This window comes from Glycomyces sp. YM15, from assembly GCF_016918015.1.
In the GTDB taxonomy this organism is placed as follows: Bacteria; Actinomycetota; Actinomycetes; order Mycobacteriales; family Micromonosporaceae; genus Glycomyces.
The window spans coordinates 57,672-114,542 of sequence record NZ_JAERMK010000001.1 but is presented as its reverse complement, the minus strand read 5'-3'; the positions used below and the strand labels follow the sequence as shown (position 1 = coordinate 114,542).

50 protein-coding genes, 1 tRNA gene and 1 riboswitch (1 of these 52 cut by a window edge) are annotated in these 56,871 nt (G+C 70.6%); of the genes, 28 read left to right on the top strand and 23 right to left on the bottom strand.

All coding sequences use genetic code 11. The features are described from left to right. The 6 genes from gltB to JHY01_RS00485 form a co-directional block, all read left to right on the top strand. Positions 1-436, top strand: the 3' portion of a protein-coding gene (gene gltB, locus JHY01_RS00510; RefSeq protein ID WP_205323636.1) for a glutamate synthase large subunit. The gene continues 4,076 nt to the left of window position 1, outside the view; only the last 436 of its 4,512 coding nucleotides appear in the window; the start codon falls outside the window, past its left edge; the stop codon is at positions 434-436. Continuing rightward, positions 429-1,898: a glutamate synthase subunit beta gene (locus JHY01_RS00505; RefSeq protein WP_205323635.1), complete on the top strand. Its 1,470-nt coding sequence runs from the start codon at positions 429-431 to the stop codon at positions 1,896-1,898. The genes gltB and JHY01_RS00505 overlap by 8 nt, the downstream gene beginning before the upstream one ends. Before the next feature lie 146 nt (positions 1,899-2,044). Continuing rightward, positions 2,045-3,454, top strand: a complete 1,410-nt coding sequence (pyk, locus tag JHY01_RS00500; RefSeq protein ID WP_205323634.1) for a pyruvate kinase — start codon at positions 2,045-2,047, stop codon at positions 3,452-3,454. A 30-nt stretch (positions 3,455-3,484) separates the two neighbouring features. Next, positions 3,485-4,366 carry an acyl-CoA thioesterase II gene (locus JHY01_RS00495; protein ID WP_307814098.1) on the top strand — a complete coding sequence of 294 codons (882 nt, stop codon included), beginning with the start codon at positions 3,485-3,487 and terminating at the stop codon, positions 4,364-4,366. Between the two features lie 268 nt (positions 4,367-4,634). Then, entirely contained in the window at positions 4,635-6,866 is a 2,232-nt protein-coding gene (locus JHY01_RS00490) for an acyltransferase family protein (RefSeq protein WP_205323632.1), read from the top strand. Between the two features lie 96 nt (positions 6,867-6,962). Then, positions 6,963-8,141 (top strand): sulfotransferase, encoded by a 1,179-nt coding sequence (locus JHY01_RS00485; RefSeq protein ID WP_205323631.1) that lies wholly within the window; start codon positions 6,963-6,965, stop codon positions 8,139-8,141. 49 nt (positions 8,142-8,190) lie between these two features. Here JHY01_RS00485 and JHY01_RS27155 read toward each other — a convergent pair whose 3' ends face one another. Next, a complete protein-coding gene (locus tag JHY01_RS27155) occupies positions 8,191-8,721 on the bottom strand; it encodes a GNAT family N-acetyltransferase (RefSeq protein WP_205323630.1) in 531 nt (176 codons plus the stop codon). A gap of 82 nt (positions 8,722-8,803) precedes the next feature. Here JHY01_RS27155 and JHY01_RS27550 point away from each other — a divergent pair, with 82 nt between their 5' ends. Together JHY01_RS27550 and JHY01_RS00470 are read left to right on the top strand one after the other, a co-directional pair. Continuing rightward, complete coding sequence (locus tag JHY01_RS27550; protein ID WP_205323629.1) at positions 8,804-10,441, top strand: family 43 glycosylhydrolase; 1,638 nt, start codon at positions 8,804-8,806, stop codon at positions 10,439-10,441. Between the two features lie 74 nt (positions 10,442-10,515). After that, the gene (locus JHY01_RS00470; protein WP_205323628.1) at positions 10,516-10,743 is read left to right on the top strand and encodes a CsbD family protein; all 228 of its coding nucleotides are present in this window, start codon (positions 10,516-10,518) and stop codon (positions 10,741-10,743) included. Positions 10,744-10,816: 73 nt separating this feature from the next. Here JHY01_RS00470 and JHY01_RS00465 read toward each other — a convergent pair whose 3' ends face one another. From JHY01_RS00465 to JHY01_RS00455, 3 genes are all read right to left on the bottom strand, one after another. Continuing rightward, entirely contained in the window at positions 10,817-11,881 is a 1,065-nt protein-coding gene (locus JHY01_RS00465; protein ID WP_307814094.1) for a LacI family DNA-binding transcriptional regulator, read from the bottom strand. Positions 11,882-11,981: 100 nt separating this feature from the next. Beyond that, a complete protein-coding gene (locus tag JHY01_RS00460) occupies positions 11,982-14,894 on the bottom strand; it encodes a glycoside hydrolase family 2 TIM barrel-domain containing protein (RefSeq protein WP_205323626.1) in 2,913 nt (970 codons plus the stop codon). A 385-nt stretch (positions 14,895-15,279) separates the two neighbouring features. Further along, complete coding sequence (locus tag JHY01_RS00455; protein WP_205323625.1) at positions 15,280-15,954, bottom strand: hypothetical protein; 675 nt, start codon at positions 15,952-15,954, stop codon at positions 15,280-15,282. 204 nt (positions 15,955-16,158) lie between these two features. Between JHY01_RS00455 and JHY01_RS00450 the strand changes: the two genes are divergently transcribed. From JHY01_RS00450 to JHY01_RS00435, 4 genes are all read left to right on the top strand, one after another. After that, a complete protein-coding gene (locus tag JHY01_RS00450) occupies positions 16,159-17,100 on the top strand; it encodes a DMT family transporter (protein ID WP_205323624.1) in 942 nt (313 codons plus the stop codon). A 49-nt stretch (positions 17,101-17,149) separates the two neighbouring features. After that, positions 17,150-17,410, top strand: coding sequence for a hypothetical protein (locus tag JHY01_RS00445; RefSeq protein WP_205323623.1), 261 nt, complete (start codon positions 17,150-17,152; stop codon positions 17,408-17,410). 412 nt (positions 17,411-17,822) lie between these two features. Further along, positions 17,823-18,614 carry an SGNH/GDSL hydrolase family protein gene (locus JHY01_RS00440; RefSeq protein ID WP_205323622.1) on the top strand — a complete coding sequence of 264 codons (792 nt, stop codon included), beginning with the start codon at positions 17,823-17,825 and terminating at the stop codon, positions 18,612-18,614. 186 nt (positions 18,615-18,800) lie between these two features. After that, positions 18,801-19,583: an SGNH/GDSL hydrolase family protein gene (locus tag JHY01_RS00435; RefSeq protein WP_205323621.1), complete on the top strand. Its 783-nt coding sequence runs from the start codon at positions 18,801-18,803 to the stop codon at positions 19,581-19,583. Between the two features lie 143 nt (positions 19,584-19,726). On the opposite strand, the gene JHY01_RS00430 is transcribed toward JHY01_RS00435, so the two are convergent. After that, complete coding sequence (locus JHY01_RS00430) at positions 19,727-21,850, bottom strand: RecQ family ATP-dependent DNA helicase (protein ID WP_205323620.1); 2,124 nt, start codon at positions 21,848-21,850, stop codon at positions 19,727-19,729. Between the two features lie 56 nt (positions 21,851-21,906). On the opposite strand from JHY01_RS00430, the gene JHY01_RS00425 reads away from it, so the two are divergent. After that, a complete protein-coding gene (locus tag JHY01_RS00425) occupies positions 21,907-22,500 on the top strand; it encodes a DUF1349 domain-containing protein (RefSeq protein WP_205323619.1) in 594 nt (197 codons plus the stop codon). Positions 22,501-22,652: 152 nt separating this feature from the next. Here JHY01_RS00425 and JHY01_RS00420 read toward each other — a convergent pair whose 3' ends face one another. Beyond that, a complete protein-coding gene (locus JHY01_RS00420; RefSeq protein WP_205323618.1) occupies positions 22,653-23,030 on the bottom strand; it encodes an MGMT family protein in 378 nt (125 codons plus the stop codon). A 120-nt stretch (positions 23,031-23,150) separates the two neighbouring features. Beyond that, positions 23,151-23,253, top strand: a riboswitch (TPP riboswitch). A 35-nt stretch (positions 23,254-23,288) separates the two neighbouring features. On the opposite strand from JHY01_RS00420, the gene JHY01_RS00415 reads away from it, so the two are divergent. Genes JHY01_RS00415 through JHY01_RS00405 form a run of 3 tightly spaced genes read left to right on the top strand, consistent with a single transcriptional unit; the run spans position 23,289 to position 26,135 of the window. Then, complete coding sequence (locus JHY01_RS00415) at positions 23,289-23,891, top strand: ECF transporter S component (protein WP_205323617.1); 603 nt, start codon at positions 23,289-23,291, stop codon at positions 23,889-23,891. A gap of 7 nt (positions 23,892-23,898) precedes the next feature. Continuing rightward, on the top strand, positions 23,899-25,338 hold the full coding sequence (locus JHY01_RS00410) for an ABC transporter ATP-binding protein (protein ID WP_205323616.1): 1,440 nt from the start codon (positions 23,899-23,901) through the stop codon (positions 25,336-25,338). Next, positions 25,335-26,135 (top strand): energy-coupling factor transporter transmembrane protein EcfT, encoded by an 801-nt coding sequence (locus JHY01_RS00405; RefSeq protein ID WP_205323615.1) that lies wholly within the window; start codon positions 25,335-25,337, stop codon positions 26,133-26,135. Before JHY01_RS00410 ends, JHY01_RS00405 begins: the two co-directional genes overlap by 4 nt. A 79-nt stretch (positions 26,136-26,214) precedes the next feature. Here JHY01_RS00405 and JHY01_RS00400 read toward each other — a convergent pair whose 3' ends face one another. From JHY01_RS00400 to JHY01_RS00390, 3 genes are all read right to left on the bottom strand, one after another. Then, positions 26,215-26,835 (bottom strand): MBL fold metallo-hydrolase, encoded by a 621-nt coding sequence (locus tag JHY01_RS00400; protein ID WP_205323614.1) that lies wholly within the window; start codon positions 26,833-26,835, stop codon positions 26,215-26,217. Positions 26,836-27,090: 255 nt separating this feature from the next. Beyond that, positions 27,091-28,914, bottom strand: a complete 1,824-nt coding sequence (locus tag JHY01_RS00395; RefSeq protein WP_240192245.1) for an ABC transporter ATP-binding protein — start codon at positions 28,912-28,914, stop codon at positions 27,091-27,093. Positions 28,915-28,916: 2 nt separating this feature from the next. Continuing rightward, positions 28,917-30,716, bottom strand: coding sequence for an ABC transporter ATP-binding protein (locus JHY01_RS00390; RefSeq protein WP_205323613.1), 1,800 nt, complete (start codon positions 30,714-30,716; stop codon positions 28,917-28,919). A gap of 78 nt (positions 30,717-30,794) precedes the next feature. On the opposite strand from JHY01_RS00390, the gene JHY01_RS00385 reads away from it, so the two are divergent. Continuing rightward, a complete protein-coding gene (locus JHY01_RS00385; protein ID WP_205323612.1) occupies positions 30,795-31,592 on the top strand; it encodes a TetR/AcrR family transcriptional regulator in 798 nt (265 codons plus the stop codon). Between the two features lie 58 nt (positions 31,593-31,650). Then, positions 31,651-32,271, top strand: a complete 621-nt coding sequence (locus JHY01_RS00380) for a VOC family protein (protein WP_205323611.1) — start codon at positions 31,651-31,653, stop codon at positions 32,269-32,271. 80 nt (positions 32,272-32,351) lie between these two features. On the opposite strand, the gene JHY01_RS26200 is transcribed toward JHY01_RS00380, so the two are convergent. The 3 genes from JHY01_RS26200 to JHY01_RS00365 form a co-directional block, all read right to left on the bottom strand. Beyond that, positions 32,352-33,302: an intradiol ring-cleavage dioxygenase gene (locus JHY01_RS26200; RefSeq protein ID WP_205323610.1), complete on the bottom strand. Its 951-nt coding sequence runs from the start codon at positions 33,300-33,302 to the stop codon at positions 32,352-32,354. 106 nt (positions 33,303-33,408) lie between these two features. After that, positions 33,409-34,239 (bottom strand): bifunctional 2-polyprenyl-6-hydroxyphenol methylase/3-demethylubiquinol 3-O-methyltransferase UbiG, encoded by an 831-nt coding sequence (locus JHY01_RS00370; protein ID WP_205323609.1) that lies wholly within the window; start codon positions 34,237-34,239, stop codon positions 33,409-33,411. Between the two features lie 45 nt (positions 34,240-34,284). After that, positions 34,285-34,938, bottom strand: a complete 654-nt coding sequence (locus JHY01_RS00365; protein ID WP_205323608.1) for a GNAT family N-acetyltransferase — start codon at positions 34,936-34,938, stop codon at positions 34,285-34,287. A gap of 143 nt (positions 34,939-35,081) precedes the next feature. Between JHY01_RS00365 and JHY01_RS00360 the strand changes: the two genes are divergently transcribed. Continuing rightward, complete coding sequence (locus JHY01_RS00360) at positions 35,082-35,642, top strand: DNA-3-methyladenine glycosylase I (protein WP_205323607.1); 561 nt, start codon at positions 35,082-35,084, stop codon at positions 35,640-35,642. A 144-nt stretch (positions 35,643-35,786) separates the two neighbouring features. On the opposite strand, the gene JHY01_RS00355 is transcribed toward JHY01_RS00360, so the two are convergent. Then, positions 35,787-36,815, bottom strand: a complete 1,029-nt coding sequence (locus JHY01_RS00355) for a LacI family DNA-binding transcriptional regulator (protein ID WP_205323606.1) — start codon at positions 36,813-36,815, stop codon at positions 35,787-35,789. 837 nt (positions 36,816-37,652) lie between these two features. Here JHY01_RS00355 and JHY01_RS00350 point away from each other — a divergent pair. Further along, complete coding sequence (locus JHY01_RS00350) at positions 37,653-38,441, top strand: inositol monophosphatase family protein (RefSeq protein WP_205323605.1); 789 nt, start codon at positions 37,653-37,655, stop codon at positions 38,439-38,441. Positions 38,442-38,536: 95 nt separating this feature from the next. Here JHY01_RS00350 and JHY01_RS00345 read toward each other — a convergent pair whose 3' ends face one another. Then, entirely contained in the window at positions 38,537-38,926 is a 390-nt protein-coding gene (locus tag JHY01_RS00345; RefSeq protein WP_205323604.1) for a helix-turn-helix domain-containing protein, read from the bottom strand. A gap of 223 nt (positions 38,927-39,149) precedes the next feature. Here JHY01_RS00345 and JHY01_RS00340 point away from each other — a divergent pair, with 223 nt between their 5' ends. Next, the gene (locus JHY01_RS00340) at positions 39,150-40,604 is read left to right on the top strand and encodes an MFS transporter (protein WP_205323603.1); all 1,455 of its coding nucleotides are present in this window, start codon (positions 39,150-39,152) and stop codon (positions 40,602-40,604) included. Positions 40,605-40,903: 299 nt separating this feature from the next. Here JHY01_RS00340 and JHY01_RS00335 read toward each other — a convergent pair whose 3' ends face one another. The 5 genes from JHY01_RS00335 to JHY01_RS00315 form a co-directional block, all read right to left on the bottom strand. Next, entirely contained in the window at positions 40,904-42,913 is a 2,010-nt protein-coding gene (locus JHY01_RS00335; RefSeq protein WP_205323602.1) for an HNH endonuclease signature motif containing protein, read from the bottom strand. Positions 42,914-43,220: 307 nt separating this feature from the next. Then, positions 43,221-43,763 carry an RNA 2'-phosphotransferase gene (locus tag JHY01_RS00330; protein ID WP_205323601.1) on the bottom strand — a complete coding sequence of 181 codons (543 nt, stop codon included), beginning with the start codon at positions 43,761-43,763 and terminating at the stop codon, positions 43,221-43,223. A 48-nt stretch (positions 43,764-43,811) separates the two neighbouring features. Next, positions 43,812-44,192, bottom strand: a complete 381-nt coding sequence (locus JHY01_RS00325; RefSeq protein ID WP_205323600.1) for a DUF1304 domain-containing protein — start codon at positions 44,190-44,192, stop codon at positions 43,812-43,814. 57 nt (positions 44,193-44,249) lie between these two features. Further along, positions 44,250-44,642: a hypothetical protein gene (locus JHY01_RS00320; RefSeq protein ID WP_205323599.1), complete on the bottom strand. Its 393-nt coding sequence runs from the start codon at positions 44,640-44,642 to the stop codon at positions 44,250-44,252. Continuing rightward, a complete protein-coding gene (locus JHY01_RS00315) occupies positions 44,588-45,226 on the bottom strand; it encodes a hypothetical protein (RefSeq protein ID WP_205323598.1) in 639 nt (212 codons plus the stop codon). The genes JHY01_RS00320 and JHY01_RS00315 overlap by 55 nt, the downstream gene beginning before the upstream one ends. A 223-nt stretch (positions 45,227-45,449) precedes the next feature. On the opposite strand from JHY01_RS00315, the gene JHY01_RS00310 reads away from it, so the two are divergent. Together JHY01_RS00310 and JHY01_RS00305 are read left to right on the top strand one after the other, a co-directional pair. Then, positions 45,450-46,076, top strand: a complete 627-nt coding sequence (locus JHY01_RS00310; RefSeq protein WP_205323597.1) for a TetR/AcrR family transcriptional regulator — start codon at positions 45,450-45,452, stop codon at positions 46,074-46,076. Between the two features lie 28 nt (positions 46,077-46,104). After that, positions 46,105-48,522 carry an MMPL family transporter gene (locus JHY01_RS00305; RefSeq protein ID WP_205323596.1) on the top strand — a complete coding sequence of 806 codons (2,418 nt, stop codon included), beginning with the start codon at positions 46,105-46,107 and terminating at the stop codon, positions 48,520-48,522. Here JHY01_RS00305 and JHY01_RS00300 read toward each other — a convergent pair. Further along, positions 48,519-49,289: an S-methyl-5'-thioadenosine phosphorylase gene (locus tag JHY01_RS00300; protein WP_205323595.1), complete on the bottom strand. Its 771-nt coding sequence runs from the start codon at positions 49,287-49,289 to the stop codon at positions 48,519-48,521. The two genes, JHY01_RS00305 and JHY01_RS00300, sit on opposite strands and share 4 nt — an antisense overlap. Further along, complete coding sequence (locus tag JHY01_RS26195; RefSeq protein ID WP_240192211.1) at positions 49,286-50,578, bottom strand: DUF2064 domain-containing protein; 1,293 nt, start codon at positions 50,576-50,578, stop codon at positions 49,286-49,288. The genes JHY01_RS00300 and JHY01_RS26195 overlap by 4 nt, the downstream gene beginning before the upstream one ends. Before the next feature lie 112 nt (positions 50,579-50,690). On the opposite strand from JHY01_RS26195, the gene JHY01_RS00285 reads away from it, so the two are divergent. From JHY01_RS00285 to JHY01_RS00270, 4 genes are read left to right on the top strand one after another with little or no spacing between them, the layout of a single operon-like run. Further along, a complete protein-coding gene (locus JHY01_RS00285) occupies positions 50,691-51,380 on the top strand; it encodes a response regulator transcription factor (RefSeq protein WP_205323594.1) in 690 nt (229 codons plus the stop codon). Then, complete coding sequence (locus tag JHY01_RS00280) at positions 51,380-52,603, top strand: sensor histidine kinase KdpD (protein ID WP_205323593.1); 1,224 nt, start codon at positions 51,380-51,382, stop codon at positions 52,601-52,603. The genes JHY01_RS00285 and JHY01_RS00280 overlap by 1 nt, the downstream gene beginning before the upstream one ends. After that, positions 52,600-53,886, top strand: a complete 1,287-nt coding sequence (locus tag JHY01_RS00275) for a hypothetical protein (RefSeq protein WP_205323592.1) — start codon at positions 52,600-52,602, stop codon at positions 53,884-53,886. Before JHY01_RS00280 ends, JHY01_RS00275 begins: the two co-directional genes overlap by 4 nt. A 19-nt stretch (positions 53,887-53,905) precedes the next feature. Then, on the top strand, positions 53,906-54,937 hold the full coding sequence (locus JHY01_RS00270) for an NAD-dependent epimerase/dehydratase family protein (RefSeq protein ID WP_205323591.1): 1,032 nt from the start codon (positions 53,906-53,908) through the stop codon (positions 54,935-54,937). A gap of 55 nt (positions 54,938-54,992) precedes the next feature. On the opposite strand, the gene JHY01_RS00265 is transcribed toward JHY01_RS00270, so the two are convergent. Further along, the gene (locus JHY01_RS00265; RefSeq protein WP_205323590.1) at positions 54,993-55,484 is read right to left on the bottom strand and encodes a hypothetical protein; all 492 of its coding nucleotides are present in this window, start codon (positions 55,482-55,484) and stop codon (positions 54,993-54,995) included. Positions 55,485-55,931: 447 nt separating this feature from the next. Between JHY01_RS00265 and JHY01_RS00260 the strand changes: the two genes are divergently transcribed. Beyond that, positions 55,932-56,249 (top strand): IPT/TIG domain-containing protein, encoded by a 318-nt coding sequence (locus JHY01_RS00260; protein WP_205323589.1) that lies wholly within the window; start codon positions 55,932-55,934, stop codon positions 56,247-56,249. A gap of 317 nt (positions 56,250-56,566) precedes the next feature. On the opposite strand, the gene JHY01_RS00255 is transcribed toward JHY01_RS00260, so the two are convergent. Then, positions 56,567-56,640, bottom strand: a tRNA-Leu gene (locus JHY01_RS00255). Positions 56,641-56,871: the final 231 nt, after the last annotated feature.

Genomic DNA, 56,871 nt, shown 5'->3' with positions numbered 1-56,871 from the left:
GGTCGGCGAGCGCTTCGCCGTCCGCAACTCCGGCGCGGTCGCCGTCGTCGAAGGCGTGGGCGACCACGGCTGCGAGTACATGACCGGCGGCACCGTCGTCGTCCTCGGCTCGACCGGACGCAACTTCGCCGCGGGCATGTCCGGCGGCGTCGCCTACGTGTGGCGCCTCGACGAGTCCCGCACCAACACCGCGCTGGCGGACCTGGACCCGCTGTCGGCCTCCGACATCGACCTGGTCCACTCGCTGCTGCTGCGCCACGGCCGGGCCACCGGCTCGGCGGTCGCGGCCGACCTGCTGGCCGAGTGGCCGCGGGCCGCGAGCGGCTTCACGAAGGTCATCCCCCGCGAGTACAAGGCCGTCCTCGCCCGTCAAGCCATTGACACGATCACGACCCGCACGCTCGTCCTGACCGAGAAGGAGGCCGCCAATGCCTGATCCGAGCGGATTCCTCGAGCACGGCCGCGCGGTGCCGAAGAAGCGCCCCGTGCCGGTGCGCATCCTCGACAACCGCGAGGTCTACACCCGCACCTCCAAGGACCTCGTCACGGCGCAGGCCTCGCGCTGCATGGACTGCGGTATCCCGTTCTGCCACAACGGCTGCCCGCTGGGGAACCGGATTCCCGAGTGGAACGACCTGGCCCGCACGGGCCGGTGGGGCGCGGCGATCGAGCAGCTGCACGCGACGAACAACTTCCCGGAGTTCACCGGGCGGCTCTGCCCGGCCCCGTGCGAGGCGGCGTGCGTGCTGGGCATCGGGGACGACCCGGTGACCATCAAGAACATCGAGGTCGAGATCATCGACCGCGCGTTCGACGACGCGAACGTCCGGCCGCAGCCGGCCGAGCACTCCAGCGGCAAGTCCGTCGCGGTGGTCGGCTCGGGCCCGGCGGGCCTGGCGGCGGCCCAGCAGCTGGCCCGCGCGGGCCACGCGGTCACGGTCTACGAGCGCGACGACGCCCCCGGCGGCCTGCTGCGCTACGGCATCCCGGACTTCAAGCTGGAGAAGCACCAGATCGACCGGCGCATCGAGCAGATGGAAGCGGAGGGCGTCGAATTCGCCTGCGACACCAATGTGGGCGTCGACATCACCGCTGCCGACCTGCGCGAACGCCATGACGCGGTGATCCTGGCCGTGGGCGCGCTCGAAGGGCGCGAGACGGAGCAGCCGGGCCGCGAGCTCGCGGGCATCCACCAGGCGATGGAGCACCTCGTGGGCGCCAACCAGGTGGTCGCGGGCAAGGCCCCGTTCGCGCCGATCGACGCCAAGGGCAAGCACGTCGTCATCATCGGCGGCGGCGACACCGGCGCGGACTGCCTGGGCGTGGCCCACCGGCAGGGCGCGGCCTCGGTGCGCCAGCTCGACCTGTACCCGACGCCGCCGGAGACGCGCGACGCGGGCAAGGACCCGTGGCCGACCTGGCCGGTCATCGTGCGCAACTACCCGGCGCACGAGGAGGGCGGGGAGCGCAACTACGCGTCCGCGGCCGCCGAGTTCATCGGCGACGAGCACGGGCACGTGCGCCAGATGCGCTTCAGCGAGGTCCGGGTCGACAAGTCCCAGGGCCGCCGCGACATCATCCCGGTCGAGGGCACCGAACAGATCGTCCCGGCGGACCTCGTCCTGCTGGCGATCGGCTTCGCGGGCACCGAGGACCAGCCGCTGCTGCGGCAGTTCGGGATCGAGCGCTCCCGGCGCAACGTGATCGACTGCGGCGAGGACTGGCAGACGGACGCGCCCGGCGTGTTCGTCGCGGGCGACGCCCATCGCGGCGCCTCGCTCATCGTGTGGGCGATCGCCGAGGGCCGCGCCGCGGCCGCCGCGGCGCATCGTTTCCTCGGGGGCCAGACGGCGCTTCCGGCGCCGGTCGAATCGAACGCACAGGCGCTCATCGCGTAAGTGCAATAGGCGGAATTGAGCGCAGTGAATATCCACTAGCGCTCAATTCCGCCTACGTTTGTTTTGCATTCCCGCAGCGGTGAATTCCACCTCTCAACTGCGGAGACCCTGCGAGTGCGAGTAGGCGTCCGATATAAGCTCGCAGGGTGACTCGTAGAGCAAAAATCGTCTGCACCATCGGGCCTGCCACGGCCACGCCCGAGCGTATGGCCGGGCTGATCGACGCCGGCATGAACGTCGCCCGCATGAACTTCTCCCATGGCGCCCAGGCCGACCACGAGGCCGTCTATCAGATGGTCCGCGAGGCCGCCGACGCCGCCGGGAAGCCCGTAGCCATCCTGGCCGACATGCAGGGCCCCAAGATCCGCCTGGGCACCTTCGTCAACGGCACCGAGCAGTGGGACGCGGGCGACCGCATCAAGATCACCTCGGACGACATCGACGGCACCCACGACCGCGTGTCCTGCACCTACAAGAAGCTGCCGGCCGAGGTCTCCAAGGGCGACCGCCTCCTGGTGGACGACGGCAAGCTGGCCCTCGAGGTGCTCAGCGCCGACGACACCGACGTCGAGTGTCTCGTGGTCGAGGGCGGCCCGGTCTCGAACAACAAGGGCCTGTCGCTGCCGAACGTGAACATCTCCGTGCCGGCGCTGTCCGAGAAGGACATCTCCGACATGAAGTTCGCGCTGAACCTCGGCGTGGACCTCATCGCGATGTCGTTCGTGCGCACCCCCGATGACGTCCGCTTGGGCCACAAGGTGATGGACGAGGTCGGCGTGCGCCGCCCGATCATCGCGAAGGTCGAGAAGCCCGAGGCCGTCGCGCGCCTCGAGGAGATCGTCCTGGCCTTCGACGGCGTCATGGTCGCCCGCGGCGACCTGGGCGTCGAAATGCCCCTCGACGAGGTCCCGATCGTGCAGAAGGAGATCGTGAACCTCTGCCGCGAGAACGCGAAGCCCGTGATCGTCGCGACCCAGATGCTCGACTCGATGATCGAGAACGCCCGGCCCACCCGCGCCGAGGTCTCCGACGTCGCCAACGCCGTCCTGGACGGCACCGACGCCGTGATGCTCTCCGGTGAGACCTCGGTCGGCAAGTACCCGATCGGGACCGTGCGCACCATGGCCAAGATCGTGGAGACCACCGAGAACGGCCCGATCCCGCTGCGCGAACTGCTGCACGACCCGAAGACGAAGTCGGGCGCGGTGACCCACGCGGCCGCCGACATCGCCGACGCGATCGGTGCGAAGGCCCTCGTCGCGTTCACCCAGACCGGTGACACCGTGAAGCGCCTCGCCCGCCTCAAGCCGGACCGCCCGATCTACGGGCTCACCCCGATCGAGAGCGTCCGCAACCAGATGGCGCTGTCCTGGGGCACCGACTCCTACCTGGTCGAGCACGTGGACCACACCGACGCGATGTTCAAGCTGGTCGACAAGACCATGCAGGAGCACCACCTCGCGGAGCCGGGCGACCTCGTCGTCATCGTGGCCGGCACGCCGGCCGGGACCCCCGGCTCGACGAACACCGTCCGGGTCCACCAGATCGGCTCCTGACCGTTGCACAGCTCAGGGCGTGAAGTCCTCGTGGGCCAGGACGCCGTGGACTCGCTCCTCGGCGTCCTCGACCTGGAGGAGATCGACAAGGGCCTGTTCCGGGGTCCGCGGGCCGAGGTGGGCCTCCAGCGGGTCTTCGGCGGCCAGGTGGCCGGCCAGGCACTGGTCGCCGCCGGGCGCACCGTCCCTGGCGACCGGCGGGTGCACTCGCTGCACGGCTACTTCGTGCGCCCCGGCGACTCGACGAAGCCGATCGTCTACCAGGTCGAGCACATCCGCGACGGCCGCTCCTTCTCCGTGCGCCGTACGGTGGCGTTGCAGAACGGGCAGACGATCTTCTTCATGTCCGCCTCGTTCCACACCGGCGAGCGCGGCCTGGAGCACTCGGACCCGGCCCCGAACGGGCTGGCCCGACCCGAGGAGATCCCGCCACTGAGCGAGCAGCTCAAGGCCCACCCGGACCGGCTCGGCATCTGGTCGCGGGTACCGCGTCCGATCGACGTGCGCTATGCCGGGGGCGGCTCGGGCTTCTCGGCCTCGGGCGAGCGCCCGGCGCAGGAGCACCAGCGGGTGTGGATGAAGGCCGACGGCAGACTGCCCGACGACCCGCTCATCCACGTGTGCGTGCTCACGTACGCCTCCGATCTGACGCTGCTCGACTCGGTGCTGTCCCGCCACGGCGAGGTCTGGGGCCCCGGCGGCTACCTCGGGACGAGCCTCGACCACGCTCTGTGGTTCCACCGGCCGTTCCGTTTCGACGACTGGATCCTCTACGACTCGATGTCGCCGACCGCGGCCGACGGCCGCGGGCTGGCCCAGGGCCGGTTCTTCGACGCGGACGGGGTGCACCTCGCCTCGGCCACCCAGGAGGGCCTGCTCCGACGGACCCCCGAGCCCCCGGGCGTTCCCTAGGGCCTGTCCCAGGCGTACACCGAAACAGACGAGAACCCACGGCGAGGGCACCCCCGAACATCGGGGCGCCCTCGCCGCTCCGCGTGGCGTATCCACCCCGATACGCTGCGGCTGAGGGGTACATCACCGTTTTCGAGTGGGTGGATCCCAATCGGCGGTCAGTGTTAAGGTCGGCAATCGTCCCCGGCAAGACCCCGACCCCCAGTCAGCCCAGCCCTGCCCGGCTGGGAGTCCGATGCCCGGTGAACCGTTCGGAGACCGATCACTCATGCGTCTGACCAACGCAACAGAACCGGCGAAGACGTCCGCGGACGCCGCCGCCCGCATAGCAGAGCGGGATCCCGAGACCGTCCAGATCCAGCGGATCGGCCGGCGGGACCAGGAGAACCAGAACCCGACCAGTGCGCGCCCCAGCCACTGGCGGCCCGACATCGAAGGCCTCAGGGCCCTGGCCGTGGGCGTCGTCATCGCCGCCCACATCGGCTTCCCTTACATGGGCGGAGGATTCGTCGGCGTCGACGTCTTCTTCGTCATCTCAGGCTTTCTCATCACCTCGCTGCTCCTGCGCGAGATCGACACCACGGGAAGCGTGTCCATCGCCGGGTTCTACGCCCGCCGTGCCGTGCGGCTCCTTCCGGCCGCCGCCACGGTCCTGCTCGCGACGCTCGTCGCCTCCTGGATCTGGCTGCCCCGCACCCGCCTCGGCGAGATCTCGGCCGACGCGGCCACCGCCGCGCTCAACGTCATCAACATCCGCCTGGCGCTCGAGGGCACCGACTACCTCAACGCCACGGTCGATCCCTCACCGCTGCAGCACTTCTGGTCGCTCGCAGTCGAGGAGCAGTTCTACATCGTCTGGCCGCTCGTCCTGTTGGCCATCGCATTCCTCGGCGCCAAGCTCGGCAAGCCGGGCAAGTTCACCGCCGCCCGCCACCGCCACAGGGGACCGGGCCGCACCGCGGCCATCACGGCCTTCCTCGTCATCGCCGCCGGCGTCTCGTTCTGGATGAGCGCCAACTGGACTCAAAGCGACCCGACCTGGTCCTACTTCGGCATCCACACGCGCGCATGGGAACTCGCCGTCGGGGCGCTCATCGCCGTTGCCGCGGGAGGCATCCGCGCGCTCGCTCCCAAATGGGCCGCCGCGCTCGCCTCCTGGGCCGGGCTCGCGCTCATCACCGCCTCCGTGTTCGTTCTCGACGAGCGCACCGTCTTCCCCGGCATCGCAGCGCTCCTGCCCGTCGTCGGCACCGCGCTCGTCATCGCCGCCGGATGCGCGCCGCACCGCTTCGGCGCGACCATGCTCCTGGGCATCGGGCCCGCCCAGTTCATCGGCAAGATCTCGTACGGCCTCTACCTCTGGCACTGGCCGCTCATCATGATCGGCCCCGCCGTGTGGGGCCTCGACGAGGTGCGTGTGCGCCACCACCTCGTCCTCATGGGCGTCGCGTTCCTGCTCACGATCGCCACGTTCTACCTCGTCGAGAACCCGATCCGCACCCGCCGCCCGCTCGTCCAGGTGCCCTCCCGCGCGCTCGCCATGGGCGGCGGCCTCGTCGCCACCGCCCTCGCCGCCTCGCTGTTCATGGCCGCGCAGCCCATGCCGGAGCAGTCGAATGAAGAGGCCACCGAGATCACCGGCAACGACACCACCGTCTGGGAGCTGCTCGGCGAATCCTCCGACGTGAACACCGTCCCGGCCAATCTCACGCCCACTTTGGACGGCGCGGTCGAGGACGTGCCCGCTCTCAACGACGACGGCTGCCAGATCGACCGGGACGACCCGAACATCAACAAGGACTGCTGGTACGGCGACCCCGAGGGCGACAAGACCATCGTCCTCTACGGCGACTCCCATGCCGGCCAATGGTTCCCCGCCCTCAGGCAGACCGCCGAAGCCTCCGGCTGGCGACTGCTCGTGATGACCAAGGCGAACTGCTCCGTCGCCGACGTCCGCGAACACGACCCGAAGCTCGGCCGCGAGTACACCGAGTGCGTGGAGTGGAAGGACGACGTCATCGACTACCTCGGCGAAGTCGAACCCGACGTCGTCGTCGCGACTTCCTTCGACAAGAAGGACGTCATCGCCGACGACCCCGACCAGGCCTGGATCGACGGCTGGGTCGCGACCGTGGACCGGCTCCAGGAGGTGGCCGACGAGGTCTACTACATGGCCGACAACCCGGACATCGGCGAAGACGTGCCCGGCTGCCTGGCCGAGAACCCCCAGGACGCCAGCGTCTGCGTCGGCGACCTCGAGGACTCGGTCGTCGAACCCGAACGGCGGGAACAGCTCATCGACGCCGTCACCGACGCCGGCGCCAACGTCGTCGACTCGACCCCGTGGCTCTGCGACGTCGACCAGGGCACCTGCCCCGTCCTCGTCGGCAACCTCCTCATCTACCGCGACGGCAATCACCTGTCCGCGAGCTTCGTCGCCGAACTCGCCCCACAGATCGCCGCCGCGATCCCGCTCGAAGTGCAGCCGACCGAGCGGTAGGTCCAGGACACACCGCACCGCACTGAGGTGGGCCAGCATTCGGCTCTGAATGTAGGCTCACCTCAGTTTTCAAGCGGGACAAAAGGAGTGGTACGAATGGAACGCGTCTCGCCCTGGGTCAGAGCCGTCAATACCGTGCTCACCCCCGCCATCGCGGGACGCCGCAAGAAGATCGACCGCCTCCTCGACCGCGCCGTCCGCGAAGCCGAGCACCGCACCGGCTCCACCGCCCACGGCGAAGAGCGCTTCGTCGACGACATGCGCGTCCTCCTCGCCGGCTACGCCGACATCCAGGGCCTCACCCTCACCGGCTGGGTGGCCGTCCAGCAGGAGGTCACCGACCGCCTCGAGAACCGCCTCCGCACCCGCAAGCTCCACGCCCTCAACCCCGAGATCGCCGACGAGCCCATCAGCCGCCCCATCGTCGTCACCGGCGCCCCCCGCTCCGGCACCACCATGCTCCAGCGGCTCCTCGCCGTCCCCGACACCCACCGCTCCCCGCTCATGCACGAACTCATGCACGCCGACCTCGACACCGCGGTCCACCTGCGCCGCGCCGAACGCGCCACCGACTTCCTCGGCAAAGCCATCCCCACCTTCGGCGCCGTCTACGACATGCACCCGCAGAAGCCCGACGCGGACGTCTGGGTCCTCCCGCACGGCATCGGCCACCTCGTGCGCGCCCAACCCCCCGGCTACGTCCAGTGGATGCTGGAGCGCGACTACACCCCCGACTACCGCTACCTCAAGCAGACCCTCCAAGTGCTGCAGCACGGACGCCCGCGCCGCCGCTGGGTCCTCCGCGCCCCCGCCCACCTCTGGAACCTGGGAGCGCTCACCAAGACCTTCCCCGACGCCCAGATCCTGTGGACCCACCGCGACCCCGCCGCCGCCCTCGCCTCGCTCTGCTCGATGACCGAGACCGCCACCGCCATGAACACCGGCGAGATCGACCCCCACGAGATCGGCCGGACCTGGCTGGGACTCTTCGCGACCGGTTTCGACCGCGCCCGCGCCGCCCGCGCCCGCATGCCCGCCTACGCCGTCGTCGACGTGCCCTACCGCGACCTCACCGACCGCGCCCGCGAGCGCATGCCGCAGCTCTTCGACCACCTCGGCGCGCCATGGGGGCGGACGGAAGCGGACGCCCTCGACGCGACGCTGGCGAACCGGCCGACCACGCACCGGTACGACCTGACCCGGTACGGCCTCAGCGAGGGCGAGGTCGACGGGGCGCTCGCCGATTACAGGCGGGCGTTCGGGGCGCTGCTCTAGCCCCAATGCGGTTCGGTCGGGGCAGTGGTCGGGCCGAACGGCATTGCCTCTAGAGCTCGAGGCGGAAGCCCCACAGGAGCACGTCGGGGATCGGCGACCAGTCGAGGTCGGGCGCCCGCTCGAACCCGAGGCGGGTGTAGATGCGGTGCGCGTTCGCGAGGTCCTGCAGCGCGCAGAGGACGACCGACTTCGTCCCGGTATCGGCGCGGGACCGTTCGACGCACGCGGCCGCGAGCGCCGCACCGACGCCGCGGCCCTGGGCGGCGGGATCGACGGCGAGCATCCTGATCTCGGCTTCGCCCGTCCCGGCCAGCTGCGCCATGGGACTGCCGTGGAAGGCGAGCGTGACGCCGCCGAGCAGCGCGTGGCCGCCGTCCTCGCCGGGGTGCTCGTCGACGGCGACGAGCACGGTCGACGAGGCCGCCCGGAGCGCGACATCGCGCAGGTTCGGCGTGTAGGGGTCGTCGAGGCCCTTGAGCAGCAGCCCGCCTTCGAGGTAGGAGCGGACCGAGACGTCGCCGAGCGCGGCGTGCTCAGCCGGGGAGACGGGGCGGATCTGGAAGTCGCGGGAAGGAATCACCACAAGATTCTGCCTCGCGGGACCGACGATTCCATGGGATAGCGCTTGCAAACTCTGGCGCGGACCGGTTGAATCGAATCCCGTGAACGATGTGATCCGCAACCCCGTCCTGCCGGGCTTCCACCCCGATCCCTCGATCGTCCGAGTCGGGGAGGACTACTACCTGGCGACCTCGACGTTCGAATGGTGTCCGGGCATCCGCCTGCACCATTCGAGGGACCTGCGGCACTGGCGGCCGCTCGGCGGGATCGCGGACTCGCCGAGGCTGCTCGACCTCACCGGCGTCCCCGATTCCGGCGGCGTCTGGGCGCCCGACCTCACTTATGCGAACGGCCGGTTCCACCTGGTCTTCTCGGTCCTCGACAACTACGCCTACGGCTACAAGGACTGCGCCAACTACCTGATCACCGCCGAGTCGATCGACGGTCGGTGGAGCGACCCGATCCGCTTGCCGGGACGCGGCTTCGACGCCGCCCTGTTCCACGAAGACGACGGCTCCACCTGGCTCCTCAACATGATCACGGGATTCAAGGGCGTCGAGATCCAGCGGCTCGAAGACGGCAAGGCCATCGGGGAGCCGACGCTGCTCCTCGCATCGAGCCCGGCCGGCATCACCGAGGGCCCGCACCTGTACAAGGCCGACGGCTGGTACTACCTGCTCTGCGCCGAGGGCGGAACCGGCTTCAACCACGGCGCGATCGTCGCCCGCTCCCGGAACCTCCTCGGCCCCTACGAGCTCGATCCGAACGGCCCGCTGCTCACCACCCGCGACAAGCTCGACCTGCCGCTGCAGAAGGCCGGGCACGGGTGCTTCGTCGCCACCCAGGCGGGGGAGTGGTACATGACGTACCTGACCTCGCGGCCCTACACGGAGGTCGAGGACGGCCTCCCCGAGAGCGCCCGCGACCGCGACGCCACCGGCCGCTGCGTCCTCGGCCGCGAGACCGCGATCGCCGCCGTCTCCTGGGCCGACGGCTGGCCTCGGATCGACGGCGCCGCACCGGCGTTGGAAGTCCCCGCCCCGGCCCTGGAGCCGCATCCCTGGCCGGAGGCGCCCGCCCGCGACGACTTCGACGGCCCGCGTCTCGACCCCCGCTGGAACACGCTGCGCCGCCACGCGGACCCGGCCTGGCTCAGCCTCACCGCGCGCCCCTCGCACCTGCGCATCACCGGCGGCCAGTCCCCGCACGGCAGGCGCACGCCCAGCCTCGTCGCGCAGCGCGTCACCGCCAAGCACGGCGTCTTCGAAGCGGGCCTCGCGTTCGACCCGCAGACCGGCGACCAGACGGCCGGGATCACCGCCTACTACAACAGCTTCAACTGGTACTGCCTGCAGGTCGGCCTGGAACAGGGGCGGCGCACGCTCACCCTCGTCGGCTCCGACCGCGGCCGCCGCACGTTCGAGACCATCGCCGAAGTCGGCCCGGACCTCGACCTGCGCATCGTCTTCGACGGCCCGGTCCTGCGATTCGCCTACCGCGACCATGGCTCCGGCGGGCCCGGGACCTGGACGGAGCCGCCGGTGGAGCGCGACGCGACGATCCTCTCCGACGAGCACGCCACCTGGGTCGAACCCGGTCTGCTGCACGCTTTCGGCTTCACCGGCGCGTTCGTCGGCCTCTGGGTCCAGGACCTCGCGGCCGAAGGCGGCTTCGCCGATTTCGACCATGCCGCCTACCACCCCGCCTCCGAGCCCGAGTCCGACGCGTCCCGTCCCTGACCTGCCGAAGTGTGCCCGGACGCTGAGCGGGTACACCCCCCGTGCAATCACCGTTCGAGAAGGGACGGCAAGCCATGGGTGGAATCGACAAGGCGAAGGACAAGACCGAGCAGCTCATCGGTCGCGCCAAGGAGAAGGTCGGCGATGCGACCGACAACGAGCGCCTCGCGAACGAGGGGCGGGCACAGGAGCTGAAGGGCAAGGCGAAGGAGGAGTGGCACGACCTTCAGGAGAAGGGCGACGAGAAGCTCCACCGAGCCAAGGAACGCCTCACCGGCGACGAGGACGAGGACCGTCGCTGACCGGGGTCCCGATCGGCACCGCGAACCAACGGGGCCGGGCCGCTCACAGCGGCCCGGCCCCGAAACGTCTGCGTCAGGCGCGGCGCGGCGGCGGGGCGACCGACTCGCGCACCACGATGTGGGTGCCGAGGACGACCTGGTCGGGGGCCGACGCCTCCCGGCGCAGCCCCAGCCGCACCGCCTCGCGGCCCAGCTCCTCATGCGGCACGTGCACGGTGGTGAGCGCCGGGGTGAGGTCCGAGGCCAGCGGGATGTCGTCGAAGCCGACCACCGACATGTCCTTCGGGACGTCGATGCCGGCCTCGCGCAGGGCCTTGAGCACGCCCGCGGCGACCATGTCGGTGGCGCTGAAGACCGCCGTCACGTCGTCGCGCTTCGACAGGAGTTCGCGGGTCATCTCGAAACCGCTCTGCTTGGAGAACTCGCCGGGGATCAGCAGGGACTCGTCGACCTCGATGCCGTAGTCGGCGTGCGCGCGCCGGAAACCCCGCAGGCGTTCGTCCGTAGTGGAGTGTCCGATGCCCGTGCCCATGTAGGTGATGGTGCGGTGCCCGGCCGAGAGCAGGTGCGAGGTCATGGCGTACGCGCCGCCCTCGTTGTCGTAGTGCACCACCGTCGCCGGAACGTCCTCGCCCAGCGAGGGCCGCCCGCACAGCACCAGCCGCGACCCCGAGCGGTCCAGCGCCGACGCGAAGTAGCGCATCCGCTCGTTGTACTTCCCGTCGTCCCAGGCCCCGCCGACGACGATCACGGCCTCCGCGTGCTGCTCGCGCATGAGCTCCACGACCGCCAGCTCCCGCTCCGGGTCGCCGTGGGTGGTGCAGAGCAGGCACAGCCGCCCTTCAGAGGCGGCCTGCTGCTCGACCCCGCGCGCGATGTACGCGTAGAACGGTCCGGTCACGTCGTCGACCACGAACGCCACGGTCTTCGTGGTCGCCCCGGCCAGCGCGCGGGCGTGGGCGTTGACCACGTAGTCGAGTTCGCGCATGGCGCGCAGCACCTTGGCGCGGGTCGCGGGCGCGACCGGGTAGTTCCCGGCGAGGACCCGCGAGACCGTCGGCACCGATACGCCGGCGCGGGCGGCCACGTCCCTGATCGTGGGGCGCTTGCCCGTCTCGGTATTCGACTTCTTGGTCACTGGGGGCCTTCTCTCACCGGTCTCTCGGGGATGCGACGGGTCCGCACCCGGGGCGTGCACGCTCGCAGATTCCATTGTGCGCGAACCCGTCGCATCGGTGTTACTCGGTCACCTCGAAGCCGAGCGTGAACGCCGTGGCCTCGGGGAGCAGCCGGTGCTGGGGCAGGACCCCGGGGCCGCACGCGGCCGAGCCCATGCCCTGCAGGCCGGCGTCGAGGTTGAGGTGGACGCGGTCGCCTGCGACCAGATCGTAGGTGTGGTTCGCCGCTTCGAGCTGCTCGCTGGTCCACGGGCGCGCGGTGAACGCGAACTCGGGCGCGCCGAAGACCTTGAGCGACTTGCCGCCGCCGGTGAGGCTGGCCCAGCGCACGTCGATGCGCGAGCCGTTCTCCTGCGGGAACACGTACGGGGTCTGCATCCCGGCCACGGTCGACTGGAAACGGCCGACGCGGGCGGCCGCGCGGGTGTCGGCGTAGGCCTCGCCGGGGCCGCCGCCGAACCATTCGACCTGGTCGAGCGCCTTCGGGACCGAGGCGCGCACGCCCAGGCGCGGCAGCGGGAAGTCCCACTCGCCCTCCGGGTTCACCTCGACGGTGAGCCACAGGCGGGCGCCGTCGAGCCGCCACCGGTAGACGGCGCCCATGGCGATCTCGGCGCCACCGGCGCCGACGCGGGTCGACACCGTGAGGCAGTCCGCAGTGGATTCGATGCCGAGGACCTTGTGCTCCAGGCGGTCGAGGCCCGCGTTGCGGTCTTTCCACTTGGGCGCCAGCTGGGAGGCCCAGCCGAGCAGGTCGTTGTCGACCGGGGCGCGCCACAGGTCGAGGCGGGGGCCTTCGATCTCGAGGCCGCCGATGGCGGTGAGGCGCCCGAGGGCGTCGAACGCGGCGTTCCCGAGGCGGTAGCCGTCGCCTTCGGCGACGGGCGCGGTGTCGCCGCTGGGGGCGGGCGTACTGGCGGTGCCCAGTCGCGCTTGGCCCCAGGCGATCTCGTGCCCGGCTTCGGCCCACGGCTCGTCCTTGGCGAGGACGGCGCGGACGGTGAGCCAGCGTTCGCCGTCGGGCCGCGCGAGCGCGGCGACGGCGGCGGGGAACGCGATGACCGCGGATTCGCCTGCGGCGATGCCGCGGACTTCGAGTTCGCCTTCGGCCACGGACTGGCCCTCGTCCTCGACGGCCCAGGTGAACGCGAGGTCGCCGGTGTCGGCGAAGTCGCGGAGGTTCGTCACGCCGATGGCGCGGGAGCCGGGCTGGACGGTGATGCGGACGGGCTCGATGACCTTCTTGAACTCGACGAGGCCGGGGGAGGGCTCGCGGTTCGGGAAGACCAGGCCGTCGATGACGAAGTTGCCGTCGTGGAGGGGCTCGTCGAAGTCGCCGCCGTAGGCGAACCATTCGCGGCCGTCCTCGGTGCGGCGGCACACGCCGTGGTCGATCCACTCCCAGATGAACCCGCCCTGGCAGCGTTCGTACTGCTCGAACAGGCGCTGGTATTCGGTGAGCCCGCCGGGGCCGTTGCCCATGGCGTGGGCGTACTCGCACAGGACGAACGGGATGTTGCGGCGGTGCTCGTCGAGCGCCGGGTCCTTGGTGCGGCCTTCGGCCTGCTGGCCGATGAGGTCGGTCTCGGCGGTGTCGGCGTACATGCGGCTGTACATGTCGACGTAGCCGGAGTCCCAGTCGCCTTCGTAGTGGATGGGGCGGCCGGGGTCGCGCTGCTTGGCCCACTGGGACATGGCGGCGAGGTTGTCGCCGGTGTGGCTCTCGTTGCCGAGGGACCAGATGATGACCGAGGCGTGGTTCTTGTCGCGTTCGACCATGCGGGCCATGCGGTCGAGGTAGGCGTCCCTCCACATGGGCTCGCCGCTGGGGTTCTGCCGCCATTCGTGGTGGACGAAGCCGTGGGTCTCGAGGTCGCATTCGTCGATGACCCAGACGCCGATCTCGTCGCAGAGGTCGAGGAAGCGGCGGTCCGGCGGGTAGTGGCTGGTGCGGACGGCGTTGACGTTGTGCCGCTTCATGATCTCGAGGTCGCGGCGCATGGTCTCGACGGAGAGGGTGCGGCCGGTGTCGGGGTCCCATTCGTGGCGGTTGACGCCGCGCAGCAGGATGCGCCTGCCGTTGACCTTGAGGAGGCCGTCCTCGATCGTGACGGTGCGGAAGCCGATGCGGAGGTTCACGCGCTCGGTCGCGGTCGCGACGACGGCGTCGTAGAGGCGCGGTGTCTCGGCCGTCCACGGTTCGACCGGGACGCTGGCGGTCTCGCCCGCGGCGACGTCGATGCCGAGTTCAGGGACGGTGACCCGGGCGCCCGCGGCGGTCTCGACGCGGAGGCTGCCGAGGCCGGTGGCGTGGTCGTAGTCGGCGTGCGCGAAGACGTCCTCGATGCCGTTCTCGGGGCGGTGGACGAGGGCCACGGGGCGGAAGATCCCCGAGAGCCACCACATGTCCTGATCCTCCAGGTAGGACGCGGCGGACCACTGGTGGACGCGGACGGCGACCGTGTTCTCGCCCGCCGAAAGGTGCTCGGTGGCGTCGAATTCGGTGGGGAGGCGGCTGCCCTTGCCGTCGCCGAGGAGGACGCCGTTGACCCACACGGCGAACGCGGAGTCGACGCCTTCGAAGCGGAGGACGGTGCGGCCGGTGGCGGGCCAGTCGGCGGGGAGGGTGAAGGTGCGGCGGTACTCGCCGGTGGGGTTGGCGTCGGGGACCCGGGGCGGGTCGACGGGGAAGGGGTAGTACGTGTTGGTGTATTGCGGCTTGCCGTAGGGGGCGTCGCCGTCGAGGTCGTGCATCTGCCACATCGACGGGACGGCGAGGGTGGCCCAGGATTCGGTGTCGAAGCCGGGGTTCTCGAAGCCCTCGGTGGTGTCGTGGAGGCCGGCGGCCAGGTTGAAGCGCCACTCGCCGTCGAGGCTGAGCGCGGCGGCGTCGGAGGCCATCGCCGCCCGCGGATCGCGCCGCCCGCTACCAGGGCTGACGCTCTCCACGTAGGTGAAATCGGTTCGGCTCATCGCCAGGTTCCCTTTCCAGTCTGCGATCCGCCCGGCCGGCACAGGGCCGGCCGGGCTGTCAGCCCGCGACCGCCGAGCTGCCGCGCTGTAAGCGCGGCCGCCTCGTCTCGGTTCGGCGATGCGGGCTCGCTCATTGTCCGCCATGCGGCGGACGCTTCTACCGCGCCGGGTCCCGCCGTCTCGAATGGCAGGCCGACCGGATAGATACCGGTTTCTATCATAGGGGTGGCGATTGAGGTGTCAATACCCGGGAGACGCTCATGTTCTAGGAGTGAAAACTGCGTGTCGGACCCCCGGAGTATTTCCTGTGCTCCGCCAATGCGCGGCTCGCAAGCTTCGCCGAGACCGGGTCCCGTGGGAGGGCGATACCATCACTCGTCGTGCTTCAACCCTGTCCAACGGGCTTCAGCATCGGGGCGAACACCACCGTGTCCTCCGGATAGCGCTCCGCCGCGAACGCCTCCAGCTCCGGCGTCACCAGGAGCGTGTCGATCATCGCGACCCCGTTCTGGTCATCGGCCCAGCCGCCGTTCACATAGCGCGGGAACTCCGCGATGATCTCGTCCGCGATCGCCTGCAGCTCTGCGGCGCTCAGGTCCTCGGCCGGGTCGCCGATCTCCGGCTCCTGGTACTGGAGCTCGGGATAGTCCGCCATGTCGATCTCCTCCGTCGGCACCGGGTCCTCCGTGAGCACGAACGCCTTCCCGTCGAACGTCCCGGTCACCAGGTACGAGCCCCACCGGACCCCCTGTGCCTCCTCATGCTCGACCGCGTCCCAGTCCCAGCCCGACACCGGCAGGCCCCCGCATTGCGGCGGATACGACTCCGCCACCGCGCCGCACAGCTCCGCCGCGTCCCGCTCGACGCCCTGCAGCACCGTCAGCGCCCCCTGGTAGACCACCGCATCCGAAGGCGTCGGATCGCCCGACTGCCGCGTATCGTCGGCGGCCGAATCCGCCCCGCCGTCGCCCGCCCCGCCGTCGCCCGAACCCTGCCCGCACGCCGCGAGCGCCAGCAGCGCCACGACCGGGATGAACCGTTGCATCATCTTGTGTCCCATCATGTCCCTTCGACGCCGCGCACCCCGATCGGGTTCCCGCCTCCCCGGCGATGTACACGGTCCATCGATGAACACAGTCGAATAACGGATAACCGAAACCGCCCCTCGATGCTAGGTTTGGCCCGGCGCCACCAGCGCCCCCCGGCCGGAGCCGCCCGCCCACCCAAGGCGCTCCGGCAGCGCCATCCTGAGGAGCCGCCGCCCATGAGCGACAAGTTCAATCCCCGTGCCGCCATCGCCATCGGCATCACCGTCCTGTGCTGGGCCTCGGCCTTCGTGTCCATCCGCGACGCCGGCCGCCACCTCGACCCCGGACCGCTCACACTCGGCCGGGCCGGCGTCGCCGCCGTCGTCCTCCTCGCCTTCTGGGCCCTCCGCCGTGAAGGCCTGCCCAAGCGCGCCGCCTGGCCCGGCATCCTCACCGCCGGCATCCTCTGGTTCGGCCTCTACATGATCGCCCTCAACTGGGGCGAGCAGCTCGTCGACGCCGGCACCGCCGCGCTCATCGTCAACATCGGACCGATCCTCATCGCCCTCCTCGGCGGGTGGATCCTCAAGGAGGGCTTCCCTCCCCGCCTCTTCCTCGGTATCGCGGTCTCCTTCGCGGGCGTCGCCGTGGTCAGCCTCTCCATGTCGCGCGACGGCGCCTCGTCGGTCATCGGCGTCCTGCTCTGCCTGGTCTCGGCCGTCACCTACGCCATCAGCGTCGTGGTCCAGAAGCCGACACTCAAGCACTGCTCCTCGCTCCAGTTCACCGCGTTCGGCAACGCCATCGCCGCGGTGCTCTGCCTGCCGTTCGCCCCGCTCCTGTTCTCCGAGTTGGAGTCCGCCCCGGCCTCCGCGACGCTCCACGTCCTCTACCTGGGCCTCTTCCCGACCGCGCTGGCGTTCCTGACCTGGGGATACGCGCTGCGCTTCACCACCGCGGGGAAGCTCGGCGCGACGACGTACGTGGTGCCCGCGATCGTGGTCGGCCTGTCCTGGCTGTTCCTGGACGAGGTCCCGACCTGGCTGACCCTCGCGGGCGGCGCGTTGGCGCTGGTCGGCGTGGGGATCTCCCGCTCGCGCGGTCGCGCGAGGTCGGATGCGGCCCCGAGACCGCCGGTGGAGGCCACGGATGCCGCGGCCCCGGCGGCGAAACCCTAAGCCCGCCAAGCGCTCCGCGAGCCGCTCGAGGCGGGCCTTCCATGCCGCCTTGGCGGCGGTGGCCTCCTCGGCCGAGCCGAGTTCGGCGATCTCGATCTGCACGGCGGTCTTGCCCTCGCCCTTGGCGGCGAGGTTCACGAAGACCCGGGTGCCGTCCGAGGCGTCGAACCGGACCGACTTCGGCGGGGAGGCGCTGCGCTGCGACAGTTCGAGGCCGCCGAGCCATGCAACCTGCCGGGCGGGGTCGGCGAGCTGCTCGAACGCGTCGGTGACGGAGGCGGGCACGGTCTTCGAGGCGGTGGCGCTGTAGGTGCCGTCGGGACGCTGCCCTGGTTCGCGCATGCCCCGTTCCTGCTCGTAGCCGACGGTGATGGACTGCGCCCACCAGCCGTCGACCTCGAATTCCCGCACCAGCATCCGTGCGATGGCGACATGGTCGAGCTGAGCCGCGCCGCGTTCGTCCAGGAGCGCCAGCCAGGTCTTCCAGTCCGCGCCGGTGCCTTCGATCAGGGCCTGGTCGGACATGGTCTGGCGGCGCGGTGACGTCGATGCACCCATGGCTCCAGCGTAGGGGAGGAGCACGGCGCAGGCGTCAAGTCGTGAAAGGAGCCTTCGCTGCGTCGTGTCTCCGACAGTTTCAACCGTTTCCAGCGGTTTCCTCCAGGATCGACCTCATCTGGGCATTACCGTTCCTCCTCGAACCTGATCGGAACGGAGACCGCATGATCCCTGCCCGCCTCGCGGCCGCGGCCCTCGCCGCCACCGCCGCATTCGCCCTCGCGCCCGCCGCGGCGGCCCAGGCCAAGATGGACCTCACACGTTATGTGGCCCTTGGTGACTCGTACGCCTCCGGGACCGGCACCGGCGACTACTTCGACGAGGAGTGCCTCCGCTCGGACAGGGCCTACCCGCAGCTCCTCGCCGACGGCCTCGGCGCCGAGCTCACCTTCGAGGCCTGCTCGGGGGCGACGACCGCCGATCTCCACTCCGAGCAGCTCGGCTCGCTCGACGTCGACACCGACATCGTCACGGTCACCATCGGCGGCAACGACATCGGTTGGTCGGAGGCGATCAGGGCCTGCATCACGCCGCTCGCGAACTGCCTGGACGAGATCGAGGACGCCGAGGCCCTCGTGCAGCACCGGCTGCCCGGTCTGCTCGACGGCGCGTACGGAGCGATCGAGAAGCGCGCGCCGAACGCCGACGTCTACGTGCTCGGCTACCCGCGCCTGTTCAACGGCGAGCGCACCTGCGGCGCGCTCAGACAGCCGAACGTCGGCGAGCAGGTGCGCATGAACGAGGCCGCCGACCGGCTCGCCGAGATCCTCCAGAACAAGGCCGAGGAGCACGGGTTCACCTTTGTGGACGTTCGCGATGCGTTCGACGGGCACGCGGTCTGCGACGACGTCGCCTATCTCAACGGCCTGGCCTACCCGGCTGTCGAGTCCTACCACCCGAACACGGCGGGCCATCTCAACGGCTACTACCCGGCCGTGGCCCGGGTGCTCGCCTAGCGCGGACCATCGGCGGGATGCGGTTGCCGTCCCGCCGATGGCCTGCGGCGCAACGCCTGCAACGCCCGAAAATAGAATGATATATGTAAAATTCCTGATATGTGACGGTGCAGGGGTTCCCCACAAGTTACTCGCGAGTTCACAATATGTGGCAAGTCAACGACGACTCGCAGAGGAACTCCCCCCATGCATCGACTTCTCCGGGCGGTCACCGTCGCCGCCGCAACCCTCGCCCTTCTGGCCGTTCCCGTTGCGGCCCAAGCGCAAGACACCGCCGTCTACTACGTCGCCCTCGGCGACTCCTACTCGTCGGGCTCCGGAGCCGGGCCGTACGCCGAGGCGGTCTGCCAGCGCTCCCTCAAGGCCCACCCGTCCCTCCTCGCCGTGGAGCTGGGCGCCGAGTTCACCTTCATGGCCTGCGGCGGCGCGACCACCGACGACGTGCTCGCCGTGCAGGTGCAGGCGCTCGACGCCGAGACCGACCTGGTGACGATCGGCATCGGCGGCAACGACATCGGCTGGACCGAGGCGATCACCGCGTGTATCACCCCGTTCCAGAACTGCACCCCGGCGATCCAGGAGGCCGAGCGCAAGGCCACGGAGGAGCTGCCCGCGAAACTCGACGCGGTCTACATCGAGATCGAGACGCGGGCGCCGGACGCCGAGGTCGTCGTGACCGGCTACCCGCGGCTGTTCGCGGCGCGGAACACCTGCGACGCCTTCGGTTCGATCAGCATCGCCGAGCAGCAGCGCATGAACGTCGGCGCGGACGTGCTCTCGGCGGTGATCCAGGAGACCGCGGAAGCGCACGGGTTCACCTATGTGGACGTGCGCGACGAGTTCACCGGCCACGAGGTCTGCTCGCAGCAGCCATGGCTGCACGGCTTCACCCTGATCGACGTGCCGTACCACCCGAAGGCCTCGGGGCACGGCGCCGGTTATCTCCCGGCCGTGCTGGGCGCCCTGTGACAACCGGGCGTGAGGGGCCCGGCGGCATCGCCGCCAGGCCCCTCATGCGCCCGTCGCCGGGGTCCAGCGGTGTTGAAGGCGACGGTGACCGGGGCGTCCGCCTGTTCGAATCACGCTGGCCCGCAATCGCTTCCGTGTCAAACTCAGGCCTGCAGCGCGAGCGCCAGCGGATACACCGCCGTCGCACCGGCCTCGCGCAACCGCATGGCGGCCACGGTCATCGACCAGCCGCTGTCGCGCACGTCGTCGACCAGGAGGACGCTCGAAGCCGGGACCGGAAAGTCCACAGTGAACGCATGGAGGACCTGTCGGAGGCGCTGCGCGCTGTTGGCGCGGTGCGCGCCGGAGCCCGTGTCGCCCGCGCGGCCCAAGGCGCCGAGGTACTCCATGCGGCCCAGTCGCGCGAGGCGCTCGGCCATCCCGTCGACCAGTCCCGGGCGCGAGAGCGAGCCCATCGAGACGACCGCCGCGGGCCGCTGCGCCCAGTCCCAGGAGGCCAGCACCTGCACCACCGCCTTGAACACGTCCTCGGGGACCTCCCGGTCCCTGCCGTCCGACAAGAGCTCGCGCAGCGGACCGCCCCAGCCGATGTCCGAGAGCCGCGCCAGCGCCCGGCCCGCCTCGGCACCCGACTCGGCCGGGATCTTCCCCTTCAAGTCGATCCCGATGGCCTGCAACCCGGTGGGCCACATGCGCTTCGGCTCGAACGGCACGCCGGGTTTCGACAAGGCCGCCTTCGCGCCCTCGGCCGCCTCCGCTGAGACGCCCGCCTCGGTGCGGGTGCCGGTGCAGTTGTCGCAGCGCCCGCAGGGCGCGGCCCCGGCGTCGTCGAGCTCCGCGCGCAGGAACTCGAGCCGGCACGCGTCGGTGGCCTCGTAGGCGAGCATCCGGCGCTGCTCGTGCCTGCGGGCCGCCTCGACCTTCGCGTACCGCTCGGCGTCGTAGTCCCAAGCCTGGCCGGTGGCCTCCCAGCCGCCCTTGACGCGGCGCACCGCGCCGTCCACATCGAGCACTTTGAGCATCATCTCGAGCCTGGTGCGCCGCAGGTCGACCCGCGTCTCCAGCGCCGCGGTCGACAGCGCTCGGCCCTCGGCGGCGAGCACGTCGAGCGTGCGGCGCACCGCCTCCTCGGCCGGGAACGAGAGGGAGCCGAAGTAGTCCCAGATCGCCCGGTCCTCGCTGCCGGGCAGGAGCACCACCTCGGCCCGGTCGCGGGCGCGGCCCGCGCGACCGATCTGCTGGTAGTACGCCACGGGTGACGACGGCGCTCCCAAGTGGACGACGAACCCGAGGTCGGGCTTGTCGAAGCCCATGCCGAGCGCGCTGGTGGCCACCAGCGCCTTGAGGCGGTTGCCGAGCAGCTCCTCTTCGCGCTCAAGGCGTTCGGCGTTGTCGGTGCGGCCGGTGTAGGAGGCGACGGCGTGGCCCCTCGACGAGAGGTAGTCGCTGACCTCCTCGGCGGCGGCCACGGTCAGGGTGTAGATGATCCCCGAGCCGTCCATGCGGGGGAGCCGCTCGTCGAGCCAGGCGAGCCGATGGGCGTTGTCGGGCATGTCCACTACCGACAGTCGCAGCGACTCGCGGTCGAGGCTTCCCCGGAGGACGAGTGTCGCCGAGTCCGCTGCGTCGTGGTGCGTGCGGTCGAGCTGTTCGGCGATGTCGTCCGAGACGCGGGCGTTCGCGGTGGCGGTGGTCGCCAGGACCGGGACGCTGTCGGGCAGGTCCTCGATGAAGGTGGCGATGCGCCGGTAGTCGGGCCGGAAGTCGTGGCCCCAGTCGGAGATGCAGTGGGCCTCGTCGACGACGAGCATGCCGCACCCGGCGGCGAGCTTCGGCAGCTGGTAGTCGCGGAAGGCGGGGTTGTTGAGACGCTCTGGGCTGATGAGGAGCACGTCCACGGCGTCCTCGGCGATGGCCTCGGCGATCGCGTCCCAGTCCTCGGGGTTGGCCGAGTTGATGGTGCGGGCGCGGACCCCGGCGCGCTCGGCGGCCTCGATCTGGTTGCGCATGAGCGCCAGCAGCGGCGAGACGATCACCGTGGGCCCCGCACCGCGGCGGCGCAGCAGCGAGGTGGCCGTGAAGTACACCGCGGACTTGCCGAACCCGGTGCGCTGCACCAGGAGCACGCGACGGCCGGTGCCGTCCTCGCGCTCTTCGCAGAGCGCCTCGATGGCCCTCCACTGGTCCTCGCGCAGCCGCGCGTGCTCGCCCGCGAGGGCGCGCAGCAGTGTCTCGGCTTCGTCTTTGAGTGTCGCTGTTCCTGCCATAAGGACCGTTGTACCGCACTGGTGTGACGGTCGGTGGCGCCACTAGGCTCGGGGAGATGGACAACTTGGCACCGATCGAAGTCCCTTGGAAGTCCGGCGCCTGGACGGCGCTGCCGGTCGCGGCGGAGGAGTCGGACGGCCGACTGCTCGTCACCGCCGCCGAGGGCAGCGACGCGTGGAGACACACCGGTTACGGCTTCGTCCACGACGACGAGCACGCGCTCCTGGAGAACTGGGACCGCGACCGGGCGGTCGAAGTGAGCTTCGTCGCAGCGTTCGAGGCGCAGTTCGACCAGGCGGGCCTGATGATCCGCGTCGACGCCGAGCACTGGATCAAGGCCGGGGTCGAGTTCGCCGACGGCGCGCCGCAGGTCGGCGCGGTGGTCACCGCCGGGAAATCCGACTGGTCGGTCGCTCCGGTGCCCGAATGGGCCGACCGCGAGGTCACCGTCCGGGCCAGCCGCCTCGACGACGCTGTCATCGTCCGCGCTCGAGTAGAGGACGAACCCTGGCGGCTCGTGCGCCTCGCCCCGCTCGACCCCGACGCCGAAGTCAAGGCCGGGCCTTACTGCTGCGCGCCGAGCCGGGCCGGCCTCACCGTCACCTTCACGTCCTGGCGCCTCGCCGACCGGGACGAAGCGCTGCACTGACCCGCTCGGCGACCGAGCCTCGCCCGCGTCGCCCCGCGAGGGTGAGGTGCCGATCGAGGATTCCTCGGGTCGTGTTCGAATGCGGATGTCGCATCCGAGGAGTACTTTTGCGCCAGGGGTCCCTAAGGCCGGAAATATCACGATTTAGTGGATTATTTCCAGTCTTCCTCGTCGTCTGGTATCGACTCGTCCTCGTCGAGTTCCGCTGCGAGGAGCTTGAGGTCGTAGACCGACATGCGCTGGGTGCGGTCGGCGCGGCCCTTCGCGCTCACCGTCACGCCGTCGGCGCGGAGCAGATCCGGCACATCGCGGCCGGTGCGGCCGTCGGTCCAGCGGAACCCTTCCGAGACCGTGCCGCCCGCGGTGAGGACCCGGTAGGCCCGTGCGACATTGCCGTCGCGCATGTACGCCCCGACCTGCCGCGGGCCCGTCCCGATCAACTCCGCCAAATCCCCGTACGAGGTCCAGGTGCCCTCCGGCAGCGCCTCCACGACCCGCCGCACCCGCTCCCAATCCCGTTCAGTCGTCACCCCGGCAATCTACCGAGCGGACCGGACGCGCCCGCCGCCCATCCAGGCGCGAGCGTGCGAGCGTCGGCCGCCACCCCTCGGGATCGCTGACGCTACCGACCCGTCGCCTGGTGTTAACGTCGAAGCAGACAGGGGAGCCGATTGGCTGAGAGTGCGGAACCGACCGCAGACCCTCACACCTGATCCGGGTAATACCGGCGGAGGAAGTCGTTCGTCGACCGCTGTCGCGTCGTGTCCATTCTCGTGAAAGGCATGCCCATGCCCGACAGCCCCGCCCTCGCCGGCCCCGGCCGCTGGCGCACCGTCGACATCCTCACCTGCGCCGTCCTCGCCGTCGCCTTCGGCGTCGTCTTCTGGGCCTGGAACTTCGTCTGGGTCGGGCTCGAACCCGCCCTCGCGTTCCTGCCCCCGCTCAAAGGCATCCTCTACGGCGTCTGGCTGATCCCGGCCGTCCTCGCCCCGCTCATCGTCCGCCGCGTCGGCGCCGGGATCCTCACCGAGGCGATCGCCGCCTCGATCTCCCTGCTGCTCGGCTCCGTCTGGGGCATCTTCATCGTCTACCAGGGCCTGCTGCAGGGACTCGGTGGCGAACTGCCCTTCGCCGCCGGACGCTACCGCCGCTTCGGCGCCCCGACCGCCCTCGCCGGCGGCGCCCTCGCCGCGTTCGCCGCGACCCTCTACGACGTCATCGCCTACTACCCGACCTTCGACCTCTGGGCCTACAAGGTCCCCTACATCGCCTTCGCGATGCTCTCCGGCGCGATCGTCGCCGGGCTCGGATCCAAGGCCCTCGTCAAGGCGATGCTCCCCACCGGCGTCCTCGACCGGTTCCCCGCCGGACGCGAACGCGCGCGAATCTGACGACGACATGATCCCGGTCGAGTTCCGCGGCTTCGCCTGGCGCCACGCCGGACGCCGCGCCCAGGCGGTCTCGGGCGTCGACCTGCGCGTCGAACCCGGCGAGCGGGTCCTGCTGCTCGGCCCCTCCGGGTCGGGCAAGTCGACCCTGCTCGCCGCGCTCGCCGGACTCCTCACCGAGGACTCCGGCGAGCAGGACGGCGACGTCCTCATCGACGGCAAACCCGCCCTCGAGCAGCGCGACCGCGTCGGCATCCTCTTCCAGGACCCCGAAACGCAGCTCGTCATGGCCCGCAGCGGCGACGACGTCGCCTTTGGACTCGAGAACCAGGCGATGCCCCGCGACCGGATCTGGCCGCGCGTCCACGAAGCCCTCGAAGCCGTCGGCTTCCCCTACGGCGTCGACCGCGCCACCCACGCCCTCTCTGGGGGCGAGCAGCAGCGCCTCGCCCTCGCCGGAGTCCTCGCCCGCCGCCCCGACCTGATCCTCCTCGACGAGCCCACCGCGAACCTCGACCCCGAAGGCGCCCAAGACGTCCGCGAAGCGCTGCGGGCCGCGCTGGCCGACACCCAGGCGACCCTGATCGTCGTCGAGCACCGCGTCGCCGAGATCCTCGACCTGGTCGACCGCGTCATCGCCCTCGGCCCCGGTGGCGCCCTCATCGCCGAAGGCCCCGCCGAAGCCGTCCTCGCCGAACACGGTGAACACCTTGCCGCCCAAGGCGTCTGGGTGCCCGGCGTACCACTCCCCACCCGACCGGCCGCGAACGCGGGCGACGCGGCGCTGCGAGGCGAATCGCTGACGCTCGTCCACACCGGGTCCGACGCGCCCGCCCTCGAGGACGTCTCCTTCGAACTGCGCCAAGGCGAACTGCTCGCCGTCACCGGACCCAACGGCTCCGGCAAGTCCACCCTCGCACTCCTCGCCGGCGGCCTCGTGAAACCCACACGCGGGCACGCCACCGTCCCCGGCGAACCCCGGCCCCTGCACCGGCTCCCGGCACGGCGCCTCGCGACACGGGTCGGCTCGGTCTTCCAAGACCCCGAACACCAGTTCGTCACCGCGACAGTGAAGGACGAACTCGCCTTCGGGCCCCGCCAAGCGGGCTGGCCGAAGGACCGCATCGAAGCCCGCGTCGCCGAACTCCTCGAACGGCTCCGGTTGGCGCCCTTGGCGAACGCCAACCCGCACACGCTCTCCGGCGGCGAGGCCCGCCGACTCTCCGTCGCCGGGGCGCTCGCCGCCGCACCCGGCGTGCTCCTGCTCGACGAGCCCACCTTCGGGCAGGACCGGCGCACCTGGGGCGAACTCGTTGACCTCACCGCCGACATCCGCGACGAAGGCACCGCGCTCCTCGCCGTCACCCACGACCGCGACTACGCCGCCGCCCTCGCCGGACGCGAACTCGTCCTCGGCAAAGGCCGGCTCGCCGAGGAGCACCGCCGATGACCCTGACCCTCGCGCCCGTCTGCGACGCCCAGGCGCCCATCGCCCGTGTCAACCCGGTGGCGAAACTCGCCGCGGTCGCCGCCGTCTCGACGACCGCGCTCATCGCCTCCGACTGGCTCACCCCGCTGCTCCTGCTCGCCGCGCTCCTCGCGGCCGTCCCGTTCAGCGGCATCCGCCTCGGCGAACTCGCCCGACGGCTGCGCTGGCTCTGGTTCGCGGCCGGCACCGTGGTGGCGGTGAACGCGGTCTTCGCCGCCGAGCAGACCGGCCGCATCCTGATCGACCTCGGCCCCTTGACGATCGGCACCGGCGCACTGCTCGACGGCACCGCCATCGGCCTGCGCGTCTGCGTCGCCGCCACCGCGGGCGTGCTGGGGTTCGCGACCACCGACCCGACCGACCTCGCCGACGCGCTCACCCAGCAGCTCCGCGCCCCCGCCCGCTTCACGCTCGGTGCGCTGGCGGCCCTGCGGCTGCTGCCGCTGCTCACTGCGGAATGGCGGCAGATCACCAGCGCCCGCCGGGCGCGCGGCCTGGAGGGCGGCTGGAATCCGGTGCGGCGCGTCCGCCTGTTCGCCTCCACCATGTTCGCCCTGCTCGTGGGTGCGATTCGTCGCGCGGGCCGCCTCGCGGCGGCGATGGACGCGCGTGGTTTCGACTCGGAGATCCCGCGGACCCATGCGCGTGAGCAGCGGATGCGCCCGGCGGACTGGATCGTCCTCGGTGCGGCGCCGCTGGTGTGCGCGGCGGCGGTCGCCGTCAGCGCGGCCTGCGGCGTGTTCACCGCCTTCAATTGAGCGGGCCCGGGAATCGGCGCGTCGCAGGGGGACGGTGACCGGGCACGACATTCGTGCCGGGCCCATTGTGGGCGGTCCCTCAGAGGGTGACGGTGTCGCCGTCGGCGATGCGCTGGAACGGGTCGCCGATGAGGTTGACGAGATTGCGGTCGACGATGGTGATGCCGTCCTTGCTGAGGATCGCGTCGTGGATCGGGTGCACGACCGGCGCGTCGACCAGGCGGATGAAGTCGACGGCCTCGGAGAGTTTCAGCCAGGGCGCGGCAACCGGCGCCAGCAGCACCCGGACCGGATGGTCGGGGACCGTGAGGGCGTCGCCGGGATGGAAGACGCCGTCAACGAGGTAGCCGACGTTCGGGACCACCGGGAGGTCCGGGTGGACCACCGCGTGATGCCTGCCGACGACCTTGACCTCGGTGCCCGCCACCTGGATCGTGTCGCCCGCGCTCACGGTCGTGAACGGGAGGTTCCCGAGCACCTCCGCGAGTGATTCGGGCCCGTAGATCACGGTCTCGGGCTGGTCTTCGAGGAGCCGCCGCAGCTCGGGGTCGTTGCAGTGGTCGGCGTGTTGGTGGGTGATGAACACGGCGTCGGCGCCGTCGAGGGCCGCGGGGTCGGAGAAGACGCCCGGGTCGATCACGAGGGCACCGCCGTCGGTGTCGAACCGGACGCAGGAGTGGCCGAATTTGGTGAGTCGCATACGTTCACCGTAAATCGCCTCGCTGCCGGTGTACGGGTCACGCAGAAAATGTGCCCTGCGCCTGCCCTGCGACGAGGAACCGAGGGTTGCGGGGGCTCGTTCATCGAGTCCCGCCCAGGGCGGGAGCCGCCTGCGATGGCGGCGGGGCGGTGACGGTCGTTCCCGGCGGGCCGAGGCGCAAGCCCCGGCCCGCCGGTGGCGCGGATCCCGGTCTCCCGGCCGTTCCCGCTGCGGCCGCAGCCGCGATGAGTTCGTTCAGGCGCCTGCCGGGGTCTCCTCCTCGACCGCGGGCTGCGCGAACTGGGCCTCATAGAGGCGGGCGTAGGCGCCGCCGGAGGCGAGGAGCGCGTCGTGGTCGCCCTGCTCGACGACACGGCCGTGCTCCATCACCACGATCACGTCGGCGTCGCGGATGGTCGAGAGGCGGTGGGCGATCACGAAACTCGTGCGGCCCTGCCGCAACGCGACCATCCCCTGTTGCACGAGCATCTCGGTGCGCGTGTCGACCGAGCTCGTGGCCTCGTCGAGGATCAGGATCGACGGGTCGATCAGGAACGCCCGAGCGATGGTCACGAGCTGCCGCTCTCCGGCGCTCAGGCTGCCCTCTTCGGCGCCGACGACGGTGTCGTAGCCCTCGGGGAGCGTCCGGATGAAGTGGTCCGCGTGCGCCGCCGAAGCGGCCGCGACCACCGCTTCGCGGGTGGCCTCGGGCTTCCCGTAGGCGATGTTCTCGGCGATGGTGCCGTCGAACAGCCACGTGTCCTGCAGGACCATGCCGATGCGCCGTCGCATCCGCTCGCGCTCGATCGTGGAGACGTCGACCCCGTCGACCGTGATCCGGCCCGCGTCGAGGTCGTAGAAGCGCATGAGCAGATTGACGAGCGTGGTCTTGCCCGCGCCCGTCGGACCGACGATCGCCACGGTCTGGCCCGGCTCGGCCGAGAGCCACAGGTGCTCGATGAGCGGCTCGTCCTCCAGGTACCGGAACGAGACGTCCTCGAACGCGACCTTCCCGAGCACGGTGTCGAGCTCGGTGCCGGTGCCCGCGGGATCGGGCCGCTGCTCTCGGGCGTCGAGGAACTCGAAGACGCGCTCACCCGAGGCGACCGCCGACTGGATCTGGCCGAACATGCCCGCCAGCATGTTCAGCGGGTTCGAGAACTGCCCGGTGTACTGGATGAACGCCTGGATCTGCCCGAAGGTGAGCACCGCCGCGGCCACCTGGAGACCGCCGACCACGGCCACCAGCACGTACGTGACCGAACCGAGGAAGGCCATCGCCGGGCCGAGCAGGCCCGCCACCCACTGGGCGCGCACGGTGTGCTCGTACAGCTCCTGGTTATGGGCCTTGAAGCGGGCCGCGCCCTGCTTCTGGCGGCCGAAGAGGGTCACGAGCTGGTGCCCGGTGATCATCTCCTCCACATGCCCGTTGAGCTTCCCCGTCGTCGCCCACTGCTCGGCGAACCGCGGCTGGCTGCGCCTACCGATGGCCCGCGCCGCGATCACCGTGAGCGGCATCGTGAGGAGCACGACCAAGGTGAGCAGCGGCGAGATCGTGAGCATCATGATCGGCACGCCGATGAGGAACAGCAGGCCCTGCACGATCCGCTGGGTCACCTGCCCCACGGTCTGCGTCAGGTTGTCGATGTCGTTGGTGACCCGCGAGAGCACCTCGCCGCGCGAACGGGAGTCGAAGTACCGCAACGGCAGCGCCGAGATCTTCCGGTCGGCCTCCGCCCGCAGCTCGAACGCCATGTCCTGCGCGAGCTTCGCGATCGTGCGGCCGTTGACCACGGTGATGGCGAAGGTTCCCAAGGCCAGCGCGACCGCCAGCCCCAGCATCCGTGCCAGGGCCGCGAAGTCCAGGCCGCCCGAGGACGCGCCCTCGATCACGAGGTCCGTGGCGCGCCCGAGCACCGTGGGGATCGACAGCATGCCGCACACCATGAGGACGCCGAAGCCGACCACCGAGGCGAGGCGCAGCGGGTTGCGGCGCAGCAGGTCGAGGATGCGGCGGACGGTGCCGCGGAAGTCCTCCGCTTTGGCCGCGGCCGGACCGCCCGGCCTGGGTCCCATCATGGTCACAGCGCCTCCTGAAGGGTGAGTTGGGAATTGACGATCTCGGCGTACACCGCGTTGCCGGCGAGCAGCTCCTCGTGGGTGCCGGTGCCGGCCACGCGCCCGGCGTCGAGCACGACGATGCGGTCGGCGTCGCGGATGGTCGAGACCCGTTGGGCGACGATCACTTGGGCGGCGTCGGCGATGTCGGTCGCGAGCGCGGCCCGCAGGGCCGCGTCGGTGGCGGTGTCGAGCGCGGAGAACGAGTCGTCGAAGAGGTAGACCTTGGGGCGTGCCACCAGGGTCCGGGCGATGGCCAGGCGCTGGCGCTGTCCGCCCGAGACGGTGGTGCCGCCCTGGCCGATGACGGTGTCGAGTCCGTCGGGCATGGCGCGCACGAAGTCGGCCGCCTGGGCGGTCTCGAGTGCGTGCCAGAGGTCGTCGTCGCTCGCGTCGGGGTCGCCGTAGCGCAGGTTGGAGGCGATGGTGCCGGAGAACAGGTAGGCGCGTTGGGGGACGAGTCCGATGGTGCGGGCGATGAGGGCCCGGTCCATTTCGCGGACGTCGACGCCGTCGACGCGGACGGTTCCCGCGTCCACGTCGAACAGACGGGGGATGAGGTGGAGCAGGGTGGTCTTGCCCGCGCCGGTGGAGCCGATGACGGCGGTGGTCTCGCCGGGCCTGGCGATGAGGTCGACGTCGCGGAGGACGGCCTCCTCGGCTCCCGCGTACCGGAAGCTCACGCCCTCGAGTTCGAGTTCGCCGAGCCCGGCGAGTTCGGTGACCGGTTCGGCGGGGTTCGCGATGCTCGGGGTCGTGTCGAGGACCTCGCGGATGCGCCCGGCGGCGACCTTGGCGCGCGGGGCCATCATGAACACGCCCATGGACATCATGACCGCGCCGAGGATCATCCCGGCGTAGGTGAGGAAGGCGATGAGGTCGCCGATCTGCATGGTGCCGGCGGCGATGCGGCCGGCGCCGATCCAGACGATGGCGATCGAGGTGAGGTTGCCCAACAGCATCGCGGTGGCGCCGAAGAAGGCCTGGACGCGGCCGACTTTGAGGGACGCCTCGGTGAGTTCGGCGTTGGCCTCGCTGAAGCGGCGCTGCTCGTGGTCGTCGCGGACGAAGGCGCGGATGACGCGGATGCCGGTGATGTGCTCGCGCATGACGCGGTTGATGCCGTCGATGCACCGCTGCATGACCCGACTCGCCGGGACCATCGCGAGGACGATGAAGGAGATGGCGACGGCGACGACGGGGATGGCCGCGAGGAGCACGCCGGTCATGGGCACGTCGAGGCTCAGCGCGAGCGCGAGGCCGCCGAAGGCGGCGATGGGCGCGGTGAGGAGCAGGGTGAGCGCCATGACGAGCATGGTCACGATCTGCGTGATGTCGTTGGTGGCGCGGGTGATGAGCGAGGGTGCGCCGAAGCGGTCCATCTCGGCGGCGGAGAATCGCTGCACCTGCGTGAAGAGGTCGGCGCGGAGGTCGCGGCCGAGGCCCATCGCGGTGCGGGCGCCGAAGTAGACGGCGAAGCCGGAGGCGGCGATCTGGACGACGGTGACGGCGAGCATGAACGCGCCGTGGCGCAGCACGTATCCGGTGTCGCCGGTGGCGACGCCGTGGTTGACGAGGTCGGCGTTGAGGGTGGGCACGTAGAGGGACGCGATGGTGCCGGCGATCTGGAGTGCGACGGTGATGGCGAGGGTGCGGCGGTGGGGCCGGAGGTATTCGGCGAGGAGCCGGACGATCGAGCCCTCGGGTGCGGCCTCCTCGTCCGGGTCCGCCGATTTCGGGGGTGCGGGTGGTCTTCCTGTCATGTCGTCGAGGATAGCAGTGGAATTTGACCCGGTACAAGTTTTTTCCCGGTTCAGATTTTGATCTGGTACAGTGAACGAGTGGAACACAAGGCGGGGCTGCGCGAACGCAAGAAGAACGCGACCTGGGAGCTGTTGAGGAAGACCGCCCTCGAGCTGTTCGAGGAGAGCGGGTTCGAGGACGTGTCCGTGGCCGAGATCGCCGCTGCGGCCGAGGTCTCCAAAGCCACGGTGTTCAACTACTTCCCGACGAAGGAAGACCTCGTCATCGGAGGCATGAAGCACCACACGGGCGACGCCGCCCGGATCGTGCGCGAGCGCCCCGTCGGGAGCACCCCGCACGAGGCCCTGTGCGGCCACTACCTCCACCTGCTGGAGCGCCGTGCGCCCCAGGTGGGTCTGTCGGACAACCCGGTGTTCCTGCGGGTGCAGCGCCTCCTGGTCGCCACACCGTCCCTGTTCATCAAAGCCATGGACTACCGCCGGCAGTCGGCGGGGCTGCTGGCCGAGGCGCTCATCGAGGAGGGGAACGCCCCGCTCACCTCGCGCCTGGTCGCCTCCCAGCTGCTCCACACCCAGCACATCCTCGTCGAGGTCAACGTCCGGCGGCTGCTCGCCGGCGACCCGGTCGAGGAGATCCACGAGGCGGCCGTGTCCGCCGCCGAGCACGCGTTCGGGCTGCTCGAGCACGGCATCGGCGACCTGATGCGCCGCGAGACCGAACCGCCCCCGCCCGACGCCTCGTACGGCCCCGACGGTTGCCGCGTCGAATACCACCTGCACCCAGGCGAAGCCGAGGTCGAGGCGGCCGCCGAGAAGGTCCTCGCCGAACCCGTGGACGACATGCTGCAGACCCTCGTCGACCCCGAGCGCCGCTGAGGCGGGGCCCGCGCGGCACCCGTTACGCCAGTGGCGCACGATGACTAAACTGCGGCCTATGTCCTCACTCGACCACCTCGTGCTCGCCACGCCCGACCTCGCCGCCACCGTCGCGGAGATCGCGCGCCTCACGGGTACCCGGCCGATCCCCGGCGGCGTCCATCCCGGCCTCGGCACCAGGAACTTCCTGCTCGGCCTCGGCGAAGGCGGCTATCTCGAGATCATCGGCCCCGACCTCGAACAGGGCGCCCCGGAAGCGCCGCGGCCCTTCGGGATCGACGGCCTCGCCGAGGCCCGCCTGGCGACCTGGGCCCTTCGTGTCGAGGACATCGACGCCGCCGTGGCCGCCTCCCGCAAGGCCGGGTACGACCCGGGCGAGCCGCACGCGATGTCACGCCGGACCCCCGGCGGGGAGCAGCTCTCCTGGAACCTCACGCTCGACGTCGAACGCGGCCAGACCGGTCTCGTCCCGTTCCTCATCGACTGGGGACCGACGACGCACCCGGCCGCGAACCTGCCGGTCGTGCCCCTCGTGGGCCTCGAAGCCGTGCACCCGCACCCCGAGCGGGTCGAGCCGCACCTCGCGGCCGTCGGCGCGAAGCTCCCGGTCAAGGCCGGCAACCGGCCCTCACTGGCGGCCACGGTCTTCGGCGAGACCGGGCTCGTGGTCCTCCACTGAGACGGCCTGCGCACTCGATGTGCGCCGAGATGACGCACGCGAAGGCCGCTCCCGTTGCGGGAGCGGCCTTTCACCTGCGTCTAGCCGTTGTTCGCGGGCGGCTCCCCCGACGGCATCTCGCCCCCGCCGGGGGCTCCGCCACCGGACGGGGCGCTGCCGCCGCCGCCCGTCTCGGTCGACGTGTCCACGCCCACCGCCAGCGTGATGGTGTAGCCGCTCGCGACGTCGCCGGACACGGTCCCCATCTGGGACTCGCCGCCGTCGTCACTGAAGATGCCGTCCGACTCCAGGGAGATCCGCGAGAGGTTCTCGACGGACGTCTCGTAGCCCTCTTCCGCGTACACGGTGTCGCACACGTCCTCGGGGAACGCGAGCTGCGAGGTCGCGATCGCGTTGGCGCTGTCCGTGATCGACGCCTCGTCCGGGTACACCTCGAAGTGGACATGCGGCCAGCGGCCCGAATAGCAGCCCGGGAAGATCGACGTGAACGACACGACGCCGTCGGCATCGGCCATCTGCACGCCGCGCAGGAAGTTCTCGTTCTCCAAGCCCTCGCCGTACATCGAGTACTCGCCGTCTCGGGTGCAGTGCCACGCGTAGACGGCGACGCCCTCGAACGGCACGTTGCCGTTCGCCATGTCGTAGATCGTGAACTGGAGCGTCAGTGGCACGCCCTCCGCGGTCGCGCTGCCGGTGCCGAAGCTCGACCGGATGTCGCTGCGCACCACGCCGCTCTCCTCGAGCACGTCCGGGCCGTTCGAACCGTCGCCCGGGTACGGGCCCGCCGTCTCCTCCGGGATCTCGGTCAGGTCCTCGGCCGAAGCCGTGGAACCCGATTCGGTCGCGTCCGCATCGGTGGTGCCGCAGGCCGCGAGGCCCGCCACCGCGACGCCGGCCCCGGCGAAGAGCACGCCGCGCCGGCTCAGCAGCGTACCGATGTCGAACTGCAGGCCCTGGTCGACCAGCTCCTCGTCCTGCTTCGCGTACGGCCGTCCCTCGTAGGTCAGCGTCTCCGCCTGCTGCTTTCTCACCGTGTGCCCCCTCTGGCTGTTCGTCCACCGAATAATCCGGGCGAAACCACCGGTCTCACTGGGAGCAGTGTCAAAGGAACCTCGGAGAAACGGGGCGTCCGCGCCCTCACGCGGGCCGGGACGCCTTCAAGGAGTACATCAGCGGCAGCCGCGGCCGCCCCTCCGGCATCCTGAAGTACCCGTCGTCGCTCCGCACGAGTTCGGGGAACTGCTGGAACACCGTCACCTCGTGTTCGTGCAGGAACTCGAGCCGGAGCCCGGAGGCGCAGATCGAGGACACGATCTCGCCGAGCGTGTAGATCCGAGCGTAGCTGAGGTTGTCGATCGTCTCCGCCTCGAAATCGACGTACGAGCCCGGCTCGTCCGTGACCAGCGGCTCGGGGCGGAAGTAGTCCGCCTTGACCTCGCTCGTGCCGTCCCAGGTGAAGACGTTCAGGAACGGGTGGAACTCGGTGAGGTACAGGAACCCGCCGGGCGCGACCAGCGACGCGGCGGTCTCGGCCCAGAGCTCGATGTCCGGCAGCCAGTACAGCGCCCCGATCCCCGTGTAGACGATGTCGTAGTCCTCGTCGGGAACGGCCCCGGGCGCCTCGTACACGTCCGAGACCACGAACGCGGCGCGGTCGGCGAGCCCGATGTCGACGGCCAGACTGCGCGCGACCTCGACCGCGGGCTCGGAGAAATCGAGCCCCACGACCTTCGCGCCGCGCCGCGCCCATGAGAGCGTGTCCTGCCCCATGTGGCATTGGAGGTGCAGGAGCCGCTTGCCGGCCACGTCGCCGACCTCGGCCGCCTCGAAATCGCGGATCTCGTCGCGACCGGCCCGGAAGCCCGCCTGGTCGTACAGGGCACTGGCCGCGTGGAGGGGGACGCGCTCGTCCCACATCGCGCGGTTGGCCGCGATCCATGCCGCGGAATGCCCGCTGTCGCTTGTCATGGGCCTCACCTTGGCAGCGGATCGGCCGCGCGGCAACCGAATTGCTCAATCCCGCTTGCTGCGCGCACCGGGGAAGTCGCTGACGAACGACCAGCCGAGGTGCTCGTACAGTGCCCGGCCCTCGTCACTGCCGACGAGCAGGCCGAAGCGCATGCCCTGCGCGTGGGCGCTGCAGGTCAGCGCCCGCATCATGAGCGAGCCGAGGCCGCGGCGCTGGTGGGCGGGGGCGGTGACGACCTTGTCGAAGACGCCGAATTCACCGTCGCGGCCGAGGCGGGCGGACGCGGCCAGGTCGCCGTTGCGGTGGAAGACCCGGGCCACGGTGAGCGGGCCCTCGGTTTCGAGCAGGAGCCGGTAGTCCTCCGAGACCGTGTAGGGCTCCTGCGTGAACGCGACGGTCATGAGGTGGCCGCCCTGGTCCATGGTCCAGGTCGAGGGTATGACCGAGGCGAGCAGCGCATCGGGTCCGGCGATCATGAGCTGGTTGCCGGGTCGGTCGAGTCGCGCCGCGGTGGCGGCCAGCGATGCCGGGGTGTACGTGTGGAAGACCTGGCGGACCTCGGTGCTCGGCGGGCCGACCGCGACCTGGTAGCCGCCTTCGATCGGTTCGGGCTGCGCGGTGATCCGCGAGTGGGCGCGGCCGCGGCCCCAGGCCATGACGAGGTCGGGGAGGGGGTGGCCGGTGGGCGTGGCGGTCATTGGGGGCTCCTTCGGGGTGCGGAAACGTGCGCGAATCTATTGCAAGTATCTTGCAATAAGGCACCGACAGTCCAGCGGTGCGGCGGAGGGCATTGTCGGTGGCGGCGCGTACGCTCGGGTCCCATGAAGGACGGGAGTGAACGGTGAGCGATGCAGGCGACGGTCTGACGCGGTGCCCCTGGGGCGCCTCCCCTGAGATCTACCGGGAATACCACGACCTGGAGTGGGGTCGGCCGGTCCGCGGCGACGACGCCCTGTTCGAACGCGTCAGCCTCGAGGCCTTCCAGTCCGGCCTGTCGTGGCTGGTGATCCTGCGCAAGCGCGAGGCGTTCCGGAAGGCGTTCGCGCAGTTCAAGATCGCCGAGGTCGCCGGGTTCACCGCGGCCGATGCCGAACGGCTCCTGGGTGACGAGGGGATCGTGCGCAACCGTATGAAGATCGACGCCACGATCGCGAACGCGAAAGCCGCCGCCGAACTCGAAGGCGGCCTGAGCGACTTCGTGTGGTCCTTCGCGCCCGAGCCGCGCGAGCGTCCGAAGACCATCGAGGACGTGCCCGCCGTGACCCCCGAGTCGACCGCGCTCTCGAAGGCGCTCAAGAAGCGCGGCTTCAAATTCGTGGGCCCGACCACCGCGTACGCGATGATGCAGGCGATCGGCATGGTCGACGACCACCTCGCCGACTGCCACGTGCCCGGGCGCTGAGCCTCCGGATTCACCTGGTGCCCCACGCTGGGGCGGTGCCGGAGGAAGAGGACGAAGCCGCCTGTGACGGCGCTGAGGACGAGCGCCGCGACCACGGCGGCACACTGGAGCCGAAGTCCGCCAGAACGATCGGCGCCGCGAACGTCACCCGGCGGACGCGGTGGAACCCCTGACGACGACTCGGCACTGCACGGTGTGGATCCCTCGGCCGTGCTCGGCGTCGATGGCCTCGAAGAGGGCCCGGGCGGCGGCGCGGCCGAGCTCCTCGAGATTCATATCCACACTGGTCAGTTGCGGTCGCGCGCCGGTGGTGAGCACGTCCCAGTTGTCGAAGCCCATGACCGCCACGTCCTCGGGGACGCGGCGGCCACGTTCACGCAGGGAGTCGAGGACGCCCCGGGCGACCTGGTCCGAGCCGCAGAGCACGGCGTCGACCTCGGGGTCGCGATCGAGCAGCATCCCGGCGGCCGCCCGGCCCCAGCCCTCTTCCCAAGCGCCGTAGGCGACCTCGCCGACGAGGGACAGCCCTGCCGCATCGAGGGCCGCCTGCGCCCCCGCCGCGCGGTCGCGCGCGGCGCTGTACTGGCGGTCGCCGCTGATGTGGGCGATCCTGGTGCGGCCGCAGGCGATCAGGTGCTCGACGGCCATCCGGCCGGCGTTCACGTTGTCCGGCACGATCGAGAGGTCATCGGGCGCTTCGGAAGGCGCGTAGGCGTACACGACAGGCACGTCCACCGCGTCGGCCAGGGGCGGGCGCGGATCGGTCGAGGATCCCACCACGATGAGCCCGTCCACGCGGCGGCTCAGCAGCGCCTGCACATGGTGGCGCTCGCGGATCGCGTCGCCGCGGGCGTCGCACAGGAACACCGAGACCTGGCCCGCGCCGAACGCGTCCTCCGCGCCTATGAGGATCGGGAGGCTGAAGCGGCCCACCAGGTCAGAGGTGAGGAGCCCGACGGTGCCCGTCCGGCCGGCGAGGAGCCCGCGGGCGAGTGAGTTGGGGGAGAAGGAGAGCTGCGCGGCCGCCTCCACGACCCGCTCGCGGGTCTGAGGGTGCACGTGGTTGCGGCCGTTGAGCGCCTTCGACGCCGTCGCCACCGAGACGCCCGCCAAGCGGGCAACATCGGACAGTGTGGCGGCGCGCGTGCCGCGCGATGCGGGGGTTCGTGCCACTCGTCCTCCTTCAGCCGGAGCCCGCGCCGCGCCGCCCGCGGCGGCGCCCTGCGTTGCTCCGGGCTGGCTCGACTGTAGCCGACCTACCGAAAGTCTGCTGATCCGGCTTTCGGTTCCCGGCCCGCTTGGAATTTATGGCGATCAATGCACTGACATCACCGTGCAGCGATCCAAAGCATCGATGGCGACCCAATGACCGAAAAGCTTTTCGGGCTCTTTCGGCACCCGGGCACACCCAGCTTCCCTCCCGGAGGCACGCAATGGTGCATCTCCCCACGTCCACAATGGCTCCGTGACCACCGTGCCGATCCGCGTCGACTCCGACTTCGCCTGGAAGGCATCGGGAGACGAAACTCACCGGCGTGCTCGACATGCGCCCGCGGCGAGCGCATCGACGCGGTGCGCGGCTGCGCCGCCGCCGAACGCGGCCCGGTGGTGCTGCGCGGAGTCGATCGACTTGCCCGGCGGGGCCGACGTGGCGGAACTCACGGTCGACGCGACGTCCCCGCCGGTCGAACGCGACGGCCGCGTGCACGTGTCCGCGCACGTCCATGACCGGGACGGCGACACCGGACGACGAGGGCAAGTCCGCCGAGGTCGCGCTCATCCCGCTCCATCGCAGGGCGACTCGCTGCCCGGCCTCGATGCGGGCGTGGCTGCCGATCGACTGACCGGAATAGGCCGGTGTGCTCAGAAATGCGGGCGCACCTGCCTCGTTCGTGTTACAAGCCGGAAATATCCGGTGGAAGGTCGCACCGGGAGTCCAAGTGCCGCATGGCCATGCACCCTTAGGATGAGGTCCGTCGGGTGGGTCGGACGGAGACGAGGAACCGAATAATGATGGAGCTGCTGGATTACCTGGGCACGGCGGAGCAGGCGGCCGAGCGGGGGGTCGAAGTGATCCGGGCGGGGTTGGGCCGCGAACGCTCCATCAGCGGCAAGGGCGACCGCGATTTCGCCACGGACGTCGACTACGCCGTGGAGGACGCGGTGCGCGCGTTCCTGGACCGGGAGACTCCGGAGATTCCGCTGCTGGGGGAGGAGCGGGGTCGTTCCGGAGACGCCGACTCCCCCTACGAATGGGTGCTCGACCCGATCGACGGGACCATCAACTTCGCGCACGGCTCGCCGTTGTTCGGCGTCTCGCTCGCATTGATGCGCAATGGGATGCCGGTGGTGGGCGTCGTCTTCGCGCCGATGTCGGAGGAGCGCTTCAGCGCCGCCCTCGGCCATGGCGCGGCGCTGAACAAGCAGGCGCTGCGCGCCTTCGGGCCCTCGGACCTCAGCGAGGCCGTGGTCGCCATGGGGGACTTCTCGGTCGGCGTCGACGCGGACAAGCGCAACCTGCGCCGTCTCGCCTCCCTCCAGCGGCTCGTGCCGAAAGTGCAGCGGATCCGGATGCTCGGCACCGCGGCCCTCGACATGTGCTGGCTCGCGGCGGGCCGGGTCGACGCGGTCATCCACGAGCGCATCAACCTCTGGGACGTGGCCGCGGGGACCGTGATCTGTCGCGAGGCCGGCGTGCTCGTCACCGACCTCGACGGCGTCGACTACGGCGACGGTGCCTTGTCGGTGCTCGCCGCCGGGCCGGACCTCCACCGGGCGCTGCTCACCGAACTCGCCTGAGCCGCAGACACCTCGACGCCCGCCGCCTGGACTCCAGGCGGCGGGCGTCGTTCCGTCGGTGGCCTACCTGCGGCGAGCGCCTGCACGCCTGTGCCTTATGCGGCGAGCGCCTGCTCGTCGTAGGCCTTCCGAGCCTCGATGATGTCGGGCCGGTGGCGCTCGGCCCATTCGAGCAGGCCCGTCAGGTGCCCGTACAGCTCCCGCGCGCTCGGGGTCGCGCTGTACTCGACCTTCGGCGGCACGGTCGGGTAGACCGTGCGCTCCAGCAGGCCGTCGCGTTCGAGGTTCCGCAGCGTCAGGGTCAGCATCCGGCGGCTGATGCCTGGGATCGAGCGCTCGAGCTCGGTGTAGCGCACCGGCTTCCGGATCGCCGCGACCAGGATCGACACCGACCATTTGCCCGCGACCCGGTCGATGATCTGGACGATGGGGCAGGCCTCGGCCTGCACGTCGGACTTCGGCAGCACACAGTCGTCGTCGCTCATCGGACCCACTCTCTTCGGTAGCGCAATCCTGCCCCGGACCGAGGCCCAGAGCACTTATGTCACAAGTCACATCCAGGGAAAGGATCGGTCGACCTGGACAGGAACATCCCTGTACCCCCTGGCACATGAAAGTGCCTTCTTACGGATTCCTCCATTGGAACACATGATCTTCCCAGGAACAAAACGTTCCCCATGTGCTTCCCAGACCTCGAGGAGACCCCCGATGCCACCCATTACAGCGCAAAGCCTTCGCACCCGCTGGCTGGCCGTGATCGCACTCGCGGCCGCCCAGCTCATGATCGTCCTGGACCAGAACATCGTGAGCATCGCACTCCCGGCCATCCGCGAGGATCTCGCGTTCAGCCAGGCGAATCTCGTGTGGACCGTGAACGCCTACGTGATCCCCTTCGGCGGCCTGCTCCTCCTCGCCGGAAGGCTCGGCGACCTCATCAGCCGCAAGCAGGTCTTCCTCGCCGGACTGGCCCTCTTCACCCTCGCCTCCGTCGCGGCGGCGCTGGCCGACACCCAGGGCCTCCTCCTGACCGCCCGCTTCGTGCAAGGCGTCGGCGGCGCCATCACGGCCGCCGGGCTCCTGGGCATGATCGTCACGATCTTCCCCGAACCGCAGCACCAGGTGAAGGCCATCGGCGTCTACGGCTTCGCCTCCGCCAGCGGCGGCGCTTTGGGCAGCGTCATCGGCGGCGTGCTCACCGAGACGCTCGGTTGGGAATCGGTCTTCTACGTGAACCTCCCGTTCGGCCTCGCCGTGGCCGCGCTGGCCTGGAAGCTGCTCCCCGCCGACCGCGGCATCGGCCTGAAGGCCGGGGCCGACGTGATCGGCGCGGCCCTCGTGACCTCCGGCCTCATGCTCGCCGTCTACACCCTGATCGAGACCGAGCGCTATGGGCTCGCCTCCGCCCGCACTCTCGGCCTCGGCGCTCTCTCCATCGCGTTGCTCGCGGGGTTCTTCGTCCGCCAGGCCAAGGCCGCCTCGCCGCTGATCCCGCTGCGCATCCTGTTCTCCCGCAACGTGGCCGGAGCGAACCTTGCTCAGGCGCTCATGGTCGGCTCGGCCTTCGGGTTCATGTTCTTCTCCGTCCTCTACCTCCAGCAGGTGCTCGAATTCGCGCCGCTCGCGGCGGGCCTGGCGTTCCTGCCCGCCCCGATCGTGATCGCGGTGGTCTCGATGGCGGCCGCCCCGCGGCTCCTGACCCGCTTCGGCGCCCGCCCGATGGTGATCGCCGGGCTGGCGCTCATGGTCCTCGGCTTCGTCTTCTTCGCCCAGATGCGGGCCGACGGCAACTACCTGGTGGACGTCCTGCCCGGCATGGTCACCGCACCGCTCGGCTTCGGCCTGGCGATGCCCGCCCTCATGACCCTCGGCATGGCCGACTCCAAGCCCGAGGACGCCGGGGTCACCTCGGGCCTGTTCAACACTGCCCAGCAGGTCGGCGGCGCGGTCGGCCTCGCGGTCATCAGCACTGCGGTCTCGGCCCGCACCGGCGACCTCCTCGAAGGCGGCGCGGTGCAGGCCGAAGCCTTGACCGGCGGCTTCCGCCTCGGCTACGGCATCGCTGCGGGCCTCTCGGCGACGGCCCTGCTCATCGCCGTCACGGTCATCAAGGCCCGCAGGGCGACTGAGGTCGAAGCCGAGTCGGTCCCGGTCGCCATCGGATAGGACGACAGCACGCCCGGGCCGCCCTCCACTGCGGAGGGCGGCCCGGGCGTCCAAGTGTTGAGAGGTCCGGTCGAGTCCCTTCAGCAGCGGGGTCGCACTTCGGGCTTCGGGTCGCACCTCGGCCCTCAGGTCTGCTCAGGCTCCGGTCCAGAAGGGCGGCGACAACAAGGCCTCATGCGCTGCTGACCGGTCTTCGGCCGCCCGGACCGATCGGATCCAGCTTCAATCAGGCAGCGACAACGAGGTGGCAGCGGGGCTCGGGTCGCCTCTTCGGCTTCCCTGCTCGCTTGACTTCCGGTTCAATCGGACGGCGACAACGAGGTGGCGGCAGGGACCTTGTCGCTCTCGGGCTTCCCGGCCGGATCGGGCCGAGGTTCAGGCGGGCAGCGATGAAGAGGTGAGAGAGGGGTCGGGTCCTTTTCCGGCCCCCCGGCTGATCGGGCTCGGGGTTCAGGCTGGCGGCGACGATGGGGTGGATGGGGGTTCGGGTTCGGGTTCGTCTCCGGTTCTCTGGCCTGGTCGGGTCGGGGTTCAGTCCGGCGGCGATGGTGGGGTGTGTGGCTGGGGTGGGGTGGGTTTCCTGGTGTGGGCATGCTGAGGGGCCCGGCCCCTGTTGGGGTTCGGGCTGCGCTGCGTGGTGTGTGCGGCGCTTCTTCCCCCAGCAGTCGCCTGCTGGGGCAGGGTAAGAACGGCGGGTCGCCGTAGTCGGCTGTCGCTGACCCTGCAGCTGTCGCTGTCGATGCCGGTGGTGCGGGCGCCGCGACTGCTACTTCGGTGCTTGAGGAGTCGCGTATGCCGAACGTCGCTCGGCATCGCGCTTTCGCCTCTCGCATGGCTTTGACCGCCCGGTCGCGGTCGATGGCCTCGGCCATGCCGTCGAGGTCGGGATTCAACGTCTCGGACCATTCAGTGCGGTAGAGCCCGGTGGGGAACACATCCCAGTCCGAGCCTGCATGCTCGGCGTCCATGTCGGCATCGGTGCGCCAGTCAGCGCACCCGCACCCGGCCGAGGCATCGGCGGTGCCGCTCTGACCGGTCCCGGCCGCTGCTTCGTGGCCGTCGTGGTGGGTGATGAGGGCAGTGCCGGGGCCGGTCTTCTCCACGCTCCACCCGGGGGTGTGGATGCGCCCGTGGTGGAAGCGGCACAGCAGGATCAGGTTCTCGGCGACGGTCGGGCCGCCGTCGGCCCAGTGGGTGATGTGGTGCGCCTCGGTCCAGGCGATGGGCCGGTCACAGCCGTGCCAAGCGCAACCGCCTGGCTGCTCGAGCTCGAGTTTGCGCCGCAGGGCCGCGTTCGGGAGGCGCAGCGCCCGACCGAGCTCGACCGCTTCCCCCTTGGCGTAGTTGAACACCGAGGGGATGATGAGGCCTTCGCAGGCCAGGAGTCGGGCCCGGGCGAGGCTGATCGGCTCGCCCTCCAGGAGGGGGAGGCGGCCGGTGTCCTTGCCCTGCAACGTCTCGATGTCGACGGTGAGGTTGAGGGTGGCGGTGTGCCCGTGCCGGGTCGCCGCCTGCGGGGAGGACCCGTACCCGGCCAGGAGCTGATGGAGAGCCTCGGCATGCCGGTTCGCCTGCGGGGGCAGCAGACCGCCGTCCTCAGGGTCGCCCTCGTCCTGGCGGGGCGGCGGGCAGGCGGTCTGCAGGTACTTGTCGAGCATCCGCCCGGTCGCATTCGAGAGGTGCCCTTCCAGCGCCCACATGCCATTGCCGCACTCGATCAACTCCAGGCGCTGCATCGACTGCTCGCCGAGCCCATCAAGAAGCTCAGTCTCTCCGGCGATCGCGGCCCACAGCCCCTCAAGGTGACGACGCAGGTCCTTGAAAGAGGCATGAGCGCAGTACTCGACCACCATCGCCTCCGGCGTCGCACAGAGGGTCTCGGGGTCGAAGGGGGAGACGACCGGGGCCTGGAAGGGAGTGCGGGCGAACAGGCGCATCGCCGGAGTCTGGTCGAGCTGGCGGACGGCGTAAGCGACCTGGTCGATCCGGGCCTGCCCCGACACCGCCGCCGAAGCAAGAAGACGGAACTTCCCCGACAGCCGCGCGATCGCCGCGATCGCGCTGGCGGTGTTGAAGGTGAAGTCGAACTGGGACAGGAGCAGGTCGCGGAGGGCGGAGAACCCGAACTCGGAGCGGTGCAGGTTCGCCTCCTTCATCGCGATCACCGCAGACAGGACCTGGGCGTGAAAGGCGTTGATCCCCGCGGCGGCCTCATCGAGGGCCGAGCGGATCGCCGCAGCCTGGGAGCGGCGGTCAGGGCGGGAGCCGGTGAGGGGGCTCGGGGTGGTGGTGCTGGTGCAGTGGCTCATGGTTCCTTCGCCTCCCTTCCGCTGTTCTCGAATGTCCTGCCTGTTTTCGGTTCCTTGTTCGTAGTTCAATGATGACAGCATTCCGTGGCGGTGTCATCACCCAACCGGGTGACTATTCCATGAGGGACACTCACGACACGCCGCCACTCCGCCTGGGGCGCAGAGCAAACCAGGGGCCAAATGGGCCCCGCCGCCCCGGTCCCGGCGCTGCCGGGCAGCCGCACCGCACACCCCACCACCATGAGACCCTTTTGTCGCCGCCCGCTCTAAGTCGGGCCCAGGTGGGGCCGCAAGGGCCGGCAACCCCTCAGCTCACGAGCGTGATCGCCCAAGCGGGGACGTGATCGGTGAGCCAGACGCCGTTCTCCGACTTGTAGAAGGCATGGCCCGCTCCGGCCATGCGCGCGGCGTCGATCACGAGGACCACGGGCTTGCCGCGCCGCGATCCCACCTTGACCGCCGTCTCGCGGTCGGGGGAAAGGTGCACATGGTGCCGGTTCATGGACTTGATGCCCTCTTCGCGGATCGTGCCGACGAACCCTCCGGTGGTCCCGTGGTAAAGCACGGGAGGCGGCGCGACCGGGGTGAGATCCAGGTCCACATCGACCGTGTGGCCCTGATTGGCCCGGATCTTCCCGTCCCGCACGGCGAACCGCTGCTTATCGTTCAGCGCCACGACCGCATCGAGCTCATCGCGGGTGACGTGGAAGTTTCGGTCGGCGAGGGCCTTCAGGAGCACCTCGACCTCGACCCAGCCGTGCTCGTCCAGCTCGATCCCGATCCGGCCGGGGTCGTGGCGCAGATGCCGCGACAGGTACTTCGAGACCTTCACCAGCCGTCGTTCGTCCACTTCGCTCTCCCGTTCGCCGCAGAGGGAACGCCAGACTATCGCGGCACGCTACAACTGCGTCAGCGCGAAGATCAAGGCCAGCGCCGGGAACAGGCCCTGCTTGAGCGCCGCCGAGGCCATCGACCGGTCCTTCAGCACGAGCACGAGCGCCGCGCCCAGCATCGAGCCGCACGCGAACACGATGAGGGTCATGCCCACGGCCGCCTCGGACCGCACCACCGCGACACCGATGAGCGCCCCGATCGCGAGGAACAGGTTGTACCAGCCCTGGTTGAACGCCCAGGAGCGAACGGTCTCCACGTTCTCGGTCGCAACCCGGAACACTCCGCGGTGGACCTTCGGGTCGGAGAAGCGCAGGCACTCCATGACCCAGATGTAGACGTGCACGAGGCCGGCAAGCGCGGCGAGAATCTGAACTGCGATCAACATGGACAGCATTCTCCCCGATGCGGCGCCGCGATGTCACCGGTCGGGTCCGATCGAGCCTCAGCTCTCGTCGAGCATGAACAGATCCGGTGGCACCAGGGTCCGGGTGCGCAGCAGCTCGGTGACGAGGTTGTGGTTGAGCATGTTGCCCACCGGTTCCCCGACCTCCTCGCGGGTCAGGCCCGGCACACCCGCCCCCGAGAGACGCCTGCGCACTCCGGCCACGAGGTGCTCGGCCTTCTTCGGCCGCCAGCCTTCGCCGGGCTGCAGTTCGGCGAGTTCGGCGGCGACCTGCTTCCACGACACCGGTTGCGGGTAGGCGTCGTGGAGGAGGTACCGCTGGGCCAGGCACACGAGTGCCAGGCGTTCGTCGGTGTCGAGCTTCCGGGGCTTGTCCTTCAATGTGGACGGTTCGGGCGCGGGTGTCGGCAGCCGCCCGTCGACGCCCGCCACGAACAGCTCCACGAGGTGGCGTCGCCGCGCGGTGCCGCTGATGAACACCGGCGTGTACCCGGTCTCGAGCGGGTAGGCCTCGTCCTCCGGGAACGGCATCCGCGAGCCCGGCAACTGGAGCGGCCGTCCGGTAGGACGAGGGTGCGCTCGCACGACTCGTGCTCGCCCTCGCGGCGGATGACGCCGATCGACCCGACCATCTCGGTCTCGCCCGGCTCGGGTTCGTCTCCCGACTCGTAGAAGTACAGCGAGAGGTCGACGCCACCGGTGTCGTTCTCGATGTGCAGGTCGCAGCGGTTGAATCCGCCTCGGTCGGTGTCGATCCGGGTCTCGCCGTGGACGCCCAGCGCCTCCTGGTCGAACAGGGCGCATGGGCCGGCGGTGGCCGGATCGCCGATGAGATCGCCGCTCGCGACGCCGGTCGCCTCCTCGCGTGGTGTTTCGGTCTCGTTCTCGCGCAATCCGTTCCATACGGCGGCGGTGAGCACCACGAGCGCGGCCGCGGCGGCCCCCGCCCAGATCCACGACCTCGCGGTCACGCCGCCGAACCTGCCGAGTTCGATGCGGGCCTCGTCGACCTTCATGCGCCGCTTCGGATCCGATTGGAGTAGCCGGTCGAGCAGGGGCTCGAGCGCTCCAGCCCACTTCTGAAAGCCGAATCGCCCCCGTGTGTCGCTAACCGCACTAGCGCACCGAAGCGAGGCAAATCTGACCTGGAGGGACGCTCAAGTTCAACTCGGCACTGTGGCCAGGGCCACGCCTCCAAGAATTTGCACTCAGTGCGTCGTTGCACTTAGTGTAATAACCATGCCCGAGAATTCCGCGACCGTAGACCGCCGCGCGGCGCTGAAAGCCAAAAGCCGCAAGGCGATCCTCGACGCGGCCGAAGTCCTGATGCGCGAGCGCCGCTCCACGAACTTCTCCGTCGACGAACTGGCCGCCGCCGCCGACGTCTCCCGCCGCACCGTCTTCAACCACTTCGACTCCCTCGAAGCCGTGGTCACCGCCGCCGCCGGGCGCATGCTCGTCGACATCGTCGACGCCATGGAGGCCGAAGCCGCGTCCGGCACGAGCGCCACCGTCCTCGGCGACCTCGCCGCGGCGGCCTCGGCCGACCACCTCGTGCCCACCGTCGCCTATCTCATCGAGGTCCTCGGCGGCGACCACGCCCAGCCTGTCGAACGCGGCGCCGTCCTCATGCAGCGTGCCGTCGCCCTCTTCACCGATCGGATGTCGACCTCCATCGCCCGCCGCCACCCGGGCGTCGACGAACTCCAGGTGGCGTTTCTGGTCGCCGCCTTCAGCGGCGGCCTGCTCGGCCTCGTCGAACACTGGGGCGCCGCCACCGGCGGCACCGACACCCCCGACTCCCGGCGCGCCTGGAACGACCTCCTCGCCCGCCTCGTCCTCGTGCTGCGCGAACCCGCGGCCTGACCGATCCACCGACACCCGAAAGGCCGTCATGGCTGAATTCCTGTACCGCGTGGGCCGCTGGTGCGCCCGCCGTGCCAGAACCGTCATCACCGCGTGGGCGCTGCTCCTGGCCGCCGCGGCGACCGCGTTCGCCCTCTTCGGCGGCACCCTGACCACCGCGTTCTCGATCCCGGACACGCCCACCGAGGCCGTGACCGAGCAGCTCCGGGACGCCATCCCCGAAGCCGCGGGAGGCACCGGCAGCATCGTCCTCAGCACCGCGAACGGCGAGGCGTTCACCGCCGAGCAGCGGGCGCAGATCAGCGACCTCGTCAGCCGCGCCGCCGAGGCCGACGGCGTCGAGACCGCCATCGACCCCTTCGCCGCCGAAGCCGAACGCGCCGCGCAGACGCAGGCCGTCGCCGACGGCCGCACCCAGATCGAAACGGCCCGAACCGAACTCGCCGCCGCTCAGACCCAGCTCGACCTCGCCCGCGAACAGGTCGGCGACAGCCCTGAACTCGACGCCCAGCAGACCCAGATCGACACCGGGCTCGCCGAACTCGAGACCCGGTCGGCCGCGCTCGAACAGGGCGCGACCCTGCTCGAACTCGCCGAGGGCATCACCATGGTCGCCGAGGACGGCAGCGCTGCAGTCGTCTCCATCGCCTTCACCGAACCGCAGATGGAGGTCACCCCCGAAACCAAGGCCGCCGTCACCGACCTCTTCGACGACGACCCCATCGACGGCGTCGAAGCCGACTACTCCTCGGACATGCTCGAATCCGTGCCGAGCGTCTTCGGCGCCGGCGAAGTCGTCGGCCTCGTCGTCGCGGCCGTCGCCCTGATCGTCATGCTCGGCACGCTCATCGGCGCCAGCCTGCCGCTGCTCACCGCGCTCGTCGGCGTCGGCGTCGGCGCCATGACCACGATGTCGCTCTCCGGCGTGATCGACATGGCCTCGGTGACCCCGGTCCTCGGCCTCATGCTCGGCCTCGCCGTCGGCATCGACTACTCGCTGTTCATCGTCAACCGCCACCGCCGCCAGCTCAAGGAGGGCTACGACCTCGACGAGTCGATCGCCCTCGCGACCGGCACCTCCGGCAACGCCGTCGTCTTCGCCGGGGCCACCGTGCTCATCGCCCTGGCGGCCCTGAACGTCACCGGCATCCCGTTCCTCGGCCTCATGGGCTCGGCCGGCGCGCTGTGCGTCGCCGTCGCCGTCCTCGTCGCGGTCACCTTCATCCCGGCCCTGCTCTCCTTGGCGGGCATGAAGATCCTGCGCCGCTCCGAACGCGCCGCACGCAACGCGGAGCACCCGACGCCCGAGAACGCGACCGAGGTGAAGGCCATGCGCACCCCGAGCGCGCTCCTGCGCGTGCTCGTCGGCATCGGCGCACTTGTGGTCGTGGCGATCCCCGCGATGGACATGCGCCTCAACCTGCCCGACGGATCCTCCGAAGCGCACGACACCACCCAGTACCAGGCGTACGCCACCGTCGCCGAGCGCTTCGGGGAAGGCCGGAACGGGCCGCTGCTCGTCGTCGCGACCCTCCCCGGCAGCCCCGACGAGGCCACCGCGCAGACCCTCTCGGTCCAGATCGCGCAGGCCCTCGCCGACCAGGACGGCGTCGTCGCCGTCGCCCCGATCGGCGCCTCCGAAGACCGCACCGTCGCCGCCTTCCAAGTACTGCCCGAATCGGGCCCGACCAGTGAGGCGACCGAGGCGCTCGTGCACACCCTGCGCGGCCTCGACCTCGACGGGGTCGACTCGATCGGCGTGGCGGGCAACGCGAGCGGCAACATCGACATCTCCGAGAAACTCGCCGACGCCCTCCCGATCTACCTCGGCGTCGTCGTGGGCCTCTCGCTGCTCATCCTCATCCTGGTGTTCCGCTCGATCTTCGTGCCCGTGGCGGCCACCCTCGGGTTCGTGCTCAGCTACTTCGCCGCGCTCGGCGGCGTGGTCGCGATCTACCAGTGGGGCTGGCTCGCCGACGTCTTCGGCGTCGACAGCCCCGGGCCGATCCTGAACTTCCTGCCGACGCTCCTGGTGGGCATCCTGTTCGGACTCGCCATGGACTACATGCTGTTCCTCGGCTCGGGCATGCGCGAGGCCTACGCGCACGGCGTGCCCGCCCGCCTCGCGGTCGTGCACGGCCTGCGCGCCGGGCGCTCGGTCGTGACGGCCGCCGCGATCATCATGATCGCCGTCTTCGGCGGGTTCGTCTTCTCGCACTCGGCGATGATCCGGCCCATCGGCTTCGCGCTCGCCTTCGGCGTGCTCGTCGACGCGTTCCTGGTGCGGATGCTCATCATCCCGGCGCTCATGCACCTCTTCGGCGACAAGGTCTGGTGGCTGCCGAAGTGGCTCGACCGCCTGCTCCCGGACGTCGACGTCGAAGGCGCCGCCCTCGAACGCCGCCACCCGCACGTCGAGCACCGCGAAAGCGCGTCGGTCTCCTAGAGCGGGGCCAGCCTCGGGATCGCCGCCGCCAAGAGCGCGCGGACGTTCCCGAGGTTGGCCTCGAACACCGCGAACACCGCCTCCTGGGTCACCGGCTCGACCTCCGGGTCCTCGTCCAGACCGGCGTCGTAGTCGGTGACCAGGGCGATCCCCGCGAACGGGATCCCGGCTTCGGCGGCCAGCGCGGCCTCGGGCGCCTGCGTCATGTTGACGACGTGCCAACCGGCGTCGCGATGCGAGCGGGACTCGGCGCGGCTGGAGAACCGGGGGCCGTTGACGACCACGACGGTGCCGCCGTCGACCGCGGTCACTCCGGTCTCGGCCGCCGCGTCGAGCAGGACCCGCCGGAGCCGCTGGTCGTAGGGTTCACTGAACGGCGCATGGACCGGCCCGTCCTCGAATTCGTCGTAGAACGTGCCCGGCCGGCCCCACGTGCGGTCCACGACCTGGTCGACGACCACGAACTCGCCGGGCCGGATCTCCGGCCGCAGCGAACCGGCCGCGAACGGGGATATCAAGGCGCGCACCCCCAGCGCCCGCATGGCAGCCACATTGGCCCGGTAGTTGACCTTGTGCGGCGGGAAGCGGTGATCGGTGCCGTGCCGGGGGAGGAACGCCACCCGCACGCCGCCGACCTCGGCGATGGTCACGGGCGCACTCGGTGCGCCCCAAGGGGTGTCGACCTCCACGGTGACGGCGTCATCGGCGAAGGCGTAGAACCCGGAACCGCCGAAGACTCCGACGTCGGCCTGGCGCTGGTCGCTCAATCGCTGCTCCTCAATGTGCGGCGGACGCGCGCGAGCTGCGCCCGCATGTCCTTGACGGCCTTGAAGGTCCCGGCCGCGGTGCCGGTGACCTTGCTGCGGCCGACCCTGGGCCGGTAGGGGACCCGGACCTCGGCGACGCGCCACCCGGCGAGCCCGGCGCGCAGCACCATCTCCAGCGGCCAGCCCGAGCGCCGGTCCGCCAAGCCCAGGTCCAGCAGCGCTTCGCGGCGGGCGGCCCGCATCGGGCCGATGTCGGAGACCTCGGCCCCGCTCAGGCGCTTGACCTGCCTTGCGAGGTACCGGTTCGCGAGCCGGTTGTGCGGCGCGAGCGCCCCGGCCTCGGCATCGCGGGCGCCGAGCACGAGATCGGCCTCCCCGTCGAGGACCGGATCGCACACCGCCGAGAGGTCGCCCGGATCGAGCGAGGCGTCGCAGTCCATGAACGCGACCACCGGCGCGGTCGCCGCCGCCAAACCCGCGTAGCAGGCCGCCCCGAAACCGCGCCGCGGCTCCGACACGACTCTCGCTCCGAGCTCGGCCGCGACCGCCGCCGAGCCGTCGGTGGAGCCGTTGTCGACCACGATCGCCCTATAGCCCTTGGGGATCCGCTCCAGCACCCACGGGATCGCCTCGCGCTCATCCAGCACCGGCAGGATCACGTCCACGAGGTCGGGTTCGAGGAAGTCCCGCACCGCGCCGGCCGTGCGCGACTGCGGTACCAGCGCCGCGATCGCTCGGGCGTCCTCGGCATCGTCGAGGTCGCGCAGCACCGGCAGTTCGGCCGGCCGGAGTCCCAGGGCCCGCAACCGGTCCAGTTGCCGGCGCCCGGTGTCGTCGCGGCTCATCGGCACGCCCGCGAACACGTCGGGGTGCGGCTCACTGAGGCCGATCGCCCACCAGCCGCCGTCCTCGGCGAGCCCGAGCGCCGACCCGTGCTCGACCACCGCGGCCAGGCCCTCGTCGAGCAGCTCGGGCGTGACCTGCGGCGTGTCCATGCCGATCTGCAGGCCCGGTCCGCCCGCGAACGCCCACGCCGCGCCCAGCCGCCCATTGAAGGAGCCGGGCACCTGCCGCACGACCTCGAAGCCCACCGGGAGCCACGGCCCCGGCTCGCCGTCGAGGGCCACGATCAGCCGGTCCGCCCCGCATCCGGCGACCGCTTCGAGGGTGTCCGCGAGGGCCGCCTCCGCCACCGCCGCGGCCTCCACAGTGGTCAGCGGAGGGGAGAGTCTGGTCTTGACGCGCCCCGGGACCGGGGCCTTCGCCAGAACGAGGAGATGCGACTGCATGCGGCCGATGCTATGCGCCGCGGCGGCCGTTCGGGGCCGTGCAACCTTACGGTATGCGAAAGTCTTGGCCCAACACATGACGAAGCGGCCCGTGATCGGTCATGGTTACCCCATGAACTCCGACGCCGACCCGCGCGTACTGGTCGTCGACGACGACCCCGCCCTGGCCGACGTCGTCGCCCGCTACCTGCGCCGCGAAGGCTTCGAGGTCGAGTACGCCGCCGACGGCGCCACCGGTCTCCGCATCGCCCTCGACACTCTCCCCGACCTCGTCGTCCTCGACCTCATGATGCCCGGCATGGACGGCTTCGAAGTCTGCCGCCGCCTGCGCCGCGCCACCGACATCCCCGTCGTCATGCTCACCGCGCTCGGCGAGGAGGACGACCGCATCAGCGGACTCGACCTCGGCGCCGACGACTACGTCACCAAGCCCTTCTCGCCCCGCGAACTCGCCGCCCGCGTCCGCGCCGTCCTCCGCCGCGCCAAAGGCCCCGCCGGCCCCGGCGAACACCTCGCCGGAGGCGGACTCGCGATCGACACGTTCGCCCACGAAGTGCGCCGCAGCGGCGAACTCCTCACCCTCACCACCAAGGAGTACGACCTCCTCGTGTGCTTCCTCGCCAACCCCGGCCGGGCCTTCCGCCGCGAAGAGCTCCTCGAGACCGTGTGGGGCTGGCGCATCGGCGACACCTCCACCGTCACCGTCCACGTCCGCCGCCTGCGCGAGAAGATCGAGGACGACCCCTCGCAGCCGCGCCACCTCACCACCGTCCGCGGCGTCGGCTACAAATGGGAGTCCTGATGCGCCGCTACCTCGGATCCGTCCTCGTCCTCTTCGCCGCGATCCTCGGCGCCGGGATGATCGCCGTCGCCTTCGAGTTCCCCGCCGCCGACATCGCCGCGCTCATCACCATCGCCGCCGTCGCCTCCGCCGTAGCGGGCCTCATCGGCGGCATCGCCCTCCGGCTCCTGCGCACCCGCCCCGCCCGCCTCCAGACCCTCACCGTCGCCCTCTCCTCGGTCCTCGTCGCCGCGACCGGCGTCGTCACCGCAGCGATGGCCATGTTCATCTCCCTGCACGACCTGGTCGTGCTCTTCGTGGTCCTCATCGTCGCCTCCGCCGTCGCGCTCGGCGCGGCCTGGCAGCTCGGCGACGACATCGACGCGGGCGCCAAGCAGGTGGGCGCCTACGCCCGCACCATGGTCGACGTCGACGGCCGCATCAGCACCGGCAGCGCCCCCACCGTCACCGGCCCCGGCGAACTCGCCGCCCTCGCCGGGGAACTCGCCGCCGTCTCCCGCCGCCTCGAGGAGTCCCAGCGCCGCGAAAGGGCCCTCGAAGCCTCCCGGCGCGAACTCATCTCGTGGGTCTCCCACGACCTCCGCGCCCCCCTCGCCACGATCCGCGCGATGGCCGAGGCCCTCGACGACGACGTGGTCGACGACGACGCCACCGTCAAGCGCTACCACTCCCAGATCCGCACCGACGCCGAGCGCCTCTCCGCCCTCGTCGACGACCTCTTCGAGCTCTCCCGCATCAACAGCGGCTCCCTCACCCTCGGCAGCGAGCACGTCCACCTCTGCGACGCCGTCGCCGACTCCCTCGCCGGGGCCAGCGTCGCCGCCGAACTCAAAGGCGTCGACCTGCGCGAACGCCTCGGCGACACCCCTCCGGTCGAGGTCGCCGCCCGCGAGTTCTGCCGCGCCCTCGACAACCTCTTCGACAACGCCATCCGCCACACCCCGCCCGGCGGCACCGTCCTCGTCGAGGCCACCGGCACCGATGAGGCGGCGCTCGTCCACATCAGCGACCAGTGCGGCGGCATCCCCGAGCACGACCTCCCGCGCGTCTTCGACATCGCCTTCCGCGGCGACGAGGCCCGCCGCCGGGACGACCGCGGCGGCGGGCTCGGCCTCGCCATCACCCGCGGCCTCATCGAGGCCCACGGCGGGATCGTCACCGTCGAGAACGGCGGGCACGGCTGCCGCTTCACCGTCCGCATCCCCACTGGGGCGCGCCGGTGACCAGGCGCCGCATCCTCATCCTCAACACCGCCGTCCTCACCGGCTGGGCGCTGGCCCTCTACGCGGCCTGGCTGCTGGGCCAGCGCAAACTCGCCGCGACCGAGGCGAGCCTCCAACTCGGGGCGATGCCGCTGTTCGGCAGCTGGGAATGGCACTTCGAGCCCGACCTCCTGGTCCCGATCGCGGTCGGCGGCCTGCTCATCGCCGTCCTGCCGCTGGTCGCGGCGCGCCGGCGCTGGCGCTGGGTCGTCCTCGCCACGGCCCTGGGCGGCGTCGCGATCAGCCTCGCGCTCGCGTTCGCCCACTCGCATCCGCTCACGTGGACCGACATCCACCACCACTACGGCGACCCGATCCACTACGTCGACGACGCGGGCGGCGCCAGCGCCTTCCTGGAGACCTACACCGACATCCAGGCCACCGACCACTTCGCCATCCACCTGCAGTCCCACCCGCCCGGGCTCGTCCTGTTCCTCTGGACCGCGGCGCAGATCGGGCTCAAGGGCCTGATCTTCGAGAACACCCTGGCGCTCCTCGGCGCCGCCGCGGCGATCGCCGCCGCGCTCGTGATCGCCCGGGACGTCGCGGGGGAGCGGCTCGCCCGCCGCGCCGCGCCGTTCCTCGTCATCACCCCGGCCGCGTTCTGGCACAGCAACGCCGACATCATCTTCGGCGGCGTCACGCTCGCCGCCGTCGCCTGCCTCATACTCGCCACCGGCCGCCGCGGCGCGAAGGCGGCATGGCTGACGGTCGCCGGGGGACTGCTCGCGGGAGCGGCGCTGATGCTGTCGTTCTCGGCCGCGCTGTTGGCGATCCCGTTCCTGGTCGTGGCGGTCATGCGGCGACGCTGGCGGATCATCCTCGCCGGGGGCGCCCTCGCGGCACTGGTGATCCTGCTGCCGCTCGCGTGGGGCTACTGGTGGCTCGAAGGCCTCCACACCACCCGCGACCGCTACTACGCGGGTGTGGCCTCCGACCGCGGCTACTGGTACTTCCTGTACGCCAACCTCGCCGTGTTCGCGCTCGCGCTCGGCCCCGCGATCGCGGTCGCGCTGGCCCGCCTGCGCCGACGCCGCATGTGGATAGTGGTGGGCTCGTGCCTCGCCGCCGTCGCCATCGCGGACCTCTCGGGCATGTCGTCGTCGGAGGTAGAACGCATCTGGCAGCCGTTCATGCCCTTGGTGCTCCTCGCCGGATGCGCCCTGACCCGGCCCCGGGCCTGGCTGGCCCTCCAACTGGCCGTTGCCGTCCTCCTCGCCGCCGCACTGCGCGTGCAGTGGTGACCCGAACGAAAGGCAGTTCATGCGCGTGCTCGTGACCGGCGGCGCCGGATTCATCGGCGGCCACATCGTCGACCGGCTCGTCGCCCGCGGCGATGAAGTGGTGATCCTCGACTCCCTCGCCGCCCATGAAGGGGTTCCGAAGGACCTGCCGTCCGCGGCGGAGTTGATCGTGGGCGACCTCGCCGACGAGACCGCGCTGCGGGACGCGGTCGAAGGCGTGGACGCGGTCTGCCACCAGGCCGCCCGCGTCGGCCTCGGCGTCGACTTCGACGACGTGGCCGCGTACGCGGCCGACAACGACCTGGGCACCGCGAACCTGCTGCGGGCCCTGTGGCGGCGGCGCTTCGACGGCCGCCTCGTGGTGGCCTCCTCCATGGTCGTCTACGGCGAGGGCCGCTACCGCTGCCCTTCCCACGGCGACGTGCGCGCCGAACCGAGGCGCCGCACCGACCTCGACGCCGGCCGCTTCGAACCGCGCTGCGGCCGTTGCGGTTCGGACCTCGCCTGGGCTCCGGTCCGCGAGGACGCCGCGCTCGATCCGCGTAACGTGTACGCCGCCACGAAGGTCCACACCGAGCATCTGTCGTTCCTCTACGGCCGCGAATCCGGAGCGACCGTGTGCGCCCTGCGCTACCACAACGTCTACGGCCCCCGGATGCCCCGCGACACGCCCTATGCGGGCGTCGCCAGCATCTTCCGCAGCGCCCTCGAAGCGGGCCGGGCCCCCCGCGTCTTCGAGGACGGCCGCCAGACCCGCGACTTCGTGCACGTCGCCGACGTCGCCCGCGCCAACCTGCTCGCCCTCGACTCGGACTGGACCGGTGCCGCCAACGTCGCCAGCGGCGAACCGCACACCGTCGCCGACATGGCCGATGCCCTCGCGGCCGGATTCGAGGGCGCCGCTGCCCCGGTCGTCACCGGCGAGTACCGGATGGGCGACGTCCGCCACGTCGTCGCCGCTCCCGACCTCGCCGCCGAGGCCCTCGGCTTCCGCGCCGAGACCGCCTTCGCCGAGGGCATGGCGGACTTCGCGAACGCGCCCCTGCGCTGAACGGGCACGCGAGAACCGCCGCCGACCTGCCGGTCGGCGGCGGCTTCGACTTGGTCTAGATCGCCTGCACGGTCTCGTAGTTGCCGTCGCCGTCGGCGTCCTCGGCGTACGTGTCGAGGAAGCCGTCGCCGTCGGTGTCGGCCTCCACGGTGTCAGTGAAGCCGTCGAGGTCGGTGTCGGTGGCGTACGTGTCGAGGTACGTGTCGCCGTCGCTGTCCACGAGGAGGGTCTCGGCGTACCCGTCGCCGTCCGCGTCGGTCGCGACCGTGTCGATCCAGCCGTCGCCGTCCATATCGGACTCGACGGTCTCGCTGTAGCCGTCCCCGTCGGTGTCGTAGGACACCGACTCGTTCACCCCGTCGCCGTCGACGTCGGTGTCCGCGACCGCTGAGTAGACGTCGTCCGAAGCGGTGTCGTCGGCGTACGCGTCCGCGGTGTACGAGTCGTCCGAGTACGACGTCGAGTCCTCAGTGGAAAACTCCTCGGTCGAGTCGGTTCCGTAACCGTCCGTGCCGTAGTCGTCTTCGACCGTGTCAAATTCGCTCATCGCTCGCCCTGCCTCAGGTGTGAGATGTGTTCGACGCTTTCGATGAGAACCATAGAACCCGTACGCGAGGCGCGCACTCCCCGGATCGTGCCACTGCTCCGATTACGGAGCGCCGCAATGCGATCGCAATATGAAACGGCACTCCATAAGGGGCGCCGCCCGAGGCATCGGCAGCCCGGGTGGGATTCGAACACGCGCTGCGGGGCCCGCATATGGAGCCTCGCCGGCGGGTTTGCGGGCAACGCGGGTCACCATCCACGTCGCCTCCGCCGGCGCATCGTAGTCGGAATGGATCGGTGCCGTCGGGCTTGGCCTGTGATGAGTGTGTCGCATTTCTGACAGCTCGACGATCGCGGATTCAGCCATGCACGCTTCCGTCTCCCGCAGAATCTGGTGTGAGCGACTTTCGGATCATCCGGAGTCAGGCATCGATCACGGGGGAACAAGATGACACAGGCACAGCAGCGGCCCGAACTCGACCGCGACCGCGACCTCGACACTCGGGCGCCGAGCATCGAGCAGGCGTCGCCGGAGTCCGGCAGGGAGGGCGACACCATCACCATCAGGGGCAGCCACCTGGTGTCGGTGGACAAGTGCACCTTCCAGGTCGGGCAGGATTCTCGCCGCGGCGAGGTTGTCCACCGCGGTGAGGACAACCAGGTGAAGGTGCGTGTCCCGCGGGGCCTGTCCGCCGGCGGCGGTCAGATCTCGGTGTCCAACGGCACTGGGGAGAGCAACCGGATCAAGTTCACCGTCCGGTCCTGACCACGGACGCAAACGGCCACTGCCGCCCAGGTTCAGTCGAGCCTGGGCGGCACCGTCACGCCCTTCTCCGCGCCGACCGGCGGCATGGTCGGCCCGGGAGCCTACCGGTGGATCGGAAGAAGACCAGGGAATACGCACTGTCCCCAAAGGACCGCCGGTTCATGGACGACGCCTGGATCCCGTCCGCGCCACGTCCACGGACGGCCGCACAGAGCGTCCAAAAGCGGCACAGCCCCGCACAAGAAGAAACCGCCGCTGACCGGTGTCTCACCTGGTTGGCGGCGGCTTTTCGGCGCTTGAGCCGGGTTTCCCCGAAGTAGCCCGGGTGGGATTCGAACCCACACTGTACGGGTTTTGAATCCGTCTTCTCTGCCAGTTGGAATACCGGGCCGAGCACCGGACAGTGCGCCGGAGCCGCTGCAAATGATACCCGGTCCGAGACCGGCGCCGGCCAGCCGGTCCCGGCCCGGAGCGGTTCCGGCGCAGCGGCCGAGGTCACCTCCGGCCGCCCGACCGCGAAGACCACGGCGGCGTTGCGCCGCTCACGTTTCGGTTCCATCGTCCGAAACGCTCGGCATAGGAACGTGCGGGCCCGAGAGGCTGCGGCTAAGCTAGCGTCCTG

Excerpts from the sequence above, each read along its gene's own strand:
- JHY01_RS00310 (WP_205323597.1), top strand. The coding sequence starts at position 45,450 with ATGCCCGAGAATTCCGCGACCGTAGACCGCCGCGCGGCGCTGAAAGCC.
- JHY01_RS00285 (WP_205323594.1), top strand. The coding sequence starts at position 50,691 with ATGAACTCCGACGCCGACCCGCGCGTACTGGTCGTCGACGACGACCCC.
- JHY01_RS00450 (WP_205323624.1), top strand. The coding sequence starts at position 16,159 with ATGAGCGACAAGTTCAATCCCCGTGCCGCCATCGCCATCGGCATCACC.
- JHY01_RS00305 (WP_205323596.1), top strand. The coding sequence starts at position 46,105 with ATGGCTGAATTCCTGTACCGCGTGGGCCGCTGGTGCGCCCGCCGTGCC.
- JHY01_RS00380 (WP_205323611.1), top strand. The coding sequence starts at position 31,651 with ATGTCCTCACTCGACCACCTCGTGCTCGCCACGCCCGACCTCGCCGCC.
- JHY01_RS00395 (WP_240192245.1), bottom strand. The coding sequence starts at position 28,914 with ATGATGGGACCCAGGCCGGGCGGTCCGGCCGCGGCCAAAGCGGAGGAC.
- JHY01_RS00425 (WP_205323619.1), top strand. The coding sequence starts at position 21,907 with ATGGACAACTTGGCACCGATCGAAGTCCCTTGGAAGTCCGGCGCCTGG.
- JHY01_RS00365 (WP_205323608.1), bottom strand. The coding sequence starts at position 34,938 with ATGACCGCCACGCCCACCGGCCACCCCCTCCCCGACCTCGTCATGGCC.
- JHY01_RS00505 (WP_205323635.1), top strand. The coding sequence starts at position 429 with ATGCCTGATCCGAGCGGATTCCTCGAGCACGGCCGCGCGGTGCCGAAG.
- JHY01_RS00345 (WP_205323604.1), bottom strand. The coding sequence starts at position 38,926 with ATGAGCGACGACGACTGTGTGCTGCCGAAGTCCGACGTGCAGGCCGAG.
- JHY01_RS00430 (WP_205323620.1), bottom strand. The coding sequence starts at position 21,850 with ATGGCAGGAACAGCGACACTCAAAGACGAAGCCGAGACACTGCTGCGC.
- JHY01_RS00485 (WP_205323631.1), top strand. The coding sequence starts at position 6,963 with ATGGAACGCGTCTCGCCCTGGGTCAGAGCCGTCAATACCGTGCTCACC.
- JHY01_RS00270 (WP_205323591.1), top strand. The coding sequence starts at position 53,906 with ATGCGCGTGCTCGTGACCGGCGGCGCCGGATTCATCGGCGGCCACATC.
- JHY01_RS00490 (WP_205323632.1), top strand. The coding sequence starts at position 4,635 with ATGCGTCTGACCAACGCAACAGAACCGGCGAAGACGTCCGCGGACGCC.
- JHY01_RS00265 (WP_205323590.1), bottom strand. The coding sequence starts at position 55,484 with ATGAGCGAATTTGACACGGTCGAAGACGACTACGGCACGGACGGTTAC.
- JHY01_RS00260 (WP_205323589.1), top strand. The coding sequence starts at position 55,932 with ATGACACAGGCACAGCAGCGGCCCGAACTCGACCGCGACCGCGACCTC.
- JHY01_RS00460 (WP_205323626.1), bottom strand. The coding sequence starts at position 14,894 with ATGAGCCGAACCGATTTCACCTACGTGGAGAGCGTCAGCCCTGGTAGC.
- JHY01_RS00335 (WP_205323602.1), bottom strand. The coding sequence starts at position 42,913 with ATGAGCCACTGCACCAGCACCACCACCCCGAGCCCCCTCACCGGCTCC.
- JHY01_RS00415 (WP_205323617.1), top strand. The coding sequence starts at position 23,289 with ATGCCCGACAGCCCCGCCCTCGCCGGCCCCGGCCGCTGGCGCACCGTC.
- JHY01_RS00470 (WP_205323628.1), top strand. The coding sequence starts at position 10,516 with ATGGGTGGAATCGACAAGGCGAAGGACAAGACCGAGCAGCTCATCGGT.
- JHY01_RS00400 (WP_205323614.1), bottom strand. The coding sequence starts at position 26,835 with ATGCGACTCACCAAATTCGGCCACTCCTGCGTCCGGTTCGACACCGAC.
- JHY01_RS00340 (WP_205323603.1), top strand. The coding sequence starts at position 39,150 with ATGCCACCCATTACAGCGCAAAGCCTTCGCACCCGCTGGCTGGCCGTG.
- JHY01_RS00350 (WP_205323605.1), top strand. The coding sequence starts at position 37,653 with ATGATGGAGCTGCTGGATTACCTGGGCACGGCGGAGCAGGCGGCCGAG.
- JHY01_RS00405 (WP_205323615.1), top strand. The coding sequence starts at position 25,335 with ATGACCCTGACCCTCGCGCCCGTCTGCGACGCCCAGGCGCCCATCGCC.
- JHY01_RS00410 (WP_205323616.1), top strand. The coding sequence starts at position 23,899 with ATGATCCCGGTCGAGTTCCGCGGCTTCGCCTGGCGCCACGCCGGACGC.
- JHY01_RS00435 (WP_205323621.1), top strand. The coding sequence starts at position 18,801 with ATGCATCGACTTCTCCGGGCGGTCACCGTCGCCGCCGCAACCCTCGCC.
- JHY01_RS00280 (WP_205323593.1), top strand. The coding sequence starts at position 51,380 with ATGCGCCGCTACCTCGGATCCGTCCTCGTCCTCTTCGCCGCGATCCTC.
- JHY01_RS00325 (WP_205323600.1), bottom strand. The coding sequence starts at position 44,192 with ATGTTGATCGCAGTTCAGATTCTCGCCGCGCTTGCCGGCCTCGTGCAC.
- JHY01_RS00440 (WP_205323622.1), top strand. The coding sequence starts at position 17,823 with ATGATCCCTGCCCGCCTCGCGGCCGCGGCCCTCGCCGCCACCGCCGCA.
- JHY01_RS00390 (WP_205323613.1), bottom strand. The coding sequence starts at position 30,716 with ATGACAGGAAGACCACCCGCACCCCCGAAATCGGCGGACCCGGACGAG.
- JHY01_RS00455 (WP_205323625.1), bottom strand. The coding sequence starts at position 15,954 with ATGGGACACAAGATGATGCAACGGTTCATCCCGGTCGTGGCGCTGCTG.
- JHY01_RS00315 (WP_205323598.1), bottom strand. The coding sequence starts at position 45,226 with ATGAAGGTCGACGAGGCCCGCATCGAACTCGGCAGGTTCGGCGGCGTG.
- JHY01_RS26195 (WP_240192211.1), bottom strand. The coding sequence starts at position 50,578 with ATGCAGTCGCATCTCCTCGTTCTGGCGAAGGCCCCGGTCCCGGGGCGC.
- JHY01_RS00370 (WP_205323609.1), bottom strand. The coding sequence starts at position 34,239 with ATGACAAGCGACAGCGGGCATTCCGCGGCATGGATCGCGGCCAACCGC.